Origin of the sequence: Desulfosporosinus sp. SYSU MS00001 (genome assembly GCF_049943955.1) — a bacterium.
Taxonomy (GTDB): domain Bacteria; phylum Bacillota; class Desulfitobacteriia; order Desulfitobacteriales; family Desulfitobacteriaceae; genus Desulfosporosinus.
On sequence record NZ_JBNFTW010000006.1, the window covers coordinates 230,687 to 288,357 of the forward strand.

55 protein-coding genes and 1 pseudogene (2 of these 56 running past the window's edge) are annotated in these 57,671 nt (G+C 40.6%); 14 read left to right on the forward strand and 42 right to left on the reverse strand.

What is annotated here, in order from left to right; translation table 11 throughout:
• The 4 genes in view from ACPUYX_RS13045 to ACPUYX_RS13060 are tightly spaced (at most 4 nt apart) and all read left to right on the forward strand, a layout consistent with a single transcriptional unit that may run on beyond the window.
• Positions 1–1,003: the 3' portion of a hypothetical protein gene (locus tag ACPUYX_RS13045; protein WP_426380078.1), read on the forward strand. The gene continues 248 nt to the left of window position 1, outside the view; 1,003 of the gene's 1,251 nt are visible here — the last part of the coding sequence; its start codon lies off the left edge, out of view; the stop codon is at positions 1,001–1,003.
• Between the two features lie 4 nt (positions 1,004–1,007).
• The gene (locus ACPUYX_RS13050; RefSeq protein ID WP_426380079.1) at positions 1,008–3,812 is read left to right on the forward strand and encodes a helix-turn-helix domain-containing protein; all 2,805 of its coding nucleotides are present in this window, start codon (positions 1,008–1,010) and stop codon (positions 3,810–3,812) included.
• Between the two features lies 1 nt (position 3,813).
• The gene (locus tag ACPUYX_RS13055) at positions 3,814–5,439 is read left to right on the forward strand and encodes a hypothetical protein (protein ID WP_426380129.1); all 1,626 of its coding nucleotides are present in this window, start codon (positions 3,814–3,816) and stop codon (positions 5,437–5,439) included.
• A complete protein-coding gene (locus ACPUYX_RS13060) occupies positions 5,432–6,115 on the forward strand; it encodes a hypothetical protein (protein ID WP_007787647.1) in 684 nt (227 codons plus the stop codon). Before ACPUYX_RS13055 ends, ACPUYX_RS13060 begins: the two co-directional genes overlap by 8 nt.
• Before the next feature lie 240 nt (positions 6,116–6,355).
• Here the strand turns inward: ACPUYX_RS13060 and ACPUYX_RS13065 are convergent, their stop codons facing one another.
• The 5 genes from ACPUYX_RS13065 to ACPUYX_RS13085 form a co-directional block, all read right to left on the reverse strand.
• Positions 6,356–6,610 (reverse strand): hypothetical protein, encoded by a 255-nt coding sequence (locus ACPUYX_RS13065; RefSeq protein WP_042339194.1) that lies wholly within the window; start codon positions 6,608–6,610, stop codon positions 6,356–6,358.
• A gap of 162 nt (positions 6,611–6,772) precedes the next feature.
• The gene (locus tag ACPUYX_RS13070) at positions 6,773–7,861 is read right to left on the reverse strand and encodes a Ger(x)C family spore germination protein (RefSeq protein ID WP_007787646.1); all 1,089 of its coding nucleotides are present in this window, start codon (positions 7,859–7,861) and stop codon (positions 6,773–6,775) included.
• The gene (locus tag ACPUYX_RS13075) at positions 7,858–8,979 is read right to left on the reverse strand and encodes a GerAB/ArcD/ProY family transporter (RefSeq protein WP_007787645.1); all 1,122 of its coding nucleotides are present in this window, start codon (positions 8,977–8,979) and stop codon (positions 7,858–7,860) included. Before ACPUYX_RS13075 ends, ACPUYX_RS13070 begins: the two co-directional genes overlap by 4 nt.
• A 4-nt stretch (positions 8,980–8,983) precedes the next feature.
• On the reverse strand, positions 8,984–10,471 hold the full coding sequence (locus ACPUYX_RS13080; RefSeq protein ID WP_007787644.1) for a spore germination protein: 1,488 nt from the start codon (positions 10,469–10,471) through the stop codon (positions 8,984–8,986).
• A 419-nt stretch (positions 10,472–10,890) separates the two neighbouring features.
• Positions 10,891–11,778, reverse strand: a complete 888-nt coding sequence (locus ACPUYX_RS13085) for a conserved phage C-terminal domain-containing protein (protein ID WP_242833726.1) — start codon at positions 11,776–11,778, stop codon at positions 10,891–10,893.
• A 750-nt stretch (positions 11,779–12,528) separates the two neighbouring features.
• Between ACPUYX_RS13085 and ACPUYX_RS13090 the strand changes: the two are divergent.
• Positions 12,529–12,936: pseudogene (locus ACPUYX_RS13090) on the forward strand (DNA polymerase Y family protein); the annotation flags it as partial.
• Between the two features lie 82 nt (positions 12,937–13,018).
• Here ACPUYX_RS13090 and ACPUYX_RS13095 read toward each other — a convergent pair.
• Positions 13,019–13,585: a hypothetical protein gene (locus ACPUYX_RS13095; protein ID WP_426380080.1), complete on the reverse strand. Its 567-nt coding sequence runs from the start codon at positions 13,583–13,585 to the stop codon at positions 13,019–13,021.
• 72 nt (positions 13,586–13,657) lie between these two features.
• The gene (locus ACPUYX_RS13100) at positions 13,658–13,801 is read right to left on the reverse strand and encodes a hypothetical protein (RefSeq protein ID WP_426380081.1); all 144 of its coding nucleotides are present in this window, start codon (positions 13,799–13,801) and stop codon (positions 13,658–13,660) included.
• Positions 13,802–14,028: 227 nt separating this feature from the next.
• Between ACPUYX_RS13100 and spo0A the strand changes: the two genes are divergently transcribed.
• From spo0A to ACPUYX_RS13120, 4 genes are all read left to right on the forward strand, one after another.
• Positions 14,029–14,820 (forward strand): sporulation transcription factor Spo0A, encoded by a 792-nt coding sequence (spo0A, locus tag ACPUYX_RS13105; RefSeq protein WP_426380082.1) that lies wholly within the window; start codon positions 14,029–14,031, stop codon positions 14,818–14,820.
• A gap of 958 nt (positions 14,821–15,778) precedes the next feature.
• A complete protein-coding gene (locus ACPUYX_RS13110; protein ID WP_426380083.1) occupies positions 15,779–15,967 on the forward strand; it encodes a hypothetical protein in 189 nt (62 codons plus the stop codon).
• Positions 15,968–16,703: 736 nt separating this feature from the next.
• The gene (locus ACPUYX_RS13115) at positions 16,704–17,483 is read left to right on the forward strand and encodes a tetratricopeptide repeat protein (RefSeq protein WP_426380084.1); all 780 of its coding nucleotides are present in this window, start codon (positions 16,704–16,706) and stop codon (positions 17,481–17,483) included.
• Positions 17,484–17,628: 145 nt separating this feature from the next.
• Positions 17,629–17,811, forward strand: a complete 183-nt coding sequence (locus ACPUYX_RS13120) for a hypothetical protein (RefSeq protein WP_088225341.1) — start codon at positions 17,629–17,631, stop codon at positions 17,809–17,811.
• Between the two features lie 129 nt (positions 17,812–17,940).
• Here ACPUYX_RS13120 and ACPUYX_RS13125 read toward each other — a convergent pair whose 3' ends face one another.
• Positions 17,941–18,393, reverse strand: coding sequence for an N-acetyltransferase (locus tag ACPUYX_RS13125; protein ID WP_426380085.1), 453 nt, complete (start codon positions 18,391–18,393; stop codon positions 17,941–17,943).
• A gap of 155 nt (positions 18,394–18,548) precedes the next feature.
• On the opposite strand from ACPUYX_RS13125, the gene ACPUYX_RS13130 reads away from it, so the two are divergent.
• Positions 18,549–19,976 (forward strand): two-component system sensor histidine kinase NtrB, encoded by a 1,428-nt coding sequence (locus ACPUYX_RS13130; RefSeq protein WP_426380086.1) that lies wholly within the window; start codon positions 18,549–18,551, stop codon positions 19,974–19,976.
• Between the two features lies 1 nt (position 19,977).
• Here ACPUYX_RS13130 and ACPUYX_RS13135 read toward each other — a convergent pair whose 3' ends face one another.
• The 6 genes from ACPUYX_RS13135 to guaB form a co-directional block, all read right to left on the reverse strand.
• The gene (locus tag ACPUYX_RS13135; RefSeq protein WP_426380087.1) at positions 19,978–21,201 is read right to left on the reverse strand and encodes a hypothetical protein; all 1,224 of its coding nucleotides are present in this window, start codon (positions 21,199–21,201) and stop codon (positions 19,978–19,980) included.
• Positions 21,202–21,279: 78 nt separating this feature from the next.
• Positions 21,280–22,377, reverse strand: a complete 1,098-nt coding sequence (locus tag ACPUYX_RS13140; protein WP_426380088.1) for a P1 family peptidase — start codon at positions 22,375–22,377, stop codon at positions 21,280–21,282.
• A 53-nt stretch (positions 22,378–22,430) separates the two neighbouring features.
• A complete protein-coding gene (locus tag ACPUYX_RS13145; protein WP_426380089.1) occupies positions 22,431–23,015 on the reverse strand; it encodes a TetR/AcrR family transcriptional regulator in 585 nt (194 codons plus the stop codon).
• Between the two features lie 110 nt (positions 23,016–23,125).
• Positions 23,126–24,286 (reverse strand): glycerate kinase, encoded by a 1,161-nt coding sequence (locus ACPUYX_RS13150; protein WP_426380090.1) that lies wholly within the window; start codon positions 24,284–24,286, stop codon positions 23,126–23,128.
• Between the two features lie 5 nt (positions 24,287–24,291).
• Complete coding sequence (locus ACPUYX_RS13155; RefSeq protein ID WP_426380091.1) at positions 24,292–24,624, reverse strand: hypothetical protein; 333 nt, start codon at positions 24,622–24,624, stop codon at positions 24,292–24,294.
• Positions 24,625–24,672: 48 nt separating this feature from the next.
• A complete protein-coding gene (gene guaB / locus ACPUYX_RS13160) occupies positions 24,673–26,124 on the reverse strand; it encodes an IMP dehydrogenase (protein ID WP_426380092.1) in 1,452 nt (483 codons plus the stop codon).
• 254 nt (positions 26,125–26,378) lie between these two features.
• Here guaB and ACPUYX_RS13165 point away from each other — a divergent pair, with 254 nt between their 5' ends.
• Positions 26,379–26,879 carry a phosphohydrolase gene (locus ACPUYX_RS13165; protein WP_426380093.1) on the forward strand — a complete coding sequence of 167 codons (501 nt, stop codon included), beginning with the start codon at positions 26,379–26,381 and terminating at the stop codon, positions 26,877–26,879.
• Positions 26,880–26,904: 25 nt separating this feature from the next.
• Here ACPUYX_RS13165 and ACPUYX_RS13170 read toward each other — a convergent pair whose 3' ends face one another.
• The 20 genes from ACPUYX_RS13170 to pstS form a co-directional block, all read right to left on the reverse strand.
• Positions 26,905–27,171, reverse strand: coding sequence for a translation initiation factor 2 (locus ACPUYX_RS13170; protein ID WP_088225349.1), 267 nt, complete (start codon positions 27,169–27,171; stop codon positions 26,905–26,907).
• A 77-nt stretch (positions 27,172–27,248) separates the two neighbouring features.
• Positions 27,249–28,079, reverse strand: coding sequence for a PHP domain-containing protein (locus ACPUYX_RS13175; protein ID WP_426380130.1), 831 nt, complete (start codon positions 28,077–28,079; stop codon positions 27,249–27,251).
• Positions 28,080–28,125: 46 nt separating this feature from the next.
• Positions 28,126–29,079, reverse strand: a complete 954-nt coding sequence (locus ACPUYX_RS13180) for a dipeptidase (protein WP_426380094.1) — start codon at positions 29,077–29,079, stop codon at positions 28,126–28,128.
• Between the two features lie 83 nt (positions 29,080–29,162).
• Entirely contained in the window at positions 29,163–29,423 is a 261-nt protein-coding gene (locus ACPUYX_RS13185; RefSeq protein WP_047808313.1) for a stage V sporulation protein S, read from the reverse strand.
• A 121-nt stretch (positions 29,424–29,544) separates the two neighbouring features.
• A complete protein-coding gene (locus tag ACPUYX_RS13190) occupies positions 29,545–30,327 on the reverse strand; it encodes a TIGR00282 family metallophosphoesterase (RefSeq protein ID WP_426380131.1) in 783 nt (260 codons plus the stop codon).
• 116 nt (positions 30,328–30,443) lie between these two features.
• Positions 30,444–30,950, reverse strand: a complete 507-nt coding sequence (locus ACPUYX_RS13195) for a hypothetical protein (RefSeq protein ID WP_426380095.1) — start codon at positions 30,948–30,950, stop codon at positions 30,444–30,446.
• A 204-nt stretch (positions 30,951–31,154) separates the two neighbouring features.
• Positions 31,155–32,693 carry a ribonuclease Y gene (rny, locus tag ACPUYX_RS13200; RefSeq protein WP_426380132.1) on the reverse strand — a complete coding sequence of 513 codons (1,539 nt, stop codon included), beginning with the start codon at positions 32,691–32,693 and terminating at the stop codon, positions 31,155–31,157.
• A 274-nt stretch (positions 32,694–32,967) separates the two neighbouring features.
• Complete coding sequence (locus tag ACPUYX_RS13205; protein ID WP_426380096.1) at positions 32,968–33,489, reverse strand: regulatory protein RecX; 522 nt, start codon at positions 33,487–33,489, stop codon at positions 32,968–32,970.
• Entirely contained in the window at positions 33,467–34,498 is a 1,032-nt protein-coding gene (recA, locus tag ACPUYX_RS13210; RefSeq protein ID WP_426380097.1) for a recombinase RecA, read from the reverse strand. Before recA ends, ACPUYX_RS13205 begins: the two co-directional genes overlap by 23 nt.
• Before the next feature lie 324 nt (positions 34,499–34,822).
• Positions 34,823–36,436, reverse strand: a complete 1,614-nt coding sequence (locus ACPUYX_RS13215) for a DEAD/DEAH box helicase (protein ID WP_426380098.1) — start codon at positions 36,434–36,436, stop codon at positions 34,823–34,825.
• A complete protein-coding gene (locus ACPUYX_RS13220; RefSeq protein ID WP_426380099.1) occupies positions 36,426–37,700 on the reverse strand; it encodes a competence/damage-inducible protein A in 1,275 nt (424 codons plus the stop codon). The genes ACPUYX_RS13215 and ACPUYX_RS13220 overlap by 11 nt, the downstream gene beginning before the upstream one ends.
• A 130-nt stretch (positions 37,701–37,830) precedes the next feature.
• Positions 37,831–39,300, reverse strand: a complete 1,470-nt coding sequence (locus tag ACPUYX_RS13225) for an AAA family ATPase (protein ID WP_426380100.1) — start codon at positions 39,298–39,300, stop codon at positions 37,831–37,833.
• Between the two features lie 72 nt (positions 39,301–39,372).
• Positions 39,373–39,894: a hypothetical protein gene (locus ACPUYX_RS13230; protein ID WP_426380101.1), complete on the reverse strand. Its 522-nt coding sequence runs from the start codon at positions 39,892–39,894 to the stop codon at positions 39,373–39,375.
• A gap of 192 nt (positions 39,895–40,086) precedes the next feature.
• Positions 40,087–40,644, reverse strand: coding sequence for a CDP-diacylglycerol--glycerol-3-phosphate 3-phosphatidyltransferase (pgsA, locus tag ACPUYX_RS13235; protein ID WP_088225358.1), 558 nt, complete (start codon positions 40,642–40,644; stop codon positions 40,087–40,089).
• Positions 40,641–41,978 (reverse strand): 30S ribosomal protein S12 methylthiotransferase RimO, encoded by a 1,338-nt coding sequence (gene rimO / locus ACPUYX_RS13240; protein ID WP_426380102.1) that lies wholly within the window; start codon positions 41,976–41,978, stop codon positions 40,641–40,643. The genes pgsA and rimO overlap by 4 nt, the downstream gene beginning before the upstream one ends.
• A 170-nt stretch (positions 41,979–42,148) precedes the next feature.
• Positions 42,149–42,799, reverse strand: coding sequence for a phosphate signaling complex protein PhoU (phoU, locus tag ACPUYX_RS13245; RefSeq protein ID WP_426380103.1), 651 nt, complete (start codon positions 42,797–42,799; stop codon positions 42,149–42,151).
• Between the two features lie 16 nt (positions 42,800–42,815).
• Positions 42,816–43,568: a phosphate ABC transporter ATP-binding protein PstB gene (gene pstB / locus ACPUYX_RS13250; RefSeq protein ID WP_426380104.1), complete on the reverse strand. Its 753-nt coding sequence runs from the start codon at positions 43,566–43,568 to the stop codon at positions 42,816–42,818.
• 12 nt (positions 43,569–43,580) lie between these two features.
• Positions 43,581–44,420, reverse strand: coding sequence for a phosphate ABC transporter permease PstA (gene pstA / locus ACPUYX_RS13255; protein WP_426380105.1), 840 nt, complete (start codon positions 44,418–44,420; stop codon positions 43,581–43,583).
• On the reverse strand, positions 44,417–45,364 hold the full coding sequence (pstC, locus tag ACPUYX_RS13260; protein ID WP_426380106.1) for a phosphate ABC transporter permease subunit PstC: 948 nt from the start codon (positions 45,362–45,364) through the stop codon (positions 44,417–44,419). The genes pstA and pstC overlap by 4 nt, the downstream gene beginning before the upstream one ends.
• 142 nt (positions 45,365–45,506) lie before the next feature.
• Complete coding sequence (pstS, locus tag ACPUYX_RS13265) at positions 45,507–46,616, reverse strand: phosphate ABC transporter substrate-binding protein PstS (RefSeq protein WP_426380107.1); 1,110 nt, start codon at positions 46,614–46,616, stop codon at positions 45,507–45,509.
• A 390-nt stretch (positions 46,617–47,006) separates the two neighbouring features.
• On the opposite strand from pstS, the gene ACPUYX_RS13270 reads away from it, so the two are divergent.
• Positions 47,007–47,621 carry a hypothetical protein gene (locus tag ACPUYX_RS13270; RefSeq protein ID WP_426380108.1) on the forward strand — a complete coding sequence of 205 codons (615 nt, stop codon included), beginning with the start codon at positions 47,007–47,009 and terminating at the stop codon, positions 47,619–47,621.
• 66 nt (positions 47,622–47,687) lie between these two features.
• Here ACPUYX_RS13270 and ACPUYX_RS13275 read toward each other — a convergent pair whose 3' ends face one another.
• The 8 genes from ACPUYX_RS13275 to ACPUYX_RS13310 all read right to left on the reverse strand — a co-directional run bounded on the left by ACPUYX_RS13275 (position 47,688) and on the right by ACPUYX_RS13310 (position 56,342).
• On the reverse strand, positions 47,688–49,652 hold the full coding sequence (locus tag ACPUYX_RS13275; RefSeq protein WP_426380109.1) for a YgiQ family radical SAM protein: 1,965 nt from the start codon (positions 49,650–49,652) through the stop codon (positions 47,688–47,690).
• Between the two features lie 76 nt (positions 49,653–49,728).
• Positions 49,729–50,220: a YajQ family cyclic di-GMP-binding protein gene (locus tag ACPUYX_RS13280; protein ID WP_426380110.1), complete on the reverse strand. Its 492-nt coding sequence runs from the start codon at positions 50,218–50,220 to the stop codon at positions 49,729–49,731.
• A 21-nt stretch (positions 50,221–50,241) separates the two neighbouring features.
• Entirely contained in the window at positions 50,242–51,072 is an 831-nt protein-coding gene (locus ACPUYX_RS13285; RefSeq protein WP_426380111.1) for a helix-turn-helix domain-containing protein, read from the reverse strand.
• Between the two features lie 20 nt (positions 51,073–51,092).
• Positions 51,093–51,878, reverse strand: a complete 786-nt coding sequence (locus ACPUYX_RS13290) for a DUF3388 domain-containing protein (protein ID WP_426380133.1) — start codon at positions 51,876–51,878, stop codon at positions 51,093–51,095.
• Positions 51,814–52,896, reverse strand: coding sequence for a tRNA 2-selenouridine(34) synthase MnmH (gene mnmH, locus ACPUYX_RS13295; protein WP_426380112.1), 1,083 nt, complete (start codon positions 52,894–52,896; stop codon positions 51,814–51,816). Before mnmH ends, ACPUYX_RS13290 begins: the two co-directional genes overlap by 65 nt.
• A gap of 91 nt (positions 52,897–52,987) precedes the next feature.
• On the reverse strand, positions 52,988–55,369 hold the full coding sequence (locus ACPUYX_RS13300; protein WP_426380113.1) for a DNA translocase FtsK 4TM domain-containing protein: 2,382 nt from the start codon (positions 55,367–55,369) through the stop codon (positions 52,988–52,990).
• Positions 55,339–55,461, reverse strand: a complete 123-nt coding sequence (locus tag ACPUYX_RS13305) for a hypothetical protein (RefSeq protein ID WP_426380114.1) — start codon at positions 55,459–55,461, stop codon at positions 55,339–55,341. Before ACPUYX_RS13305 ends, ACPUYX_RS13300 begins: the two co-directional genes overlap by 31 nt.
• Positions 55,462–55,628: 167 nt before the next feature.
• Positions 55,629–56,342 (reverse strand): ClpP family protease, encoded by a 714-nt coding sequence (locus ACPUYX_RS13310; RefSeq protein WP_426380115.1) that lies wholly within the window; start codon positions 56,340–56,342, stop codon positions 55,629–55,631.
• A gap of 332 nt (positions 56,343–56,674) precedes the next feature.
• Between ACPUYX_RS13310 and ACPUYX_RS13315 the strand changes: the two genes are divergently transcribed.
• Together ACPUYX_RS13315 and ACPUYX_RS13320 are read left to right on the forward strand one after the other, a co-directional pair.
• Positions 56,675–57,040, forward strand: a complete 366-nt coding sequence (locus tag ACPUYX_RS13315; RefSeq protein WP_426380116.1) for a PadR family transcriptional regulator — start codon at positions 56,675–56,677, stop codon at positions 57,038–57,040.
• 18 nt (positions 57,041–57,058) lie between these two features.
• Positions 57,059–57,671 carry the 5' portion of an extracellular solute-binding protein gene (locus ACPUYX_RS13320; protein ID WP_426380117.1) on the forward strand. 206 nt of this gene lie beyond the right edge of the window, so only the first 613 of its 819 coding nucleotides appear in the window; the start codon lies at positions 57,059–57,061; its stop codon lies off the right edge, out of view.

The following is a 57,671-nucleotide window of genomic DNA, read 5'->3' on the forward strand; positions in this document are numbered from 1 at the left end:
CCTTAATTTCTTAATGGTTAACAAGCATAGTATGAGGATACATTCAATGTCTGATTTGAAATTGGCAGACGGGAATAAATACCTTAATACACTTACTTCTGCGGGACATTCCATAGGAACCGTAAAAGACAGCGAAAGGACACTCACTTATTTCTACCTTTGGTTAGTCGATAAAGGTGTTATTGCCAGCATTGATAAGAGTAGCTTTGTCAAAAAGGAATCAACACATGGCTCAATCTACTACGAGTCTCCTTTCCAGGTGATATACCCAGAAAGGAGACCACCAAATGTAGAGCATGCATTCCCAGTTAAATACATCCCTCTCCTATTAGAAATTGCGATTCTGGAAGCAATGCCTATTGCACTAGGGGTTTATATGCAATTATTCGGCGGACTTCGAGTGGGAGAAGTGGTTAATTTAAAACGGACTCAAGTGAAAAAACGAGTAGCCAACGGGGATTTTCTCTTTGAAATTAAGGACCAAAACTTCCGTTCTGATCTTAAGGATAGTGCAGGCAGCAGTTATGTTAAACGGCCCAGAAATCAAAGAATTTTTCAGATCAAGGACTGGGGCGAATCTTTATTCCATGATCATGTTGAATTATTTAAAGCAACGGATAATACCAATGCCCTTTTTGTAAATAGGGATGGGAAAGCAATGTCTGGACGGAGTTACCGTCAATACTTCGATAAGTTAAAAAAATGTTATATTGAATTCTTGAAGACATACGGCGACAGCGAGGATAAGATACTTGCACACCATTTGAGCATGATGAGTTGGTCCACCCATATTGGTAGAGGAACTTTTACAAATATGTTAGCAGAGGTAGCAGAAAATCCATACGATATTGCTTTTCCACGTGGAGATAAAAGCCTCGTCTCTTCCCTTTCCTATATGGCAAGGACTGAACGTTTGCGAAAAAAACTTGAACAGAAATTCAACAATATGCATGAAGTATATATTCCAAAGCTAATTGAAAAACGCCAACAAAAGGAGCAATGAAACATTGCAATCTAAACCGAAATTTCTGACAAAAGCTGAACTCGCAAGAGTTTTGAATGTCACCTATGGCACTATCATCAGATGGATAGCAGAAGGAAAAGTTCCTTTGATTAAAATCGGTAATAAAGTCCTAATCTCACAGGAATCTATTCCATTGATAAAGAGGAATATCGGACATATAAATACTGACGAGTACATGGGGCTAACTGAATTTCTTGGTTTATTTAAAATTAGCCACGAAACTTATTTGAATTGGATTAAAAGGGGATGGGTTAAAACCAGTGTACAATTCGGCAAAAAGGTTTACATCCCACTTAGTTCGATTAATGAGATAAAGAAGTTAAGTGGCTACGTTAATGAGGAGGATTATATTAGCGTTAAGCAATTAAGCAGCATGCTAAATTTGAGTCCAGAAAAAATTTTAAGATTAATTAAAAGCGGATTACTTGTAAGTTACCATCTGTACAAGGACAAATATCTATTTAAATCCGACTCAATTGAGGATATTAAACAAAGCATCGGTTATATCGATGATTATAATCCAAATGAATACTTAAGGATAAACCAGGTTAAGGAAAAATTGAATCTCGACTTCAATTTTCAATATTGGAAAACGAAAATACCGTACATCTTACATATGGGAACCCCTTATATAAATATTAAGGATTTACCCCTAATTTATGACGTTATAAAACATGATAAAGGCAAACCGGCCTTTACCGAATATCTAGGGCTTGAAAACTATGTAGATACCAGCAAGGCTGCAGAATTATTAAAAATCAGTAAAGGCACGTTATCCCAAAAAATAAACTCTGGAATAATCAAGGGTGCTATTAAAGTTCCGTTTAATACAAAGCAAACCAAATGGATGATTCCGATGGAATCAATCGTGGATTATAAACCCCAAAGCCGAATTTCTTTGATAAAACACAAAAAAGCAATTCTCATGCCTTCCAATACAATAAATCTTAAGACTATAGCCGATAAGACCGGATTGTCATTGCAAACGCTAAGGATAAAAGTTAAAAATAAACAGTTGTTTACAAATGCCCAAAAGGTTAAAGGGTTGTATTGTATACCGATTGAAGAAGCAGATGAATTTATCGCTTCGAGGCCTAAACAACAGTATCATAAAAAGGGCATAATTTATACGAACAAAGATGCGTTGGAAGAACTTTTACGCTTTATATCGGCTTTCCCTTTGCCCTTTAATTTGAGAAAAACGCAGGATTTATTTGTAGAGTTCTGTAAAATTAAATTAGGCAAATTAAGAGGCAATCCGAGTCATGTCCAAAGCTTTTTTGGTTATTACCAGTCTGTATTCGAGATATTAGGGACTTTTAGTAAAAATCTGTACGAGTTAGATGTCAGTTTTATTGATTCTATTATATACAATAAAATGACAAGCGATCATAAAAGGCGTATCTTTATTCATTTCCATGAATATTGCTACACAGTCCAAGGTCTGTCGATTCCGAAAAAATATGTTGTTTTTAAATCAAAAAAAACTAAAAGGGAAAAGGAAATTTACTCTCCTGAAGCTTTTTATTCATTTTACAGGTACGTTAAAGATCTAATGTTACATTTGCCTAATGCGATTAACAATCAATATTACGCAAATATGTGGGCATATACAATAATGCACCTTACGGACGCATGGAGAGCTACCGACATTGTTTTTAATATGCCGAAAATCGATATCTCCTCTATTCAGGTTGATTCTTTTGACTGGTTTAAAGCCAATGTCTTATCAATTACGCAATGCCAAAAGGTTATTAATCAATTGTATCTGCATTTTCGTTCAATCAGAACAAGTAAAACGACCACGTTTGTTACATTTTTAGTTGAGCCGGAACTGGTTGAGCCATTGTCTACAGCATTGATCATTTCAGAATTACATAGGCAAAAGGAGGCTCAATCGTTTCTCCTTGAATCATTTATTTATGGAGAAAGAAAAACTGTGGCTACCTCGGGGAAAAATCGTCACCAAGAATTTTTTAAATTCAATTCATCCCTTGAGCCCTTTAAAAGTCTGAAGTTTAACAACAGCACGTTAACTTACTTTTTTTATAGCATAGGTGATGAGGACGGCAATGATTCTGATGTGGCTCTGGAACTTACTCAAAGGATAAGGTCCCACAATAGGGCGGAAACTACAGCCATTTATGTTCAAGCAACAAATAGGGATGGGAGCTTAAATCAAGTTTCCTCAAACCTATTCCGGCGAGGGCATTTCGGATGGCTCTACAATTATTTAATTTTATTGGCAAGCGAAAAAGTTGATGTTACCCGAACAATGGAGGAAAAAACCGAAGCGATTGTTACCCTTCGGAATCAATTAGGCAGCCCTAACCAGGCTGAAAAGTGGGCGCAATTTCTTTTAAAAATTAAGCAAAAGCGAAATTCTGTTATGACAAGATTGGCAAAATTGAGCAAGGAATCTCTAATAGAAATTATAATAAAAATTTTTAAGGGCGAAATGCCTTCAAAAACCGAAAACGCCCAGTGCATAACGCACCCTATTTGTGAATACCCGCGATTAAACTCGTGTTATTCATGCCCCAACATTATTCCGAAAAATTACTTATTTATTGAACTTAGTGGAGAATTTGATCGTTTAATTAATTCAATTGAAACTACTCAATATAGTACCATTCGAAAAAAAGATTCATATTTTCTTTTGAATTTATTACTCCTGCTTGACGAGGGAATCAAATTTTTTGGAGGGGAGTATATTGAAGCATTTATAGAAATGCAAAATGTACGAAATAAGCTTAGCGAACTGGCTGACAAAATTTATATTGAATAAGGTGAACAGCTTGGAACTAAAAATTTCTCAAGATTTATTCAGCCACGCTAATGTAAGCGTAGTCGAACAAATTTATTACGACGAATCAGAAACAGAACGTTATCTGAGCACTTTTTTGGCTTTAAAAGAAAATGGGTATATTATTGCAGAGTCTTTTAATGATCGCACCTGGATTATGCCATGCCCAATAAAGGCAAACGATTTTCGACTGGCATTTGATATAGAACTTTTCGAGGAATTAAACCAAGCCATTAAGGCCTTTATCACGTTCCGTAGATCAACAGGAGTTAGCCCTCATAAGTGTTACGATGAACTCCAACTCCTCAAAAAGACGATTAGGGTATCGAACGGCTTTAAAAAAACCGACAGGCTGAAACAGACGATGTTATCAATGTCGGAGCCGCGTTCTTATAACCTTTCAAACGTGTTAAAGAACTTTATCAGTTTTTTCCCTTGCGATCAGGAAAATCAGATATTAAGTATTTGCAACACCGTACCCTTTTCAAAATCAAGCAGCCGGGATTTGCCGCATTTTAACGACGTACTGGCATTCAACGATATCTTAAACGACTTTTTTCAGACCAAGCCAATTGAACAGACCCTAAAATTCGTGCCAATTATGATCTGGTGGCTTGTTTCGAATATTATACCTATGCGACCAACAGAGTTCCTTTTAATGAAGATGAATTGCTTGGAACCAAGACCAGACGGAACTATTTGGCTTAAAGTACCAAGGATCAAGGATCATAATGATACACCCAAAAAAGAAATTCATTATGATTTAATCCAAATTGATCGTCAAACGTACCAGATTATCTCTTCCTATAAATTTAAGTTAGAGGAATTGGGAATTGAAGATGAATACCTTTTTCCACGGGATTTTTATCAAATGTTCCGAAAAAGACCCAAAAGTCAAGCGTTTAATAGGATGACTCTCTACAATTTTGATTTTTTACTGCTAGAGTTTTATACCGAGGTAATTGAAGGCATATATTCGGAAAACAACCTTGAGAGAATTAAGCCAGGTGATACCAGGCACTTCGCAATTATCAATATGTTTTTACAGGGCTTTAACATGCTTTCCATTGCAAGAATGGCAGGACATGATGTAATAGCCACACAGGAAAATTACTACTCTCATGCGGAACATTTTTCCCAATCATATGTCTATATCCTGGCTCAGCACATTCTGGAAGAAAAAATTTCTAATGAAATTCCCGAGGGGTTTATCGGATGGAGAAGGGATGTTTACAATAGAGGAAAAATTTACAATGATAAGGATGCCTCTAAAATGTTAAAAGTGGATTACGGTTTTTGCAAGGAGAAAATTGAAATCTTCCCTAACTCATGCGTCGAGGATTGCAGGATGTGCAACAACTATATCTTTAAGCCGGATATCGATAAATACGAACAAGGAATACAATGGTTACAAGACTTCTCCACCTTCCTAAATCAACGCATGAATGAAATCCTTCTAATTATGAGGGAACAATGCAGTTCATCACTCCTATCTAAACACCCTGGTTCAGAGGAATTATTAAAAACAAATTCAAAGAATCTGGTCAAATACATGAATCAAAAAGCAATGGTTGATTCAAGACTGATGGAGGAGGACAGGTATGACTAAAGAAAGGGTTGGACAGGCTGGCAAAGGTAGACCTTCCAACTATAGTGATGAGCAACTTAAAGAAATGGCGTTACAGATTAAAAATAAAATCAAGGGGCAAAAACTAACATATCTTTTCTTAGAAAAGGAAACCGGAATTGGCAGAAATACGTGGAGTAGGCGTATACCCGAAACAATCGATGAATTAAATAAACCAATCTCAAGGTCTATTGGATTTACAGATAATGATGATGTATATTTCCCAAATATTGAACAAATATTTGAAGTGTACAAAAATGACAAGAACAAAATAATTCACGAGCTGCATTTTATCGAGACGACCTTCATTGAACTTTATAATGAGGCAAAGAATTTGAAAGAGGAGCTCAATCGAAGAAAAGGTGAAAATGAGGAGTTAAGGCTTAGAAACGACGAGATACGGCTTTTACGGGAGCAGGTAAAACATTATGAACAATTGTACAATGAACAAATGGTTTCAAGCGCATTCCCTCACCTACACTCTCAAAGCCAGCTTAAAGATAATTTAATTATATTTGACAGTAATAACAGGAAACATACGACTCTTGAAAATATGGAATCTTTATTCGAAACCAAAGGCTCTAATCCTGCGGAGAAAAATTCTAACCTTTCAAATATAGAAAACAGGTTTGGTAACATTTTCAAGAAGGACCTTTAGGTCCTTAATTCTTGTTAGGCGAAGCAACCAAAACTCAGAAAAAGGTACCTAGGTACTAATAACGGGTTCCATTCTTAGGTTCAAAAGTCAAAATCGCATTGAATTTCTCAAAGGTTTTCGCTCAGATAATTAAGGCTAAAAGAGCTAAAAACACCTTGTTCAGCTAAGAGCAAAAAACATGAAAAGAGGGCGGTGACTATGAAGTCATCGCCTTCTTTCACTGGAGCGTAGGCCCAATCCTTACATCGAGTTATAAGAATAACTGGAAGTCAAAGTTTTAAAGATACGTTCAGAATTTGGGTCTTTAGCGAATGTAATTCTGCAAGTAATTCCTATCGCGCTAAGTAATTTAAAAATCGCCTGAGGTCCTCTTGTGTTGCGTTTTCCATCTTTTTTTGCGGTTACATAAAGTCCGAAATTTGTTGTTAAAAAATCAATACTAGATCCCTTAACCCATACACCATCTTCTTTTAAAAATCCATCTATATCTAACACTATATGAACAACGCTATACGTGCGAGTTGCATCCTGTGCAAAAAACCACAGATTAACTGTGAGATGCTAATAGCAATGTTTAGATTAGTCGAGTAACTTTATTTGATGTATTTGAGATGTGATTGTCCACTAATCAACGACCAATCTTAATTCATCCATCACTTATTTGTTCACATTCGTCATTGTTTGGAGATCAAGCTGATAATTGATCTGTAATTCCATATTCCCCCATTTCCTTAACCACTCTTCGTCCTTGATTGGTTGCGAGAAGGGGGTAAGCGAGTGTGTCCCCACTTGTAAAGGATCAACTTTCCACTGTTGCATTTTCTGTAGTAACGCAGTTGTTTGTTTTTCCAAATAGGATTTGATCTCTTGATTAAGGTCCTCTAATTCGTCACTATCGACTATATTTTTATCCCCCCGGTACTCCTCGATTCTGCCAACCAAATTCACCTTAATTGAAATTGACGAGTAGTCTGGAGCTAATTTTATAATAACCTTTGAACGAATCTGACCTAAAGAGACGGCTAAGGACGGAATCGGTAAGAGTTTGAGGTAATAATCGTTATTAAGGAGTTGGAGAATTTGATCATTCATGTCGCTGATGGTTGCAACTAATTTGTCATCCTTGAAAAAGGCAGTTCCATTGTAGATGAAATTTTCTTTGTTAACTTTAAAAACAGGCAGTATGGGATCTGAAAATGGAGAGTACAACCGTTTCAAGAATTGATGCAAATTAATTACAGTGATATCCCCTTGATTTTTTGTTTCATAATGTTTAAGCATGCGATAAAGAAAATAATCTAGGTTTTCTTGTTTATCTACTTGATTTCTGATGTAATCATCAAAATTTCCTTTGATGACCACGAGATAGAGCCGTTGGGAGATATCGGGATCTGTGAGAAGGGTGTCGATAAGGGGAAGAATCCCTTTTTTGGCAAGCTCTTCGCTGATAAACAACATTCTGAGTTGTCCTGATTTCAATTCGCGATAATAAACTAAATTAAAGTCCTTTCTTCCCTGTTTTAATAGATTAACTTGAAGGGTGAGCATACTTTTCTTCTCATTGATCAATGGCGGCACCAATGTGCTTATTTTCAATTTACCTGACTCACCTTCTTGGATAGACCAGAAAATAACAGGAGCGATTTCTTCGACCGTATTGTTCTCCACAAAAAAAGAAGAACATCCGCTCAAAAAGACGATATTTATTATTATCATCAATAAAACTACTCGTTTTATATGCGTCATACTTTGAAACGCCCCTTCAGTTTAGTGGCTACCAGAAGGAAGGCCGGAACTAAAAGGTAGGTGAATGCTCCTACTCCAATCTGAAGGTTCAGCCAAATGTTCTGTTCTTCGCCGGATTTCCAGAACCACTCATTGATTACGAGGATACTTACAAGAATTATTATAAAACTTGCCGCAAAACCCATTCGTGTGGTCTGTCGCACCCCTTTTCCCAAGAGGATTCGGATAGCCCCATAAAACAATAAAATGAAAATTGAGTTAACAAATACAAGGACAAACAGATGGACCGAGATCAAAACTATATCAATTCGTTCATAGGCAGGAAATTGCAGGTACCGAACCATATCAAGTACAGGATACTTCGTTTTGTCTAAGTAATTGGAACCAAAAAATAATAGCGATGATATAAATAAGACTAGATATTCTAAGACTGAGATCGTATTGCCGATCGTCAAGTATTTTAGCATCTTTTGCTTTGGCCTTAGCCAAGGAGTCAAACATACCAAAAATTCAACTCCTGACAGTGAGGACCAAACCAATAACAACCCTTTCCAAGAAATTGCCGACCATTCCGGCGGCATCAAAGGATATAAATCATGCATAGAAGCAATCGGCGGAAAGAAAAATGAATAATATATGATCACCATCCAAATTGTACTTAGAAATGCGATCACAACAAAACGTATGGTATTCTCCATCCCTTGAGAGGCTAGGTAAAAGCAGACTATAAAGATGGAAAGAATTAACCAATTGGAAGTCATCGAGGGAAATATATATTGGTGCGCGATTTCCACAAATCCCAGTGTCATTACAGTTATTCTGAGCAAGATTAGAAACAAACCAAGAAAAGCAAATACTCTAACCGTCCTTTCACCTAATAGCTGCACGAATCCTTGATAACCCTGCACTGAAAAATCAGATGAAAACCACTTGGATAACAGCATCAAATTAACTTGCGACAAGATTCCTACGGCCATAATCCCCATAATCATATAAGGATGAACTAAATGCCTCGGCATGATTATAAAATAGTAAAGCATTTGCATTCGATTGACCATCAACATGAAATAAACGCCGCTAAAGGGAGACGATTTTTCAAATAACGAAGGTGAGGGCAAGTGATCATCTCCTTCGGCTGGATCGCCATTTCTGCAGGGGATATAAAGAAACAGGACGCGTCTTGATCCACTGCAAGGGTGCGCGAATAAAAAGATCCTTCCAATCGCTCATATGTAAAGGAGCAATTGGGGCAAAGTAAGGCTGTTTCAGTGATGTAAGCCCATTCAAATGAACGAGAACTATAATGAACCCAAGTGCCATACCAAATATTCCAAGAATTGACGAAAGTAGCATAAAAGCAAATAAAAGTAGCCTGTTAGCTTTGACCATCAGATAATTGGGAACTAAAAACGAAGCAATTGTGGAAATACCTACTGTGACAATTAACACTTTACTTGCAAATCCGGCTTCAACAGAAGCCTGCCCAATGACAATCCCGCCAATTACTCCTAAAGTTTGTCCAGTCTTCGTAGGCATTCGAAGACTGGCTTCAATTATGATTTCGATTATGATTAACATTAGAAATGCTTCCCAAAATGGGGTAAAAGGCAATTTGCTTCTGGATTCTAATAAAACGAATAGCACTTGAAGGGGAAACATCTGATAATGATGTGTGTTTATAGCGACATAGAGAGGGATCATGGTCAGCGAAAGAAAAAAGCTTACAAAGCGAACGCCACGCAAAAAACTTCCAATCAGCCATCGATGGATATAATCGTCGGGAGAGATAAAGAGATCAAAAAATGTGATAGGGGCAATTAATGCAAATGGAGTATTGCCAACCAAAATCGTGAGTTTTCCGGCGCCCAAAGCATAAACACATGAGTCCGGACGGTCTGTCTGTTGGAATTGGGGGAAGATACTATGAACGTGATCCTCCATAAACGCGGCAACTTGAGATGAATCTAAAAACAAATCATAATCAATAGTAAGAATTTTACTTTTCGCAATGGTAATTAATTCAGGATTAGTCAATCCCTCAATGTACATAAGTACAATCGGTGTTCTAGTTAGAGAACCGACTGTGAACTTTTCCGTTTTGAGTTTCGTCAGTGGTAGCCGCCTTCGAATCAGTGTAACATTTTGTTCTATTTGTTCACTAAAGCTATCTTTTGGACCGAATAAAATGGTTTCCGTTTCAGAGGATTCAATGGAACGGCTTAATGGATTTTCTAGTTTAATGGCCAACCATTGGTCCTCACTACGATCACGAAGAAGTATCGCCCCCTCCATCAGTTGCCTCTGAGCCTCATCTAAGTCATTGACTTTCGATGCTTTACAAACGTTTATACATTCGTGAATAGGGGCTGGAGAATGATGGATCAACGGTTCAATAATTTCATCATTCAAACGTTCTTGATTAATCAACGTTCTTATATACAGAAGTGTAACCTTATGGTCTGGATTAATTTGACGTTCAATGATTTCTGCATCATCCATGTTCACCACAATGTTTTTCAGAGTATCTAGTGTTAAAGTTGTATTTTCAACTTCCTTGTTAGGGTCATTTTGTTTCCGGTCGCTTCCACTTTTCCTCTTTTTCCAAAACATAAGCGGTCAACACCTTAGATTAATAATTTAGCGATAAAGGTAAAATATAGAATTTTATTATTCGCATTTATTATGATTAGTTCCGCTTCATTTTATACTGGACAAGAAATTCAAAAAAGGCCCTGAAAGATACAATAGCCTAATTAAATGATACCTGCATAAATTTATTTGGAGGAGATCGCTGAGGAATTGAAAAGAATTTCGGTGATTGCGTCTTTACCCCGACAGGGATGTTCGCTAAACTCCCATTTAGTGAACTTCCAGTTATCCTACTAATGCGAAAACTAGTTTCCACAATTAAATCTGGCAACGATTATCTAATTATACAAAACGATAAAGTCTTCTGATTATCTCATTAATAGATTAGGAGATTTACGCCTCTGTAGTATCAGTTTGCCGATTCAAGCATGGTTTAGAGATTATAGATAGAAATTTTCGTACTTGTCGTTTTTCTTTTTTAATCCTGTCTGTTTTATATCGCCATTCGAGGATGAATTAGCATTCAGATATTTTTCCCAATGTCTAGGACGAAATAGTGTCTCAGGGCAAAGTCGAACGTTCATCTTGGGATCATCTAGCCACACAGAAACCATATTGTCAATAATCCGAATGAACTCGTCTAGCTTTTTACCTTCCTCAAGCATTTTGTCTATTGCAGTTAATGACTCTTTAGTATCTAGCCCGAAATTCTTACCTGTCATTTTGTTTAGATGGGCTATAATTAGTCGTCTCTCTTCCGAGTGGTCAATATCCGAAAGAATTTTCTTCTTTCTGCCTCGTCTTAAAGGGCTTTGAGTATGTTCGTTCTCACCATAAAACTTTGAGAAAAGGTTAATTCCATCTTGATGCTTCTGATGCTCTTGAGAGGTGCTAAAAGACTCTACAGCAATATTATTTACAGGTTGTTGACATGAGGGATTCTGTTCATTTTTCACAGCATCAAGAGACCGTACTTTAATAGTCTTAGCTTTCTTACAAACGCCAGAAACCAAAATCTCGTCCCCACTTAGCAGATTACGTAAGACCTGAACTCTGTTAATACCTAAGCCAGCGGCCAAATCGTTAAAACGCTCTTCAAAAACCTTGTTCAACCTGATAGTGATTATGGAAGGTGTCCCTTCTTTGGCTCCAAATACATCTTCTATAGTTATTTGTTGTAAGGTTTTGGCCTTTTCTTCTATCATGTCAATAAGAATAGTATCGTTAGATAATAAATTCCGAATCACCTGGGTTCTATTGAGTCCAAGACGTGCTGCCAATGAATCAAAACGTTGTACGTAGTCAGCATTAAATCTAAATTGAATCATTCCTGCCAAAACAAGCACTCCCTTCGCACTACACAAAAAATACCCTGTACATACAGGGTACATATATAAACACTAATTGGCAATATCAAAATCAGCGCGAAGCCTATTATTATTTTATGAATTTGCACAAAAATACCTTTCCTAATCCATCATTTATGTACAAGAAAGCAATTATGTACACTCGGTAAACATCACATCAACGCATATAAAATGGCAATAGGGATTGAATTATAATTATTGTACACCTTTTTTTATGGAGATACCTTTAACTCGCTAAGCCACTCGTCTCTATCAAAAGGTTCTTCTGTTTTTTGTAGCAGCATCGGACTAACATACATAAACCCCACCTCTTCTAAAGTCTAAAATGGAAAATTTCCACAGTTAGGCGAGAAGTTATAGGATAATATAATGTTCCGGTGTATCAAAATGTTTTAAGTAAATAATAATCGTAAAATTAGTTAATGAACTTCTTGAAGAAATAACGCCATCTCTTACAGGGAGTCATCTACATTTGCGCATTGTAAAAGGAGAGCTCCTGCTCTCCTTTTACCTTCCTCCAAAACTTAGCTGTCAAAGGAGGTCCTTCAACTAAAACAAAGGACATTTTTATGTGAATTGCATGAAAAGATTTAAAATAGCTTTTGACTTATTATACTATTTTGTGACAAAAAGTACATTGGTAAATACTTGAATCCACTTGAATACAAAAAATCCCCGTCGCCGCGGATGAGGAGTTATGTGGGGATATAACATACTGCTTTGGCCAAATGTCCGGAGTTGGTGATCATTCCACCAAATTATGGATTATGTATGCAGTGTAGTAAAGTTTCTGGCAATATCCTCCGTGAGTATTCTCCCCTAGTTGAACAATATAGCATTGATGAGTATTTCATGGATTTTTCAAATATGGAACGTCTTTTTAAAGATCCAGTTGAGGTCGCCCATATGCTAAAGGACCGAATTAAAAACGAGTTAGGGTTCACGGTTAATATTGGAGTTTCTACGAATAGAATTCTTGCTAAGATGGCTTCTGAACTTCAAAAACCCGACAAGGTTCATACAATTTTTTCGGAAGAAATCGCAAAGAAAATGTGGGTTCTACCTATTGAAGAATTGTCTATGGTTGGTCGTACAACGTCAAAGAAGTTAAGAAGCAGAGCTATGGAAAGGAAATAATATCCCTCCCCCGCACTAAGCGAGAGAGGGATTCATTATCTAAGTTCCAATCGACCACAGATAGCTATTGTATAATTGGATGAACATCCCTATTTGAGCTACCATCAATATAATGAGGACTTTCTACCATTATGGCATTCATATTATTGGCCATAGCACGTTTTTCGTTAAAGATGGATTTATCCCCAACATTAACAATAACCGAAGCAGAGACTAAACCTGTAAGTATATTGGTCAAGGCATATGATAGGTTGCTGGTTCCATCTTTGGGAGCAACTTTATTATTTTCAAAACCACTTAACAATGCATTTACGGTAGCCCCAAAGGCTGACCCTAAAACGGCGCCTTTCAAAGGCCACTTATTTAAACTAACTTTAGTAAAAGCCCATACCATGAATATCCCGTTCATAACGTTTAAGCCAAACGTCATCCACGCCCCAAGTAATTGCCCATCCCACTTTTTAGCCTGTCTGCGACTATTAACCCAAACCCCGGCAGCTGTAGTCCAGTATGATCGTTTAGAAAATCCCTTTTTGGTAGACGTATAATCGAAAACAGATTGGATAATAAAGGATATACTACCAGCTAGAATGCCTAATAGCATACGGTCTTTAGTTCTAGGAATTTTCATGATTTATAATTCTCCTTTTACAGATTTCTAAAATTAGTCTTCCTTAAAATTCTTTATTATTACCATGTAAAATCATCCATTATGTTTATGATTTATTTTCAATTTGTGTTTTGGAAAATCCATTACCTGGCCAGAGTTGCCAAAAAGCTTATCTAGAAGAGCGGCTAAGGTGACAATAGAAAGAATAACAATCTTTCTAATGCCGCCCCAAAACATAACTTCGGAATTTCAGAATCTAGGGCATAATAAAAACGCCCTTATTCAGGGCGTTGGTTGCGCATAATTGGTCTTTAGCGAAGAATGGTCCAGTTAAAGTCCGATAAAAAGGATTACATTAAATCGGTTTTTTCGGTTTACGCAGTTTTTTGTAAATTTCGACAGACCATCTAACGTATAATAAGCTCATCATCATCATTGAATTTATCACAAAGGAGAATGAAAAAATGGCTCGAGTAAAGATTTTAATCGCAGATGATAATCACAGTATTTGCAAAATGCTCCAAATCCATATTTCAAGCCAAGCTGACCTAAGTGTCGTAGGGGTAGCTCATAATGGTTTGGAAGCATGGGAACTAATTCAAACACAAGAACCCGATATAGTAATTTTGGATTTAGTAATGCCTAATTTAGACGGATTAGGCGTTTTAGAGAAGCTTAATGCCCAAATGTCAATGAAACAGCCAAAGGTTATTATTCTTACAGCGTTTGGACAGGAGTCTCTAACACACCAAGCAATGGCTTTAGGAGTGGACTATTTTATTTTAAAACCCTTTGACCTTGAATTGCTTTCCAGGCGAATTCGCTCCTTAGCAGAAGATACAACTTCCTTTAAATCCTCATCTAAAAGCCCAAGATCTTTATGTGATGAAGCAAAAATCCCTAAGCGGATCGACGTTGAAATAACAAATATCATGCACAAAATAGGGGTACCTGCACATGTTAAAGGCTATCAGTACATACGAGATGCGATTTCAATGGTCGTAGAAGATATGTCTTTATTAGGGGCTGTTACCAAAGAGTTGTATCCTAACATTGCTAAGATTCATAATACTGCAGCTTCCCGAGTAGAACGCGGAATTAGACATGCCATTGAACTCGCTTGGAATCGTGGACAAAAAGATTCTTTAAAGAAATTTTTTGGTTATACAATGAATATAGGGCGTCAAAAACCAACCAATTCAGAATTTATAGCTGTTTTAGCAGACCGGTTAAGAATAATGAACTCGGCAAGTTAAGCCTAATTAAGCGCAATATCTAAAATGATAATGATAGTAAAAAAGTAGGAGGCCTTTTTGAATAAAATCCAACTTTTTGCTTTTCTTTATGACAATTAATTATATCGACTTAAAGCTTCTTGCACAAAGTTATCTTTATTAACCCTGTATGAACTTGTTCTTGTTGGGTTGATACCTGATTAAATTCTTGTACGTTTATTGTTTTCTTACCTCCCGTTGAATTTGGCAGGCACTTTTATTAGCTTATCCTTCAGGAGGTTATTTTATTGGCTTTCTTTAATTTTCCAATAACTTGTTAAAAATCAGACGTGCATAACAAAGAACGCCCTTCGGTTAAGGCGTTCATTGCACATAATTCTTCAACTACGCAGTTAGAACTCACAGCATTAAGATAATTCGCATTTCGCGGATACAGATTCCGCTGTTTCGGATCCAGTTCCCCTATTTTCGGAAACGCTTTGTTCGATTTCTTGGCACGCGTTGTTGTTGTTATCTATAGAAGGTGAAGGTATGCATGCGAGAAACCTCGCGCACTTGCGCGCACATGCGAGAAAATATCAACAGGCGGAGCAGGGAAACGCGAATCGTCTTTTATTCTTTTCTCACGTCGTCTATGAGTTTGGTACTTGAACCATTTATCTGGATTTATTGCCATGTACATTTTGCCATCAAAGCTATAAAGAGCTATCAAATGGTCTGATCTTGATTGAACAGTCTTAAAGCGGTCAATATCCATGGCCAAAGAAGCGCTGCCGTTGGATCAATCTCAGCAACTTCATAAAGATCTTCATCTATGTGATATCGCTTGTGATATAAACCTTCCTGCCCACTTACTCACCCTCTCAATTAAAACAATGACATACGCATCTCTATCAATCAGTTTCAAGAATCACCTTGGAATTTTTGGGGAAAGATTAACTCATCTTTATTTGCTCATCATCACAAAGGGGTTGTAAATATGTCCGGTAAACTCAAGATTGAAATTATCGATGATAAGAATGTGCTCGAAATCTTTGAATCTGAACCCGGTAAACTAACTTTTGTGATGTATCCCGATGATCCTAAGGATGACAATATTCTTGAAGTTACTACCGAGACTTCTGATTTTTCGTCGCTGCTTAAACGACTTTTAGACATTACGGACTAAAACAATGTTGCCCGTATTGCAGGTCTTCGAGCAGGCTTTTCCTCGGCGTCAGCCTAGCGAATGCGCAGGGTCGCATATCAAGCAACCAGTCATGCTCTAGGGCGTTCAACTTTATGTCATCACTGATAACACCGGCGAACGTTTTCATTTCCCTAGCCATTCAGAATTTCATCAAGCCCGCCCATTTTTGTGGGTAGTGCTTCCGCAGAATTTCTATGTTGTTCCCCTCATATGCCAGCCCCGTCTCGCAGACATAACAGCCGTTGCGCTCAAAGAGTTTATTGCCATCTAAATATTACACATCAGAGCAGGCCCACGCCGTTATCAACAATATAAGACTACGGCTGATATTTATGATCATGTAACTAAAAAGTAATCGAGAACTTGCTAATAAATTTGATAGCTACAAACCGAAATCAGTTAAAAGCATCAATATATTTGGGGACATTTTGGGGACGTTATATTTATTTCACGGCATTTTCATTAATTTTGCATATAACAACCTGAGTGCCGATGTAGCGTGAATAGGCACAAATGGTTGTTATATATCTAAAATTCGTCATTATTTTAGATTCGCATTTTAGAGGCCAGCGGTTCGATCCCGCTTACCTCCACCATATAATTATGCAAAAAAAAGATTCCGAGGTTATGTCCTCGGAATCTTTTTTTTGCATAATTTTTAAAGCCGGGGGTCTATTTGTCCACAATCCATCGTAGTATGTTATGGGGGGATGGAATGCAGGGAGTTCAAATTGATAAAGAAATACTATATGTACAAAAGATCTATTTCTTTATGTTTCTTGCAACGTTAACCTTATTTGTTTTTACTGCTGCGATAGGGATTTTCGGAGTTAACATTGGTCTAATAGTGCTGTCAAGCGGTCTGATTATATCCTACATTGCAATGGTTAAAAAAAGATACTTTTCTCCCCCTGAGAGAAAAGTCACAGCTCAACGTATGGCACATTCCATTGCCCAAGATACAAGTCCACTGTCCTTATCTCGTTTTGCCAGTCAGCTTTATTACTATTTTCATGAGCCAACTCAGGCAATCTCACTTTTAGAAAAATTTCTTAGTTCTCAGGACCCTCTATTATGTACTACTTTGTGCGATATTCTTCTTAAAGAAGGAAGACCTATTCCCGTCCTCTATATAATTCGAGATAACCCTAATGCGCTTTTCGACCCACTGTTGTTAGCTACTCAAGGCGTTGCCCTTCTCAAAATTGGCAAGATTCCCGAAGCGATTAAACTCTTTGAACGCAGTTTACACGCTGTCAGGACAAAAGGATTTCCCAATAACGGATCCCCTTGGCTGACCCGAAAACTCCTATCCATTAGCTATATCGCCGGTGTTCATCATAATTTGGGGGATTGCTATTTTATGCTAAAAAATCTTAAAAAGGCAAAATATCATTATAAAGCAGGGAATCTTTTATTATTTGATATTTCACTTTGGCGTTATTACCCGTCACAATCTGTTTATTCTACGCAAAACTGCAATATTTCTTGTTAGTTCTTCATTCTTTCTATTTTAATTCATTTACCCAACTCCCAATTACAACAGAATTTTTAATGATATTTGTTTATAATAAAATTTGTATAAAAGGATTATGCAAATTGAGACAATACTACACTGTTTTCGAAATGGAGGGTGAAAAATGCTGTCAACTCACAGGGATGAGATTCTAGGATTTATACGAGAATTTGAATTATCTTCGCGCGAATATCTTCAAGCCAAAGGCTTAAGTGAATATGAAATGACTAATGCTTACCTAGATCTTCAGTGGGATTTTCTTCATACCATTCTCCAACAACGATCACGAGGTTGGTTCCAATCGTAATAATTTATGTTCTGCTATCAAGGAATAATGAGTTTACAAAAATCCATCGTTCAGTTGATACTGATGCGATGGATTTTTTACGTAATATGGTAATTATAGCGATTTAATTTAATTCATAATTCGTTGCAACTAAATTATTCGACTTACAGCTATTTCATCACAGTTTGGGAATTTTATACAATTTATGCATTCTCTCCAAACTTTTTGCGGCATCTGATCTTTACTTACCTCTTCATAACCACAATATTTGAAGAATTCGGGTTGATATGTGAGAGCAAATAGCCTGGAACATCCCAGGTCGCGGGCTTCCTCCTCGACTGCCTTAACAATTTTTGTGCCTATTCCCTGTCTTCTGTGATTATCGTCAACTGCCAGGGCACGTATTTCGGCTAAATCACTCCATAAAATATGAAGTGAGGCAACTCCTACTAATTGCCCATTTTCTTCAGCCAACATAAATTCTCGAATATTCTCATAGAGCATATTCCTCGATCGTGGAAGCATTAGTCCCTGCTCAGCATTATTATTAATTAACGACATCATCTCTTCCACATCGGCTATTTTCGCCTTGCGCAATTTCATGGTCCTATCTCCTTTCCTATTGCATAATTATACAACATAGGTTATATATTTTCACCTAAAAATTCTTTATCTCAAGCTCTCCTTTTTTTTACAATTTTCTACCTGAGCTTTATGATACACTATTTCAGGGTTTATTGTTAATTCCGGAAGGAGTAATGTCTGTGTTTTCCCGTAAGTACCGTACACTCCATCGCCATGGTACCTTATTAATATTGTCCCTTTTTCTGATCGTTAACGTTTTAGTTATTTCTTTTACTCACCTCAACATTATCTTTGAACTAATACTTGTTCTTCTTCCCTACATAGTTATCATAATTTGGTTTGATCTTTTATCCAGTTCTTGGGGCAAAACCTGGATCATAACCACAACTTTGCTTTTAGTTTTCTCATTAGGCTATAACAAATTTCCGTCAATTAGACTATATATTATTCATGTACTGTTTCTAATCTTATTACTGGTAACCCTGTTTTTCTTTGACCGAAGTCAGATCCGTCTCAAAACTCTCCACCAACGGCATATTAAAGCAATTCGTGTTTTACTTCATCAAAAAACCTCCATCATCCCGACCATTGACTATACGCGAGAAGCAATCATGATTCTTGATAGTTCAGGAACAATTCTCGAATCGAATGACCTTTCCTGCCATCTTTTAATGTTACCTGAATCATCACTAATTGGCCGCAGAGTTGCCGAAATATTGGGAATTTCATCAAATATTAAGTCAATGAATTCTTCCGACTACGGTGAATTCACCTGGAAGGCCTCACAAGAAGGTATAAAATATTTGCGCTATCAAACACAACCACTTCTTGATAATCATAATAAGCCCTACGGAGTACTTCTAACACTTTATGACATCAGCGAAGAAAAGAAACGCTCGGAAGCATATGTTCAATTTGCCAAGCTCTCTGTAATCAATCAGGTATCCGCTGGATTAGCTCACGAAATCCGCAATCCATTGACAACAGTCAAAGGATTTATGCAATTAATTAAACCCGAAGAATGGCCTGAATCCTTCCGCCCTTATCGAGAGCTATTCCTTGAAGAAATCCAGTCCATTGATCGGATTCTAAATAAATTTATTCTGGTTACAAACCCATCGGCTCCACATATGAGACAAATTAATCTTACCGAAACACTCAGGGCTATATTAATATTCATTGAACCTCGCAGCAAAAATAGAGGAATTTCAATTGTTTTTGATTTCAATGCAGATCCTGTCTATGTGTTGGGAGACCAAGAACAGCTCTCAGAAGCCTTCCTCTCGTTGTTAAACAATGCCATTGAAGCATCGCCTCAAGATGGAAGGGTGATCATTCGTCTAACTATTACCGACCAATACGTTCGAATCAGCTTTATCGATTATGGTCATGGTATTCCAGAAAATCTCCGTCAGCGCGTACTTGACCCCTTTTTCACAACTCAAATAGGCGGAACAGGCCTTGGACTGACAATTGCTCAGAGAATAGTCCTTGCCCATCACGGTAAGCTGCACTTTAAGGATTCCTATCAACAGGCCGGAACAGAAGTGATGATTGATTTGCCTCGCTTGGAAAATTGTACGAATTCCTTAACAGCTTGACTCATTCATTAAAAAGAGGCGCACGGTTATTTAGCTCATAAATCCCCTTTTCTTTCCAATTGTCCGGCAGCGTCCAGATGGGGAAGTCATCAATATTTTTTATCCAGCAATACCAACGTCTTAGTTCATCCTCCATTCCGGGCGTTGTTAACCAATGGATACGACCATCCCATACCAACAAATTGCCCAGTTCATCCCTGGCGTTTTCGAGTAAACTGCTGCTATCAAGTACACTGGACAAAATAATACTTTTAGAGGCTTTCATAAGCGGCTTTTCAAAAATTGGACAAACAACACTAAGCTGACCATTTCCTTGGAAGAAATACCATTGCTCTAATTCCAAGACTGAATTTTCACTGCGTTCTTTTGGCAGCCAGGGCCAGGGCCAAGGGCTTCCCCAGAGGGATTTCAAAACGCCGTCACCTTGGTGAAGCCAGAGTGAAAGCAGATCCTGTGATCGTAGTTTTCTCTCAGACTCGAGATTTTCCAAGTAATCAAGGATACTATAAATCGAGCCGCTGAATTCGCTGTTAAGAGAACCGGAGACGTCCACCCATCCTTGTTTTTGCCATTTTAAGGATAGATCTTGATCTTTAAGCCATTTAACCCTACTGCTTAATTCGAATTTTTTACCGGTTCTTCGAACTTCAGCTATTTCATAATTCCCCCAGAGAAAAGCAATATGTTGCTGCTTAAATTCCGTACGGATTCTTCGACTGCTCAACTCTGTAAAAAACTTATTGACAATCATTAATTGTTGTCGAGCTACAGGATTTAATCCCTGTCCCCATCGTTTCCAGTCTGGACGTTCTTCTCCAATTGTACACCGCAACCGGATACTCTGCCGTTCTTCCGGAATCAAGTACAAACTCGGAGTGAGTTTTTCACGCCAATAAACGGCCCGGGCGGAAATACTCCCTCCGATTTTAGTAATACTCTTCAAAAAGGCCATAGAAAAATCAGGAGCAACAAAATATATAATTGTCTTCGCCCCATTACTCAATCTATTACCCCATAACACACCTGCAAGCAGAAACTCTTCTTCGCGTGAAATTGAAGAACAGGCAACAATTCCAACTCTAAGCGTCGTCTCCCCGCCCATAAAATAGGAATATTGGGCAGGAAGACGATTTGCCTTTTTTTTGTCTTCTGTACATTCCACCCAATTTTGTGCGATAAATACTTCTGGATGAGCTTCCCAAATCATATCCCAGGTGATTTTCACAATGAACCTCCCTTAGCTTTTCTCCTTTAGCATGTTTACGCACAAAAATTGAAATTCATGACAAATTTAATGCAATACTTAACTCTTGGGGAAAGGATTCCAGTTATGGTAACCACCTTTCCAAGCCTTGATAAGTTGAATCGTTTCCTCGATCGGAAGGGCTTGGCGCACATGTCCATCTCTACCTTCCATAGTTTCCGCCAGGAATAAAGCATTCCAAATACTTTCTGCCGTTGCTTCAACAACTGCCCGGAAAAATTCATCGAGATCCCAATCCGATATAAAATTACGGTCTTCAAAGGGAGCGGTGGAAACCATTAGGCAAAAATCTCCGCTTCCAGTCATAGAAATGGACCCTGTCCGGGCCATACCCAAACTTGCTCTACATGCAAGCTGCCTCAATTGCCATCTTGTTAATGGGGCATTAGTTAAACCTATAAGAATTAAAGATCCGGGTATATATCCCTTGGCCTGAATCGTCAACAGCTCTCCTATTGGTACACCCGAAATAATCAAATCTTTTAATTGCCCAAAATTCGCCAAAGCCAATATTCCAAGGGTATAAATTCTGCCTTTGCTATTAATTATACGGGAAGAACTCCCTATTCCTCCCTTGAGTTGAAAGCAAGACATCCCTACGCCGGCTCCAATATTTCCCTGACCTATCGGCCCTCCTCCCGCACGCTGAAGCGCCAAAAGCCCGTCCCAGGGTCTAACATGTCGCCCGCGTATGTCATTCAAAAACGAATCGTCACATTCCATAACAACCACATTTGGAGTCCTGGCATCGTTTCCGATCTCTGGGTTTTGCTGCAACATATATGTAATTACCCCATGAGCAACATCACTAACACTCAAGGTATTTGTCAGCATAATAGGACAATTTAGATAGCCCATCTCTTGAATGAAGGGAACTCCCATTGATTTTCCATACCCATTGATAACTTCAATTCCAGCCCAACAGGGATGAAGATATAGATTATCCGAACGTGGAATAATTGCTGTAACACCGGTCCTTACCGGACCCTTGCCGGATGGAAGCAGCGGGCCTTCTCCTTTGACAAGGGAAACGTTACCCACTTTTACTCCCGGAACGTCGGTAATATCATTAAACGACCCTGCTGGCATCTGCCCGAGCCAGAGGCCAAGACTTCTGGGACTAAATCGTTTGCACATAAAAATCCCTCCGCTGTTACACTATGTGAAACAACGGAGGGATATGAAGAACCTCAAGCTTCTTTTTGCTCTTTTTCTAAGAGTCCATCTAAAAAAACGCTTAGGGCAGCATTGACTTCAACGTGTAAATTACTGGAACCTGAAACAAACCAACGCATGAAATGCTGAACTACCATTCCCTCAAGACTTTCTGCCAAGAAGGCCGGATCGAAATCGCGGTTTATCTCTCCATTCATTTGCCCCACATTGAGAATTGCCAGCAAAGCATAATGCAAGCTCATGTCATATTCTGCTCCGTCACGATTGCGGATCGTAACCCAAGCAATTTCGCGATCTCGCACCATAAAATCAGTCCAATCATGAAGAAGACGTTCTAAGCGTTGTCGTATATTCAGACCAGGATTGTAACGGCCAATATCGATCAGATTTTGGCAAGTACGCCTGGAAAATTCCAGTACAACTGCTTCTTTGGTCGGAAAATAGTTGTAGAACGTTCCTTTTCCAACATCCGCATGTTGAGTAATCTGTTCAATAGAGGTTGCTCCAAAGCCTTGTGATCGAAAAAGTTTCATGGCATTGGCGTAAATTTTTTCTCGCGTTTCCTTTTTCTTTCGTTCTCTGCGAGATAAATCAGCCACGATTATTCCCCCTTTCCTCCTTATATTCAGATGCGAACAGTACCTGTTGTTTATCTATTCGCCATATTCCAAATTTTTCCTCCTTCTGAAAGGCGGGATATCGGCTAAATTTAATAATTTCCTTTTCCGGAAGCTGATTCCGCTCCAAGCTTCCAAACTGTTAAGATTCTCCAAACTTCCCTCTCTATTTGAACTTCCCCCTTGGAAAATGCTTCTTCTAAAGTCCCAGGGCCTTCTGAGACGCTGAAGCAACAATTTACTCCATAATCCCCAAGAAGATCGGGATGACCTTCTACCGCACCTGAAACAACCAAGACAGGAACCTGATACTTAGCGGCTAAAGCTGCAACTCCTACAGGTACTTTTCCATAGGCCGTCTGGAAATCAGTCATTCCTTCACCTGTTAAAACCAGATCGGCATGTCTAATTTTTTCCTCAGCCTTCGCCACATCTAGAATCATTTGTGAACCCGGGCGTAATTTGGCGCCCAAAAAGCCAACAAGCCCAGCGCCTAATCCTCCCGCGGCTCCGCCTCCCGGCAATTCCAAAAGGTTTATACCGGAGAGTTTGCTTAACTTCTCTCCAAAATTCAACAAAGCAGCATCCAAAATCCTAATGTCTTCAGGTTTTGCCCCTTTTTGAGGTCCATAAACCGCGCTTGCTCCTTCAGGCCCGCAAAGGGGATTTTGCACATCACAGGCAACCTCACATTGAACCTCAGCCAGACGCGAATCAAGTTCCGAGAGATCTATGTCCTGAAGGTTTGCCAAAGCAGCCCCTCCCGGGGGCAGCTCTTCACCTTGACCGTTCAACAACTTAACCCCCAAAGCAGCAGCTAGCCCTGCCCCGCCGTCATTTGTAGCACTGCCGCCAATCCCCAGCAATATTTTTTTAACACCACGATCCAAAGCGTCCCTAATTAATTGTCCTGTTCCTTGGGTTGAGGTAATACGGGGATTTCTTTCTTCTGTGCGCAAGAGCGGCAATCCCGAAGCCGCGGCCATTTCGATAATCGCTGTCTTATCATTTTCGATAAGACCATAAGATGCTGATATTCGACGTCCAATGGGGTCTTTAACACTAACCTCCACTTTTCTGCCTTTAACGGCACTTAAAACCGCTTCAACTGTTCCTTCTCCCCCATCCGCCATGGGAATCAGATCTATTTCTGCTTCCGGAAAAACCCTTCGGGCTCCTTTCTGCATTGCAAGGGCTACCCTTATAGCATTCAAACATCCTTTAAATGAATCGGGGGCAATAACAATTCTCATTATTCTCACTCCTCATGTGCACGTTTTCCAATAATCGCTCCAACTTTAACAACCATGATAAAACTGGCAAAATCCAGAATAACCATAGGCCAATTTCCCAAAGGAATTCCATAACTATAGGCAACAACATATGATAAGGAATTAAAAATAAAGCCAGTAATATATGCGGCAGCAAGACTTTCTTGCTGCGGACGATATCCTACTAAAAAGCCAAGGGGATAAAAGATGGCGAAATTTAGAGCTAATTGAGTCAGGATACCTCCTGAAACAAAAAACTCGCTCCAAAAAAGGTAGAGCAAGCCTAATAGGAGCATGTATCTCCAGAAAGCATTATTCATATAAACCTCCGCTGCAACAGGAAAGGACTTTCCCCCTCCCCCCCATTCTTAACTGTAATTTGGTGCTTCTTTTGTAATCGTTACATCGTGGGGATGACTTTCCCGTAATCCTGCGGCGGTTATTCGTACAAATTGAGTTTGGGTCCTAAGAGCCTCAATTGTCGCAGTTCCACAATACCCCATCCCTGCACGCAAACCACCGATCATTTGGTAAATTGTTTCTGAAACAGGGCCTTTATAAGGAACTCGACCTTCAATCCCTTCCGGAACCAGTTTCTGATCTTTTTCTTGGAAATACCGATCGCGGCTTCCCTCTTTCATGGCTCCAATAGAGCCCATCCCTCGATATACTTTAAAGCTCCTGCCTTGATAGATTTCCATGTCTCCCGGGCTTTCTTCGGTCCCGGCGAAAAGACTTCCAATCATCACAATTCGAGCCCCGGCTGCTATGGCTTTAACGATATCGCCTGAGAACTTGATTCCGCCATCGGCGATTATTGGAATTCCATACTTGTCCGCTTCTTCTGCACAATTCATAACTGCCGTAATCTGGGGAACACCAATACCTGCCACCACACGAGTTGTACAAATTGATCCTGGTCCGATTCCAACTTTAACCGCATCGGCACCAGCCTTAATCAGTTCTCTGGTAGCCTCCGCTGTAGCAACGTTTCCGGCGATCAACTGGATTTCCGGAAAATGATCTTTCAAACGTTGTACTGTTTCAATAACCCCTTTGGAGTGTCCGTGAGCCGTATCGAGTACAAGAACATCGACTCCTGCCTTAACTAAAGCATCAGCTCGTTCTATAGTATCTGCAGTAACTCCTATCGCAGCTCCGACGCGCAAACGACCCCTTTCATCTTTTGTTGAGTTTGGATACTGTCTCGCCTTTTCAATATCTTTAATGGTTATTAGTCCTTTTAGAGTTCCTTCCGCGTCCACAAGGGGCAGTTTTTCTATCTTATGCTGAGCTAAAATTTCTTTCGCATGCTCCAGAGTTGTACCGACTGGTGCCGTCACCAAATTCGTCTTTGTCATAACGTCACCTATAAGGCGATCATAATTTTTCTCAAAACGCAGGTCCCGATTCGTCAATATCCCAACTAATCTCCCATCAACGGTAACCGGAACACCTGAGATCCGATAGCGTTCCATAAGTTTTAGAGCTTCCGTTATTTTATCATTTGGTTTTAAATAGATAGGATCTGTAATAACTCCATGCTCCGAACGTTTAACTTTATCAACTTCCAAGGCCTGTTGTTCGATGCTCATGTTTTTATGAATAATCCCGATACCGCCTTCTCGAGCTATAGAAATCGCCATCCGCGAATCGGTCACCGTATCCATTCCTGCACTCATTAAGGGAATATTGAGTTTGATCTTTTTTGTAAGATAAGTACTGACCTCAACGTCACGCGGAAGGACATCAGATTTTGCAGGAACAACTAGGACATCGTCAAAAGTTAGGGCTTCTTGAATAATACGATTGGACTGCATACTTAGTTTAGCTTCCTTTCTCCAACAGTTTCTAACTAGTATATCAGATATTCCGGGGATAACATAGTGTAACAATTATTTGAAGTCATTTGTCAATGGCATAGATTCATGCGACCCTTTTCATTCATCAAGGTTACCTCACAACGGTATGAATGTCTAATTACTTCATAGGTTTCCCTAATTACTAAAAATTACTCTTGAATACTTGTCAGACCGGCTCTTGATCCTTATTATGAAGAAAGGAGGAAACAGGTATGTTTTATCGTATTCGTCAATTTGTTCAAGCATTTTTCCCTCTGATACATCCTGATGAGCTGCTTTGGGCGAGACAAATATTACCCCCCCAGGCAAACTCACTTTTTCTTCAGCAATCAAAGGCCGAACAACGTCACGCCCTGACGGTAGCCCGAAGTCTTTTGCCTTATCAAACTGCCCTTTCTTCTTCCGAGTATCAGGATTTAATGACGGCAGCGCTTCTCCATGATTGTGGTAAATCTCTCGTCAAGCTCCGCTTATGGCAGCGTGTCTTCATTGTTTTAATGCAGCAAATGCCCGGATCTATCTGGAAATTTCTGAAGAAAGGGCCTTCTTTATTGGCTGCCCCTTTAAATATTGCTGACCATCACCCTCGCTGGGGAAGCAGCTTGGGTCAAACCATTGGCTTAAATTCCCGAATATGTGAGCTGATCCATGAACACCATACCCCAACTACTAAACTTGGGCGATTATTATATACTGCTGACAATGAACACTAAAAAGCACGAGTAGTTATTATTTTACTCATGCTTTTTGCACCGAGGTTTCAACTTTTTCCTTAAGTTCAACAATCTCTTTGTTTTTGGAAAATATCCATTTGGCAAATCGTTTATTGTCCCTTTGCAAACGAACATTCTCCTTCTCGAGATTATGTACGAGTGCAACCTTTTCTCGCTCGACCTTTTCTAATAAGTTCATAAGAACACGCCGGCTAACTCTTAAATGTTCAACCCGCTGTTCCAACTCTCCCACGCGAGCCCGCAATAATTGTATTTCGTCCGCAGAATCCACTGGCACCCCCCCCGACTTGTTCTCTAACTATTCTATGCCGGAGAGTAGAATTTTAACCCTGATATTTACATGAGACACTAATTACCTTTCGCTAAGACCAATATTTGTTGAATTACCTCCTCTGGCGCTCCCCAATGCCCGAGCTTTACTCCAGGCTTCCGCTCCTCACCATGGAAATCTGATCCGCCCGTCATGACTAAGTTATATTTTTCGGCTAGCGAACGATATCGAAGTTCGTCTTCTTGATTATGTTCTGAATGAGATACTTCAATTCCTTGAAGGCCAGCCTCGATCCAAGGTTTGATTCCTTCTTCAAGACGATAGATCCCTGGATGAGCAAGAACGGCAACTCCATGAGACTCTCTGATTAGTTTAATCCCCTCCTCAGGGGTTAACTTATGAAGCGGGACATAAGCCGGACCACCTTTTCCGATGTAATCGTCAAATGCTTCTTTAATACTATTGACATAACCTTGTTCTATAAGTGCCTGGGCAATATGAGGGCGACCAATTGATTCACCTTTAGCAAACTTTTGAATTTCTTTAACTTCGATCGTAATCCCTAGATGTTGAAATCGATCCAGAATTTCAAGCATTCTTTTTTTCCGGGCATCTCTCAAGCTTTTTAGCGTTTGATTCAAATCATTCGATGAGTCATCAAGTTCATATCCTAAAATATGAACTTCTTTCCCGTTCCAATCGGTATTTAATTCAATTCCTTTTAAAAGCTGAATTTGGCAGACGTTTGCTGCTTCTTCCGCCTCTCTCCAGCCCTGAATAGTATCATGGTCCGTAATGCCAATCCCTTTTAACCCTAATACTGCTGCAGTACGAACAAGTTCATTAGGTGTTAACAGTCCATCCGACGCCGTTGTATGGCAGTGTAAATCAACTTCGCAGAGTCCCATTGCTTGGTCCAATACTTCTACTACCCCTTTTCTTAATAGTCTATAATTATTTTAGCACGTCTGATAATACTCGCATAAAGTTCCGACCTGCGATCTGTTCGATTTCTTTTGCTGAGAAACCAGCTTTTGTTAGATCATCCAGGAGGTAAGAGAAGTCGCTTACGTTTTCCAGGCCATCTGGAGTTTCATCAATGCCATCGAAATCTGATCCAAACCCAACCGTTTCAACTCCGGCTACTTCGGCGATATAGGATATATGCCGAACAACATCTTTGCGAGTGACAGGACCGCTCTCTTTTAAAAATCCAGGATAAAAATTCACTCCCACAATGCCTTTATTCTTTGCCAAAGCTCGTAATTGATCGTCAGTTAAATTTCGAGGATTAGGGCAAAGGGAATAGGCACAAGAGTGGGTTGCAGCTATAGGGTATGTTGTTCGCTCTAAAACATGCCAAAACCCGTTTTCATTCAAATGAGAAACATCAATCAGCATTCCTAATTGATTCATTCGCTTAACAGCTTCCTGCCCCAGCTTCGTCAGCCTGCTTTTAGTCTCATGTTCCCAGACACCGTCCCCAAGAGCGTTTCGATGGTTCCAGGTTAGGCCAAGTGATCTGACCCCAAGCCGATAAATTATATCTAGCATAAATAAATTTTCACCGATTATTTCCCCGCCTTCAACACTTAACAAAACTCCTATCTTCGTCGGATCTGGAATTCGGCTCAAGTCCGATTTTGTTTCAAGCAAAAACAGCTGATCGGAATTTTCTTCTACAAAATCGTGAATGGTTTCTATGAGTTCTAGTCCACGTATCGTTGCCATAAACGGTTTAAACTTAGTTTCAATAAAGGCTGCCATGAACTGAAGAGAGATATCAGAGCTTTTTGCTCTTGGAATATCCCATTGTCCCCCCTCATTAGGTATAGACAACGTCCTCCCTTGGTTACTCAAGTAACCAATACTGTCGCAATGTCCGTCAACAATAAAACACTTATTCAATCTCAACACACCCCTTCAGATTAAAAATTTACATAAATAAACACCTGTTTGCTTGTACTCACAAACAGGTGCTTGTAATTAACCTAGCGCGGCTGAACAATCAACTTAATGGCTGTTCTTTCTTCCCCATCGATAACAACATCTGTAAAAGCCGGAATACAAACAAGATCGACTCCACCGGGTGCTACAAAACCACGTGCAATGGCCACAGCCTTTACCGCTTGGTTCAAAGCCCCTGCCCCAATGGCTTGCAGCTCAGCTCCGCCACTTTCGCGCAAAACCCCAGCAAGTGCTCCAGCTACGGCATTGGGACTTGATTTTGCTGAAACTTTTAATACATCCATAATTCATCCTCCTGCTCGAATTCTTTTTACAGGTATTACCACTACTTGAATATCTATTCGAGAAGGATCTGAGGAAATCCTCTTTTTTTAACTAAGTTTTCAGATTTTTATATTAAATTCCTTAATGCTCATAGTATCGTTGAACAGCTTCGATTTTTAGAGCCTTTCCAGACTTTTCATCGATATCAATTACCACCGCATTAATTTGGATAGGACCTGTTGCTAATTCAAACTTGGCTGGAAGTTGAGTTAAAAATCGATTAATAATAATCTCCTTTTTAATGCCTAGTACCGAATCTCTCGGCCCCGTCATTCCAACATCCGTAATATAAGCAGTGCCTTGAGGAAGAACTCTGAAATCCGAGGTTTGAATATGAGTGTGAGTTCCAACAACCGCACTGACTTTTCCATCGAGAAACCATCCTAAGGCAACCTTTTCCGAGGTTGCCTCGGCATGAAAATCAACGAAAACAATAGGAGTCTCCTGCTTAAGCTGGTTAATCCAACGAATGGCTGCACTAAAGGGATCGTCTAAAGGTGTCATATACACCCGCCCCGACAAGTTTAAAACTCCAATTTTACAGCCATTAATTCGTATAAGGCCCGATCCCTGGCCAGGTGCACCAACAGGATAATTGGCAGGTCGGATCATCCTGGTCTCTTGATCTATAAAATTCATAATATCTCGATTATCCCATACATGATTCCCCATTGTAAAAAATTGTATCCCATAATCAAAAAGTTCTTCGGCAATCTCTTTCGTTAATCCTTTTCCTGCTGCAGCATTCTCTGCATTTGCTATCGTGACATCAATAGTATATTCCTGCTGAAGCGGTTTTAAAAATCTCTTAATTGCTTCCCGCCCCGGCTTACCGACAATATCTCCGACAAAAAGTATACGCAACATTACACCTCCTGCTTCAATCCATGGAACTTTTCATCATATTCTTACCCTTTTTTCTTCACAATAAAACTAATGCGGAAATTATTCTGTGTGAGTCATTTACCAAACTATAGCATCTAGTTAAAAACTAAAACACGTCCCTCATCTCTCAAAGCTATAACATTTTTAGAAATATCCATATGTTTTATGGAAGAAAGCATCTGATTAATGACTTCTTCATGAATTTCCAGCTCTTCTTCAGGCAGGCTTGTCTCATCATAGACCAGCTGTTTGGCAAACGCGCCCTTCAATAATTCAACTAACAACCCTACTTCCCCTTGACTGATGCTTTCTAAATCTCGGACTACTTTTAAGACGGAAACGTCTTCCTCACTGTGACAACTTATTTGAAAAATACGTATCGTTTGACGTTCAAGATGATGATACAGCTCCAAAGCAGGCCGAAGCACTACCTGTACTGTTTCAAGCTCTAACGGTTGCTTAAGCATAAATGTGAACTTAAGGGCATGTTCCTCACACCAATAATGAACTGCTCCTAATTCCGGATATCTTGTTAAAATTGAAGTTAGTAGATCTGCTCCCTCTGAAACCTGCTTTGAATCCTTGTGAATTTTACGTAACACCCTTGTCAATCCTCTCTATTGCACTGATCTATCATGGAAATTATTCGTCATAAGAATCTAATCTCCTGCATTGTTCTTAATTTGCCTTGCAGATAAGAAACCTAGCTGCACTTAGCTGAAGGAAAGGATTTAACGGAAGGTTATTATCTATCTTAGAAATAAAAAATCAGACGACTCAAGTCGCCTGATCATAAAAAACCTTGTTTATTTAGCAAAGTCAACTGCTCTCGTCTCACGGATAACAACAACTTTGATCTGCCCAGGATATTCAAGTTCTTCTTCAATACGCTTACTAATCTCACGCGCCACTCGTGGTGCGAGTACATCATCAATCTTGTCCGGCTTAACAATAATGCGTACTTCCCGACCCGCTTGAATTGCAAAGCATTTTTCGACTCCATCAAAGCTCTCAGCGATTTCCTCAAGTTTTTGCAGCCGCTTAATATAAGTTTCCAAAGTCTCACGTCGTGCACCCGGGCGAGCTGCCGAAACCGCGTCAGCTGCCGCTACTAGTACTGCGACAAGGCTTTTGGGTTCTACATCGTTGTGGTGAGCTTCAATAGCATGTATTACATCAACGGACTCTTTGTATTTTCTAGCCAGATCTACCCCTATTTGAACATGAGTTCCTTCTAGATCATGATCCACTGCTTTTCCAATATCATGCAAAAGTCCGGCTCGTTTTGCTAGTTGAACATCCACTCCTAATTCGGCGGCCATTAATCCCGCAAGGTGAGAAACCTCTGTGGAATGTTTTAACACATTTTGACCATAACTGGTGCGGAATTTTAATCGGCCAAGCAGCCGAACCAATTCCGGATGTAATCCATGAACTCCAGTCTCGAAAGTAGCTTGCTCTCCCTCTTCGCGAATCTTTTGATCCACTTCTTTTTGAGCTTTTTCAACCATCTCTTCAATGCGAGCAGGATGAATACGGCCATCAGCGATCAGTTTCTCTAAAGCAATGCGCGCTACCTCTCGGCGTATGGGGTCAAAACCAGATAAAATTACTGCTTCAGGTGTATCATCAATAATAAGATCGATTCCAGTTAATGTTTCCAATGTTCGAATATTGCGTCCCTCGCGGCCTATGATTCGTCCTTTCATTTCATCACTCGGCAGTGCTACAACGGATACTGTTGTCTCAGCCACATGATCCGCAGCACAGCGTTGAATAGCTAGTGAAATAACGTTTTTCGCCCGCTTTTCGGCTTCTTCTTTGGCGCGAGTCTCAATTTCTTTAATCATTATCGCTGACTCATAGCGAACTTCTTCTTCAACTCTTTTCAGAAGGAGCTGTTTTGCTTCTTCCGAGGTCATACCGGATAAACGTTCTAATTCGGCTTGTTCTTTGTCCACAAGCTGATTCAATTCTTCTTTAAGGGAATCTACTTCGCCTTCCTTACGATGTAAATTTTCCTCTTTCCGTTCAATTGACTCAATTTTACGGTCTAAACTCTCTTCCTTTTGTAACAATCTCCGTTCTAAGCGTTGGAGTTCATTTCGACGTTCGCGAGTTTCTTTTTCAACCTCATTGTGAATATGCATGGCTTCTTCTTTTGCAGCAACAATTGCTTCACGTTTTTTGCTTTCTGCAGCAGAAAGTGCATTTTCAACAATCCGTTTTGCCTCTTCTTCAGCAGTACCTATAACTTTTTCGGCAGTATTTCTACGAATATGCCAGCCTACCAAGGCTCCTAGACCTAATCCAACTAAGATGGCAATTAAACCGGTCAAAAATATTCCAATCACATTTACACCTCCTTGTTTGTAAAAATTCAAAATTTAACAAATAAATAAAAAAACTGGTTCAAAACCAGTCTCTTAAGCAACCTTTAATACGGGAGTTCTCCAAGCCTTCTCCCCTTCCTACAACTCTCGTTAGTCAAAAACAATATTAAAAATGACTACCTCGAAATCTATAAGAAAACCATAAAGGTTAGATCTTAACAGAGACAGGTCTCTGTTAAGATTCTAATATCATTTGTAATTATTGTCAAGCTTGTCCTAAATGAGGCTATTCTATTCGCATTTTTGCCAGAACATTTTGTACTATATCTGAAGGATATCCTCGTTGAATAAGTTTGCGGACAACCCTTTGCTGTACCCATAATTCAAGCGGCACCGACTTTTTATCTGAACCCTTTAGAGCCTTCTCTTCCCAGCGTTGTTCTTCTTGAACCCGCCACTTTTGTGCCAAAGCTAAGCAGAGATTTGCTTCTTCATCCCAAGAATATACTTCCTCCAAGACCTGCTCAATTAAATCAGCATCAATTCCGCGATTTCGCATATCCACGGTGACTCTTCGGCGTGAATATCGGTGGAGGCGACTCTTTGCATAGGTTAAAGCGAGTTCATGATCATTAAGATAGCCATAACCCAGCAATTTGTCGACAGCACTCTGAATTTCACCGCTCTCATACCCTTTATTGTTAAGACGAGTTTCCAGTTCAAGCTTTGTCAGGGCTCTTCTGGATAAGCAGTCTAAAGCAGCTTCCCATGCACTTTTAGAAGATTTATTCTTCTTCAAAGGAATCATCGTCCATTGTCGTAGAAGGCGCTGAGCTCATATTTGAACGGATCAGCTGTTCAAGTTTCTGGGCCATGTCCGGGTGCTGTTTCAAGTATTCCTTGACATTCTCTCGTCCTTGTCCCAATCGTTCTCCATTGTAAGAGTACCAGGCACCTGACTTTGATATTATTTCCATCTCCGTTCCTATATCGACAATACTTCCTTCTTTAGAAATCCCTTCTCCGTACATAATATCAAAATCAGCAGATTTAAAAGGAGGAGCCACTTTATTCTTAACGACTTTCACGCGGGTTTTGTTGCCAATAATCTCTTGGCCTTGTTTAAGAGCTTCCTGGCGGCGAATATCGATGCGGATGGTAGCATAAAATTTCAAAGCCCGCCCACCTGTTGTCGTTTCCGGGCTGCCAAACATAACACCAATTTTTTCACGAATCTGATTGATAAAAACAACACATGTGTTGCTTTTACTGATCGATCCCGTTAATTTACGCAGGGCTTGAGACATTAAGCGGGCATGCAGCCCGACATGATTGTCACCCATTTCTCCCTCAATCTCTGCTCGAGGTACCAAAGCAGCCACTGAATCAAGCACAATAACATCAACTGCAGCACTGCGCACTAAGGCTTCACATATTTCTAAACCTTGTTCTCCCGTATCTGGCTGAGAAACCAGCAAATCTTCAAGATTAACACCTAAAGCTTTGGCATATACCGGATCTAAGGCATGCTCAGCATCAATAAATGCCGCCACTCCTCCGAGTTTTTGCGCCTCGGCTATGATATGCAGGGCCACAGTAGTTTTGCCGGAAGACTCAGGCCCATATATTTCAATGATCCGCCCACGCGGTACTCCACCAACACCCAGAGCCAAATCTAAGGCCAATGAACCTGTAGGGATAACATCAACCGACATCGTCGCAGATTCTCCCAGCTTCATAATGGAACCCTTGCCAAACTGCTTTTCAATCTGCGCTAAGGCCACATCCAGAGCCTTTAGCTTATTTGTTTCGGCCATCTTCCATCCTCCTCAACTCGGTTAAAAACGCATTTTCGTTATTTATAAAACATTTGTTCGTTTATCATTATAGGGGCGGACATCGTAACTGTCAATTCGTTTATGCTTCACTGCATCAGGACAACTATCGACACCATTATATAACAAAAACGATGATAATAATATAAAAAAGCTAGGCCTCTAAAGACTAGCTTTTTTATATTATTAGAAAGTATAACCTTCAGCTAAATACTTTCTTCCAGCATAAGTGCAACCTACGGCTTCCCTTTTGCTAAGACTCGGCGGAGCCGGGTTTTCTTTATAGTATTAATGCTCAACTGAAAATCAGGTGTTTTCACGTGCTTTTGCCGGTTCAACACTAACTCTTCGTCCTTTAATCATAGCCTGATGCATGCAGCTTAAAACCCTTGAAGCATATTCTTCAGGAACTTCAACAAAGGTAAATTTGTCGTAAATATTAATCATTCCAATAATATTTCCCGGGATTCCGCTTTCTTCAGCAATCCAGCGTATGATGTCCTGAGGACGAATTTGCTGGACTCTGCCTATATTCATAAAGAATCTCACCATACCCGACGCTGCTCCGGTGTTTCCAAAGTGATTAACGTCCGGATCATTATCGTCTATGCGGTCTTCAGAATTAGCTCCCTCAACGGCAAACTTTAACGCCGCTGCCGCAACATCCGTTGAATCGTATTCTTCAAGCAGATCTCCGACAATGGCTCGATAATTTCCTAAGCGATCGCTTTGAATCAATTTAACCAATTGATTCTTCAGATTTTCCGCTTGTCGTTCGCTAATATCGGCTAAGGAAGGGAGTTCCCGGCGGCGTATTCTGGTTTTAATCAAATTTTCAATAAGACGAAGCTGACGATATTCCTTGGGAGAGATCAAGGTTATAGCCTGCCCGCGTCGGCCGACTCGTCCTGTACGTCCAATTCTGTGCACATAGGACACAGGATCTTGGGGAATGTCGAAGTTAATAACATGGGTCAAATTGCTAATGTCAATGCCTCTGGCTGCAACATCAGTAGCAACTAACATTTCCGTTTTGCCGTCACGAAAACGCTTCATGACCCGATCCCGCTGCTGCTGGCTTAAATCACCATGGAGAGCATCCGCAAAATATCCCCGTGCTTCAAGCGCTACGACGAGTTCATCAACTCCTCGTTTTGTTCGACAAAAGGTAATTCCTTGTCCTATATCCTCCATATCGATAATCCGACACAAAGCATCAACTTTTTTACTTTCTCTCGTTTCATAAAAAACCTGTTCAATGAGGGGAACTGTTAATTCATCTCTGCTAACCGTCACGGATCGAGGATTCTTCATATAAGTCTGTGCTAACTTGCGAATCGCCTGTGGCATCGTTGCTGAAAAAAGCATAACCTGGCGGCCTTCTTCGGGCACTGCTTTTAAAAGTCCTTCGATATCCTCCACGAACCCCATATCGAGCATTTCATCCGCTTCATCTAAAACGACCATCTTAACATGCTGTAACCGCAGAGTACCTCGATTCAGATGGTCCAACAACCTTCCAGGGGTTCCAACAACAACTTGGTATCCCATACGCAAAGCGCGAATTTGACGATCAATGGGCTGACCGCCATAAATTGGCAAAGGCTTAACATGTTTGTATTTGCCAATTTTTGCCATCTCCTGAGCCACCTGAATAGCGAGTTCACGAGTCGGAGTCACTATAAGAGCCTGTACGGCTTGAAATTTTGCATTGATTTTTTCGGTAATCGGAATCCCAAAGGCAGCGGTTTTCCCTGTTCCGGTCTGAGCCTGCCCAATAATATCGGCATCTTCCAAAGCCACTGGAATTGCCTGTTGTTGAATTGGCGAAGGCTCTTCAAACCCCATTTCAGACAAACCTTGTAGTATTTGCTTGCTTAACTGAATATCACCAAACGATTGTAAACGTTCAACCATCACCTATGTGTAATCCCCTTTCCTTGTTCAACATCTGTTGCCTTATCTCATTGAGGGCTGCCTGGACAGTCAATTGGCGCACAGATTCCCGTTCTCCATAAAACTGAAACTTTTTAGCATAAACTTTCTCCGCTGAAGCAAATCCAATATAAACCAACCCCACGGGTTTCAGGTCACTGCCTCCATCCGGGCCAGCAATACCGGTGGCTGAGATGGCAAGATCCGATCCCGATTTTCGCCGAATTCCTTCGGCCATTTCTCTGGCAGCTTCTTCGCTTACTGCCCCGAATTCCTGAAGAGTCTTTTCATTGACTCCCAATAGTTGTTGCTTTAAGGAATTCGAATAGCTTACAACCCCTCCCAGGTAGAACTCAGAACTGCCTGGTTCTTGAGTTAAGGCCGCACCAAGTAAGCCCCCAGTGCAAGACTCGGCAGTAGAAATGGTCAAATGATTCTTTTTTAAAGTTTGCCCTACAATCCCTATCATGGTTTCCTGATCGCGGCCAAATATCTTGTCACCGAGACGCTTTCGAATTTCATCCTCGGTTTGATTTAAAGAGTCCAGCGCCTCCTGTGATGTTGCTTCCGTACCTCTGGTGACTAAACGGATATGCATCTCCGCCCGCTTAGCTAGTAAAGCCATCGACAGCTTAGGAAGATGCATGAGATCATTCAGCACTTCCTCTATGGCAGATTCACCGATACCAAAAACTTTTAAAACACGTTCATTCATCCGTTCAGAATCTGGCCCGATAATTCGCTGTAATTCAGGTAAAGCATAATGTTCAAACATTGGCTGCATTTCAAAAGGAGGTCCAGGTAATATAATAACCGTCTTTCCGTCTTTTTCAATGATTGCTCCGGGTGCTGTTCCGATAGGATTGGGCAATATCTTTGAGCCTTTGGGGAAATAGGCTTGTTTCTCATTACTAGAAGGCATTGGAGCTTTTCGTCGGCCAAAGAACTCCTTGATGTTGTTTAAACTACTTTGGTCGAACTCCATTTCTAAATTCAAGACCTTAGCAACAAGCTCCTTCGTCAAATCATCCGCTGTGGGTCCCAGACCGCCGGTGGTAACAAGAAGGTCTGAACGGTCAATTGCCTGACGTAAAACTTGCTCTAATCGCTCTGAATTATCTCCAACCGTCGTATGATAGTCTACCTCGATGCCTAATGAGGAAAGTTTTCCTGTTAAGTAGTGAGCACTTGTATTTAGAGTCTCTCCAAGTAACAACTCCGTCCCAGTAGCTACAATTTCAGCTTTCATACTATTCTATCACTCTCCTATTATCAACGCAAATATACGCACTATCTCATGCTTGCTTAGTTATTTCTCACCTTGCATTTGCTTATCCTTCCTAAGCAAAAAAAAAGAACCTCAAGTGAGGTTCAATTAACTAGGCGACGTTTTGCAAATACGTTCTCAACGTATCCCCGCTTAGACTTTCTTCTTCCTGCAAAATATCAGAAAGCTGCAGCAAAATGTCCTTTTTTTGGAGAATAATCTGTTTTGTACGATTTTCGAGTTCGGCAAGAATATCTTTGGTAACGGGTTGTCGTTGTTCGGCACTCAATAAAGAAACGTCCGTCACTCCCAAAGTAGACATACCGGCTTGGAGCATTTTTTCCACGAGATTCAAGGCTTGTTCGTAATCCCCGGCAGCCCCTGTACTCCGATTCCCCAGGCATTCCTCTTCAGCCAAAGCGCCGGCCAAAGCGACCATAATCTGTTCTTCCAGCATAGCCTGTGTATAGAGATAGAGATCATCCTTGGGATAATGACGAACATACCCCAAAGCGTTTCCTCTTGAACGTATTGATACCTGAGAAACTGAGTTTGGCCGAACAGATTCAGCCAGCATAGCATGTCCGCTTTCATGAATTGCGATGCGGCGCAGTTCTTCAGCCGTTGGTTTCCGGTCAAGCTTCTCACCGAGCATAACCTTTTCAACAGCCTCATGAAAATGTCGGGCTGTAATTTCCTTTGCCTGATCCCGCAGAGCAAAAATAGCAGCTTCATTGGTGACACTTTCCAAATGTGCCCCCGAAAAGCCAAAGGTTTCATGGGCAATCGCTTCCAAATCGACATCAGGAGACAGAGGTTTGTTCTTGGTGTGAATTTCCAGAATCGCCACTCTTCCTTCTTTATCAGGAAGATCGACTTTTACTTGACGGTCAAAACGTCCTGGTCGAAGTATTGCCGGATCTAATGCTTCCGGTCGATTCGTTGCAGCCATCACCAAAATATTTGGTCCCTGCTCAGTCTTTAAACCATCCATTTCAATAAGCAACTGGTTTAACGTTTGATCATATTCATGATGAGAAACATTACTTCCTCGCTTGGCACCTAAAATATCCATTTCGTCAATGAAAATAATAGCGCTGGACTTTTTCTCACGTTTTACCATTTCTCTGGCCCGCCGAAATAGACTTCTAACCCTTTCCGCACCGACACCTGCGTACATTTCCACAAACTCGCTGCCAGAAACCGATAGAAATGAAGAATCTGTGTATTTAGCTGCGGCTTTCGCTAATAAGGTTTTTCCTGTCCCCGTTGGCCCTGATAATAAGATTCCTTTCAAAGGACGAATTCCTAAAGCTTTCATTCGGTCGGAGTAACGAAGAAAATCCAAAGCCTCCTGGAGTTCCTTTTTAGCAATTGCTTGTCCGCCAATATCTTCAAAGTTAACCGTAGTGGAAGTAATAGTCTCACCATTACCGGTTTTCAGAACTTGACGCGAAATCACAAAGGTCCATAAAAAATAAGCCGCCAAACATAACATGGCAATGGGCAAGACGTTATAGCCCATAACCAGTAAAAAGGCAAAAACACCCAATCCCAAACCAATAAGGATATCTCGTTTCACACAGTCCCCTCCTCATGAAGATAATGCTTGCTTTAATAATTCACAAATTCACATCTAAGGCCATAAATGGCGTTAACTTAACTCCTTGCTTGTCAGAAACTGCCCTTGACCATTTCGTTCAATCACTTCAATCAGTTGAGCATTTTCTTGATCTAACACAATATAAATAGCATCACTGTCCATTTGCAATTTGACTTGAACACCCGCTTTTTGAGCCAATGTTTGAATTCTTTGTTCCATCTCGGTAAAATTCCCACGGGTAATTCCTTCTTGAATTGCAAATTGCATTTGCTCAAATAACGTTGTCAAGGAAGCATTTCTATGATCAATAAAGCGAATAGGTTCTTTACCTACAATATTTTCTATGGCCAAGCTTACTTGACGCAAATCTGATATATGGTTAGTCTCAACATCTAACTCTGCTTGACCATTGACCTGGACAGTTTTAACTGACGTTATTCCGGATATTTTTTGACTTTGAGCTGAGACTGATGAATCTACCCACTTCTTTTGGTAAAGAACTTTTCCACCTAGAAGCAAGCCGAATATTATAACTCCAACAAGGCTTATCACTAATACTCGCTGTTTTGTCATACACGCATCGTCCTCCATATGCAATACTATTTGCTATATCATCATTATAGCATGCAGTATATCATATAGAAATTAAAGATTTATCCTGCCAAGGTAATTTGTGTTAAAATTCCCAATTGCTAAGGGAGAGCTTTCTTGCATTGAAAGCTCTCCCTTAACAATTTTTAATTAAATCTTCAAAACAGGATATAATTATTTATGTAACAACTTACGAGATTTTAATAAATAATCGAGACCCGAAATCACTGTGAAAAACACAGCAATATAGAGCAATGGCTGACCGATGTGTAATCCTATGAGTGAAAATGGCCAATCATGGAGCAACATAGCGGAAATAGCAACAACTTGAGTGATCGTTTTAATTTTACCAAGTTTACTGGCACTTATTACAACTCTATCCACTGCGGCGATAGCACGGAGACCTGTAACAGCAAACTCCCTGGCTAAAACAATCCATGCCACCCAAGCATTAACCTGACCAAGTTCAACCAAAGAAACCAAGGCAGCAGATACGAGTAGTTTATCCGCCAACGGGTCCATAAATTTCCCCAGATTCGTAACCTGGTGACGTTTACGTGCAATATGCCCATCTAAACCGTCCGTGGCAGAAGCTAAAATAAAAATAATTGCCGCCACCACTTCTTGATGAGGAAAAAGAGTCTGACCTTTAGGCACTTGGAGAAGCAGAAAGGCCATGAACACCGGTATTAAAATAATGCGCGCTAATGTTAATCGATTGGGTAAATTCATGAAGCAACCTCTCCTATTAAATCATAACTATCTGCCTCAAGAATGCGAACTTTAATCATGTCCCCTACCTGAAGTGACGTTTCCTTAGTCGTTCTGTTAATATATACCTGACCGTCAATTTCCGGAGCATCACCTTCCGTTCTGGCCAGCCAACGTCCGTCAGCAAGTTTCTGCTCCAACAATACAGTCACAATCTTGTTAACCCATCGCTGTTGTCTCTGCCAGGATATCTTTTGTTGGATCTGCATCAGTTGATCACGGCGTTGCTCGCGGACTTCGGTCGGAATTTGATCCTCTCTCTGTCCGGCAGGCGTATTCTCTTCCTGAGAATAAGCAAATACACCTAATCGATCGAACTGTACTCGTTGAATAAATTCGGCCAATGCTGCAAATTCTTCTTCAGTTTCTCCTGGAAACCCGGTAATCATCGTTGTCCGAAGCGTAAGATCCGGTATAGCCGACCGTAGTTTCCTAATTAAGGCTTCGGCCTGTTCAATGGTTCCTTGTCGATTCATTTCTTTGAGGATTTTATTATTGGCATGCTGCAAGGGCAAATCGATGTATTTACATAGTTTCGCCTCCTGACTCATGGTTTCAATGAGTTCGTCGGTGAATCGTTCGGGGTAACAATACATTAGCCGAATCCATTCTATGCCTTCAATTTGAGCGAGTTGGCGAAGCAGTCGCGGTAGGATTAATTTCCCCTCTAAGTCTTGTCCATAACGTGTTGTGTCCTGGGCCATGACCATTATTTCTTTAACTCCCTGAGCAGCCATCCCTTGAACTTCACGAATTATTGATTCTTCTGATCGGCTGCGAAAGCGGCCGCGTACATGGGGAATAACACAATACGTACAGTAATTATCACAGCCTTCAGCAATTTTAACATAGGCTAAATAATCAGGAGTGGAACGTTTTCTTGGCATTAAGTCATTGTAGAGGAAGTCAGGAGTTTCTTTTTTTACGAGATTGATTCGTTTTTCTTCAGCCGCCTGAACAAGCGCTGTGATTTCATCAACATTTCCAGTTCCTAATACTCCATCAAGTTCTGGAATTTCCTGCATTAATTCGGAACCGTATCGTTGAGCCAAGCAACCGGCAGCTATTAAGGTATGACATTGAGCCGAATTCTTATAATTTGCCATTTCAAATATTGTTTCAATCGATTCTTCCTTAGCCGATTCAATAAATGTACATGTATTAACGACTATGATATCTGCCGTTTGGGGATCATCTGTCAGTGTATAATTTTGGGCTAAAAAGCCTGTCATGATTTCACTGTCAACTTGATTTTTTGGGCAGCCCAAAGTAACAACTGCAACTTTCTTTGTCAAGGTTACACCTCATATCACTGTTTTACCTTTCTTAGTATAAACCAACACTTCGACAAGGTCAAAAATTATTATCCATAATAACTTCTCTTGAATTCCAATAAAAAAAGGGGCCTTAGCCAATTCTTAACTAAAGCTCCTTTAGTATATTTAATTATTTAATATGGGATTATTTAGAAATTCAAATCTTTGCGCTCGGCAGTCGCTATATAAATAACATTTTCTCCAATGTTTGTAGCATGATCGGCAATTCTCTCTAAATATCTAGCGACGAACGTTAAGTGCATCCCCTGATCCAGGTTATTGGGTTCCTGGGTCATGATAACCAATAAGTCCCGAACAACTTGGTTATAGAGATGATCGACTCCATCATCAAGTTCAGCAAGTTTTTGAGCTAGTACCATATCTTCACGACTATAAGCTTCCAAACCTTGACGCATCATTTTCAGTGCTTCTTCAGCCATACGGGGTATGTCAATAAGGGGTTTACATAAAGGTCCTTCGATTCTGCGCACGATTTTAGCGATATCAATAGCTAAATCTGCCATTCGTTCAAGATCCGTCGATATTTTCATTGCTGAAATGATTTTCCGTAAATCCTTGGCCACAGGTTGCTGTGTTGCAATCAAGAGTACGCACTCATCATCCACCTGACGCTCATAGTCATTGACTTTCTGGTCCTCTGAGATCCAATATTCCGCTTGTGTTCGATCAAGAGAATATAGGGCCTTCATACTCCCTTGCAATATTCTAGTGACTTCCTTACCCATTTCTTTAAGTAAGGTGGTCAGAACCTGCTGACCTTCATTAAGTGTCTGACGCATTAATTTTCCTCCCTCATCATCCGAAACGCCCAGTAATATAATCTTCAGTCCGTTTGTCGCGCGGATTGGTGAATATTTCTGAAGTTGGTCCGTGCTCTACAAGTTCTCCGTTAAGAAAGAAGGCAGTTGTATCGGCGATCCGTGCGGCCTGTTGCATATTATGCGTTACTATGACAATGGTATACTCGGATTTGAGCTGACCAACTAATTCTTCGATCCGCATGGTGGCAATAGGATCAAGGGCAGAAGCGGGTTCGTCCATAAGCAATACTGATGGTTCAACAGCTAGAGCCCTGGCGATACAAAGGCGCTGTTGTTGTCCGCCCGACAAACTCATGCCTGAATAATTAAGACGATCTTTCACTTCATCCCATAAGGCAGCCATACGCAGGCTTTTTTCGGCAATAGCTTGCAAATTCTGTTTGTTTCTCATTCCATTGAGTTTTACGCCTGCTACAACATTTTCAAAGATGGTCATAGATGGAAACGGATTAGGCTTTTGAAAAACCATCCCAACCGTTTTTCGTAAAGAAACCGGATCTTGACCATAGATACTCTCTCCGTTGAGAATAATTTCCCCTTTAACCTTTGAACCTGGCAATGTCTCATGCATGCGGTTGATACATCGAACGAACGTTGATTTGCCGCATCCGGATGGTCCGATAATCGCAGTAACCTGATTGGCTGCGATTTCCATGTTAATTCCCTTAAGGGTTTGATTTGTCCCATACCAAGCTTCAAGCTGACGAATACTTAAATTCTGACCCATTTCTAACCCCTCCTAGTTACTCCTCGATCGAAAGGCAAAGCGTGCAATCAAATTCAGACAAAGTATAATGGCAATTAAGACAAGAGACCCCGCCCAAGCTTGTCTATGCCACTCATCATAGGGTGATGTGGCATAGGTATAAATTTGAACCGGTAATGAAGCAATAGGATCCTTAAAGAGAGAATGAGTCCAATATTGATTGCCTAAAGCCGTAAAAAGCAGCGGCGCAGTCTCTCCGGAAACACGAGCAACTGCCAGCATTGCACCAGTTATAATACCTTTAGCCGCTGTCGGTAACACAATATTCAGGATGATCCGCCGTTGAGAAATACCCAAGGCATAACCGGCTTCACGTATAGCATGCGGCACCAATTTTAGCATTTCTTCCGTTGAGCGGATGACCAAGGGAATCATAATAACTGCTAAGGCAACTCCCCCGGCAAAGGCCGAGAAATGCTTTGTTTTAGAAACTATTGCCATACTGACAACAATCCCAATAATAATTGAAGGTATCCCAGTTAAGACATCAGTGGTAAAACGCACTGTCGTGCTCAACCAACTATAGCGATCGTATTCGGTCAAATAAATGGCAACCAAAATTCCTATCGGAATGCCGATAATACTCGCTATGGCAATTAAAATCAATGTTCCTTCAATGGCATTGGCCATTCCTCCGCCCGTCATTCCCATAACTGCGGGCAGTTTAATGAAGAAATCAAGATTTAAGGAGGTAATTCCATTTTTGATGACGTACCCCAGCAAAGCAAATAAGGGGACGAGTGCCAGAAAAGTTGCTGCCGCAAAGATCCCTAACATCAATTTATTGACAAAATTCCGTCGGGCATTAATCATACTAAATGTCCTCCCTTCGGTCCACGGGCAACTGACCATACTAAGAGACGAGCCAAAATATTAAGGAGCAGTGTTATGCCGAAGAGAATAAGTCCAATCTCGATGCAAGAGCTTAGATATAAGCTATAAGTTGCTTCCGTAAATTCATTGGCAATTACGGCAGCCATGGAGTAGGCCGATGAGAACAAGGACGACGATATTTTAGGCATATTTCCAATAACCATAGTCACAGCCATAGTCTCTCCAAGGGCACGGCCCAAGCCCAACATAATGCTTCCCAGAATCCCTGACTTAGAATAGGAAAGCACCGATATGCGAATCATCTCCCATTTCGTTGCGCCTAAGGCCAAGGCGGCTTCTCTATGGGCGATAGGCACCGCCGCCATAACTTCTCGAGAAATGGAAGTAATTGTTGGCAAAATCATGATTGCTAGAATTATTCCTCCGCCGAACATATCAAACCCTACCGGAGCACCTTTAAACCACGGTATAAAGCCAAACCATTTCGTCAACCAGGGTTCTACCGATTGTCTCAGCACCGGCGCAAGAACAAAAATGCCCCATAACCCATAGACAACGCTTGGAATTGCTGCCAAAAGTTCAACTAAAAAAGCAACGACTTTGCGAATAGTTGAAGGAGCCATTTCATTTAAGAAAATTGCCACGCTGATACCAATAGGAGCAGCGATAATTAGAGCAACAACCGAAGTCACTATAGTTCCATAAATAAAAGGCAAAGCACCAAAAACGTGATGAACCGGGTCCCACACTCTGCTTGTAATAAAGGCCCAACCGAAATGCTGAATGCTCTCTTGTGACGAGGAAAACATTTGCCATCCTATCCAAACCATCAAAATCACGACCAGGATAGCCATCAGCAAGGTGACATAACGTAGGGTTTTGTCTCCCATCGATTCATATAAGCGATTATTATCTGTACTCACTGCCCGCATCCTTCCATCATTTTATCTAACAGAGGAAATAGCCCAGCGTCATGCTGAGCTTTTCCTCTTAATATCTAGTAGTTTGGCATTCTATTTCTAATGATTTCTTTAAAGTTTTCATCATCTTCATCATTACTTGAAATTATTTCAAGAGAGGTTGCCCGCCAGAAGTAACCGTTTTCAGCATTGCAGTTTCACGTGCAGTCAAGTTGTCTGGCAGTGGTACATAAGAGAGGCTGGGAGCAAGTTTTTGCCCATCGTGTAAAGCCCAGTTAAGGAAATTAACCATGGCAGTTCCTTTAGCTTTATCTGTTTGATTTTGGTAGATAAGGGCCCAGGAGAATCCGGAGATTGGGTAAGCTTCAGCGCCAGGACCATTGACAATATTCACGCGCATATCATCCGGGACTTGGAAAGAAGCAGCATCTGCAGAGGCACCTTCTAAAGAAGGCAATACCCATTTGCCGTCTTTGTTAAGCATATAAGCGTAGGGGATTTTGTTTTGCAGTGCATAGGCTAATTCAATGTATCCAATGGCACCCGAAGTGCTTTTTACCGCTCCAGCAACACCAGGATTTCCTTTAGCTCCGAGAGCTTTTCCTGTTGGATTCGGCCAATTGACGGATGTTCCGCTGCCAACTTGACTATTCCAATCCGGGCTGATAGCACTTAAATAATGTGTGAAAATTGAAGTTGTTCCACTGCCTTCAGAACGGTGAATTGGTATGATGGCTAGGTCTGGGAATTTCACATCCGGGTTGTCCTTAGCAAGAGCAGGATCATTCCAGTTTTTAATTTTACCAAAATAGATATTGGCTAAATTTTCGGGACTAATTTTAATATGTTCAGGGATCCCCGGAACATTATAAGAAAGTGTTACAGCGCCTAAAGCAACTGGTAACTGAAGAACTTTACCACCTTGAGCTTTACTCAGTTGATCGTCTGTCATAAAGGCATCCGTTGCTCCAAAGTCAATTGTTTGGTCTGACAGATGTTGGATTCCAAAGCCGCTTCCACCACCTTGATAGTTGATAGTCACGTTTGAGTGGCTTTTTTGATATTCGGCAACTTGTTGCAGCAAAAGAGGCTGTACGAAAGTACTTCCGGCGCCTGTTAGTGTAACTGCTGCGTCAGATGTTTGTTGGGCTCCTGATGAGGATTGTGTTTGATTTTGGCTGCCGCACCCCACTAAAGAAATTGCCAGAACTCCTGTCAAAACTGCCGTTAGAATTCTACCTGTCTTACGAATCACTAACTTTTCCTCCTTTTTATTATTTGAATATATCTTAATATATCCAAAAACTTGATTATCCCTCCGAACTGGTTTGATTATAGCAAACGATTGTAATGTTAAAACGAATAGAACGTTAAGTTAATGTTAACTTTTAACGGAATGTCACTCGCGTAAGATCTTAGCAATGTTAATTCCCCAACCCGCCTGCGAAATTACTCTTTGTTTCGACTTTAGTTTGCCCTACAGCTTAACTAATATAAGACAAAATTGGATTAACACGATGGCTTAGGTGTTCTTGTTAAGGTTCTTGTTAACCTTTTATAAATAGTATGGTAATATATGATAATAATTAACATTGTTAATTATCGTCTGGTTAAAGTCCATACAATTCAAGAAGAGGTGTACAGCGTGTTTAATCAAACCCTTAATCCAATAGACACCTGTGGCTGTGGGGATACGGGATATTTAACAACCCGAAAAATTCCAATTGACTTAGCCCATGGTGTTGGTTACATAGAAAATGTTCCTGTCTATCATTGTCGTTCCAACTCTTGTTCTGAGTTTGCACTGCCCTCCGAAGTTTCCAGACGTCTCGAAGATATTGCCGAACAAATGGAAGCAGACCATTCTACACAAGTGGTATATACTTGGAGACCCAATCAGGAAGAAAACGATCCCCCCATTCAAGAAGCCTATCAGCAACTGGAAGTGGAGTCATTTACCCTTCAATTTATAGGACGAGAGTATTCAGACGCTCGGGTTGCCTTTGTCGTACCTGGCCAGGCCATCTTTTTTCAAAGCACGCTCGAAGACACTGAATATTTTCTTTTACGCTACGATGCCAAACCGTCTTCCGAAGGCATATGGTTTGACTTTTTGAAATTTTATTATGATGAACAACCGAACCTCACGTATGAAGCATTTTTAACCTGGTCTGAAGAGGGATACTTAAAAGAACTGGGCAGTATCACTCTTGTGGAAGTGGAGGATATTCTTCAGGATGAATTTGGAGAATTAACCTAAAAAGCGGTGTGAGCAACTTGCTCACACCGCTTTTGTCTGGGCACCCTAAAATTTTCTCGTTCTCAATTAATGCTTATCGTTCTTTGACCTTTCTCCTTTGGCGGAACTCTTACCTGCTTTTGACTTCGTCAGACTTTTATGACTAAGCTCTTTGCTTTGTTTGGGTTTCATACCGGACCGCCTCGTAGGTTTCCTACCAGGTCTTTCAGATTTTCCCAAACCTGTATGTGATTCCTTATGGGGTTTAATAAGACATTGCGGACCGTATCCAATGAGATCTTCACGATGTGCTTGCCGAAGGGCTTCTTCTACTAAGTCATAATTTTTCGGATTCCTATACTGAATTAAAGCCCTTTGCATCGCTTTCTCATGCATGCTGCGAGGCACATACACCTTTTCCATCGTACGGGGATCTATTCCCGTATAATACATACACGTTGAAAGTGTTCCAGGCGTCGGAATAAAGTCCTGAACTTGTTCAGGATTGACACCCATATCCCTTACATATTCCGCTAATTCTACAGCCTCTTTCAAAGTACTGCCTGGATGAGAAGACATTAAGTAAGGAACTAGGTATTGCTTTTTTCCTAAGAGTTTGTTTTCTTCTTTAAATCGCTGAACGAATTTCTCAAAAACCTTTTTACCCGGTTTTCCCATATAACGCAGAACTTCGTCACTAACATGCTCAGGAGCAACCTTCAATTGACCGGAAACATGATGTTCACAAAGCTCGCGTATAAATTCGGTATTTTTATCCGCTAAGACCGCATCATAGCGAATACCTGATCGAACAAACACTTTCTTAACTCTGGGGAGATTTCGCAAACGCCGCAGTAGACTTAAATATTCCGCATGATCAATTTCGAGATTCTTACAAGGTGAAGGAAATAGACATTGTTTATGAGAACAAGTACCCTTAGTCAGTTGCTTTTGGCAAGATGGACGCCGAAAATTAGCCGTTGGCCCGCCTACATCATGAATATATCCTTTAAAGCGGCTGCTCCAAGTCATCTGCTCAGCCTCCCGCAGAATAGATTCAGGACTTCTGCTTTGAATGATTCGTCCTTGATGGAAGGTCAAAGCGCAAAAGGAGCAAGCCCCGTAACAACCACGTACACTGGTCAGGCTAAATTCTACTTCTTCAATGGCCGGAACTCCGCCTTTTTCTTCATAAGAGGGATGAAAGGTTCCCATAAAAGGCAGAGCATAAACAGCATCCATTTCAGCCTGGCTTAAAGGCAGTGAGGGCTGATTTTGCAGAACAGCTTTACGATTATGAACTTGCAGCATCGGTTTGCCTCGAAAAGGATCATGTTGATTATACTGAACCCAAAATGCTTCTGCATATTTTTTCTTATCAGCAAGTACCTCTTCATAGCTTGGTAGTACCAAAACATCTTTGCCGGTATTTTCAAGACTGTAAGGCACCATGGTGCCCCTGACATCCGTGATTTGTGTGATTAGCTCTCCGCCCTTGAGTCGTTCAGCAACCTCAACAATCGGTTTTTCACCCATACCGAAGACCAATAGATCAGCTTGACTATCAATAAGGATTGAACGGCGAACTTCATTGCTCCAATAATCGTAATGAGCAAAACGCCTCAGTGAAGCTTCGATTCCCCCGATGATCACCGGGACACCCGGAAGCGCTTCCCGCACTCTATTTGAATATACAATCGTGGCGTGATCCGGCCGCAGCCCCTCCTCCCCCCCAGGAGAATAGACATCCCTATGCCGTTTCTTCTTAGCGGCTGTATAGTGGTTAACCATAGAATCAAGGTTTCCCCCTGTAACCAGACAAGCTAAACGGGGTTTTCCCATAACCCGAAAAGCTTGAAGATCTTTCCAATCGGGTTGGGCCAAGATCCCTATACGGAAACCTTGATTTTCCAAAACACGAGCAATAACGGCAATTCCAAAACTAGGATGATCCACATAGGCATCTCCGGTAATAAATAAGAAATCAAGTTCAGTCCAACCACGAGCTTCCATGTCTGCTCGATTTACGGGCAAAAAATTTCTCAAGCGCATATTCTCACCTTTCTTAAAAAAAGAAAAGAGGGGCCTTCGGGCCACCCCCTCTATCTATCTATCTATCTATCTTAATCTATCTGTAATTAACAAATTGCAGCTCGATTCCAAAGTCCTCCTTTTTAAGCAGAGCAATGGCTGCTTGAAGGTCGTCTTTGTTTTTCCCCGATACTCTGATTTCATCACCTTGAATAGAACTTACCACCTTTATCTTACTATCTTTAAGAACTTTATTGATCTCCCTAGCCTTATCCTGCGCAATTCCCTGTACCATCTTAACTTCTTGCCGAAGGGTATTTCCTGAAGCTGGTTGGGGTTTTCCGTAGTCTAAAGCTTTTAATGATATCCCCCGTTTAACAAGCTTACTTTCCAGAATGTCCACTACATTTTTTAATTTAAAATCATCATCAGACACTAGAGTGATTTTTTCTTCTTCCAAGGTAATAGATGATTTACTGTTCTTAAAGTCAAACCTTTGGGAAAGTTCCCTCTGAGCCTGCTGAACAGCATTGGACACTTCGGGTAAATTCACCTTTGAAACAATATCGAATGACGAATCTTTAGCCAACCTGACGTCTCCTCTCAATCCTTAAAGTGTTTTCAAAGTTTCTGGAGTAAAGATCACATTACGAAGAACTTGACCGGAACTTCCTAAACTTGGCAACGCTTTTCCATTTAAGGTTACATTTAATCCCCCGGCATTTCCGACTGTAACAAGTTCGATTTTATTACTTCCTTTGACAACCTTCGTAGTCCCTGCAGCAAAAGTTCCCTGAAACACAGGTTGCCCATCAGCTTGCACAACAACCCAACAAGACTGTTTAAACTCCAATTGGGCGGTTAAGCCATCTTGGGCTGCCGCTAAAACGGAAGGGGGAGTACTTGACGCCTGAGAATTATTCTGGTCATTTTTAATATTATTTTGGGTATTATTTTTACTATTACTTTGAGCGTTATTCTGCTTAGACGCTGCTGCCTCAGCTTGGGAAGGTGCGCTGGGAAGCGCCGACGGGGAATAAGCAGAATTGGAAGGCTTTTCAGGAGTATTATGACTCCATTCAGCAACCCCAACTACAATGCCGATAGCTAGAATAGCCATAATCCCCGCTGCTAAAGGTCTTACCCAGTTAGGGCTTTTCTTTAGAGGTATATCATCGGGAGTTTCAAGTATCTTTACCGTTTCTTTTACCTCTGGGCTATTATTGTAGAGTTGTATAATCTCATCCGGGTTTAAACCTAAGTGCTTTGCATAGGTACGTAAATATCCTTTAACATAAGTCGTCCCTGGAAGTATCCCATAATTTTCTTCTTCAAGCGCCTGGATATAACGGACTCGAATTTTAGTGGTGTCTTCGGTAAATCTTAGACTCCATTGTTTCTCCTCACGTGCGGCTCGGAGCATTTGTCCTTCTCCTGCCATTGAGACCCCCCCTTATTATGTTAGCTTAAATCGAAGGCAGAAAAGCTCATTGCTATATCCTCGCATCGAATGTCGTCATCTTCATGATGACGTATTTCAATGATAAAATCAAAGTCAATCTTCAAACGGCCATCTCTCAGCAGAACATCCGGGTGTTCGATAATTTTCACTGTCGGCATTTCCAAAACATTTTTAAGTAAGGACCAATGAGCATCGTTTCCTCGCGTGGTGCTCGTAATCCCATCGATGAGAAATATGCTATTTGTTGACTCGCCAAGTAATAACTCTGTGCGTATGGTTTGCCGAATGATTGTTGAGGATAATAATATCCATCGCTTGTTGGCATAAACACAGGCAGCTATGGCTGCTTCAGTTTTTCCTACCCTCGGCATTCCCCGAATTCCAATGATTCGATTTCCGCCCTCAAGTAAAGTATCTCCTAAAAAGTCAACCAGCACTCCTAATTCTTCACGAACAAACCGATATGTCGGCGGATTAAGTTCAGCCATGTCTAATCTTTTGCCATGGCGTAAAGCTATCCGATCCAATAAGGTTGGTCTTCGGAATGCTGTCACTTTGATAGCCGCAACTTGCAACAAGGCTTCTTGCAAGGTCCTTGTTTTAGTATCCGAATGAGCTTCCAAAAGAAGTCCTCGTCGGGTTTGTCCAATACTTGTGACCGCCAGAATATTAAGATCCAGCATACCAATCAAGGTGGTCACAGCTCCTAATAATCCCGGCTTATTTTGCTGAATGTCGTATTCCAGATATAGTAGACTCTCGATCCGTGTCGGCCACCTTTTCATCAAGATAGCGTTCCAACTCCCTTAACGCTTTAGTAGACTCACTATAATCGATAAAATAATTATACTCTGCGTTTGGTTGATTGGGATACGCATAAAGTTTGTCATAATATTCAACTAAAAGACGTTCAGTGAAAATTTCCAAATGATTTGCTTCTAAAAGGGAACGCAATTCCCGCACTTTAACATGACCAAGCGTTTTTACCAATCTCTCTAAAGCGGCACCAATCTCTTCAAGGGCATTCGGCACTGATGTATACTCCCGTATTAATCGTTGAACACGATTTGGCAAACTGTCATACTGTAATAATTGAGTCCCCTGCTGCATTGCCGAGAAAAACGTGGTTGGTATAGTTACTCTCCCAATACGTTTACTTTCACATTCTACAATGACATAAGGGAAACTCCTCAATAAATTTAGTTCTTCATAAAGCAGCCCTTCAAATCTTTTCTGGGAGGGTGAATTTCCTAAACCCAAGGCACCAAAAACAGAACCTCGGTTATTCGCTAATTTCTCGAGGTCAATCGCTGGATATCCTTCTGAACGCAACTTTCCCAGAAGCTCTGTTTTACCGACGCCCGTATTGCCACGGAGCACGACAACCTTAACAGGAAGTGGATTATTAAAGTATTCAACCACTAGATTACGGTAAGCTTTAAAACCCCCTTGCAATCGGTAAATCGGAATACCCATTAATTCAGAGACGGCAGCAACCGCCTTACTTCGCATGCCTCCACGCCAGCAAAAAAGCACCACGGGACCTGACTTAGACAGTTCCTCAACTTTTTTGACAAGTTCAGGCAATTTTGGACTAGCAATATTTAAGCCAAGCTCTCGAGCTATAGCTGGTGATGACTGAGTATAAATTGTCCCAATTTCAGCACGTTCCTGATTGTTAAAAAGCGGAAGATTTACTGAACCTGGGATCGTTGCTTCTTCAAATTCTCCCTCCGAGCGTACATCAATCAAAACAGGATGATCTAAAGATTTTATTTCACTAACATGTATCTCTTTTAGCATAAGTATTCCTTTACTATCTTATCAAATATCATTTTACCTCTTATCATAAGGCTTAACAAAATTTTATGCAACTAATATACAATTTCGTTTTCTAAACAATTTCATTATTCAAGGAACCATACTTTAACTCAAATTGTCCTCTGGTCATCAATACTTCGCGAGGTTTAGAACCTTCATAACCTCCAACGACCCCTTTTCCTTCCAATAAATCCATAAGGCGTGCTGCACGAGTATAGCCAATTCGTAAGCGTCGCTGCAATAGAGAAACTGAAGCAGTTCCGCTTTCGATAAAGAGTTGAGCTGCCTGATAAAAGAGTTCATCTTCCATGTCATCCTTTGTTGTACTCCCAATATCCACATTAGGGATATCCTGATATTCAGGTTTGGCTTGATTTTGCAGGAACTCCACAACATTTTCCACTTCTTTGTCACCTAGATAACAGCCCTGAACACGTATGGGTTTACTCGCACCCATGGGATAGTATAACATATCACCGCGCCCCATAAGTTTCTCCGCTCCATTCAAATCCAAGATTGTTCTCGAATCTGTTTGAGAAGAAACCGAAAAGGCAATTCGCGAAGGGATATTTGCTTTAATAAGTCCCGTAATAACATCTACGGAAGGTCTTTGGGTTGCCACAATCAAATGAATTCCGGCCGCACGAGCCATTTGAGCCAGACGGCAAATGGCGTCCTCAACATCTCCCGGTGCAACCATCATCAAATCTGCCAGTTCGTCAATAATGACGACAACATAAGGTAAAGGCGGATGCTCATTATTCTTTTCCTGTGCGCGTAAAAAATTATACCGAACAATGTCTCTCACACCCGAGGCAGCAAACAACTCATAGCGAGTTTCCATTTCGGTCACAATCCATTTCAATGCTCCTGCAGCTTTACGAGAATCCGTGACAACTGGGGCAATCAAATGAGGAATGCCGTTATAGTTAGCCAGTTCGACCATTTTCGGATCAACAAGTAAAAACTTCACTTCATCCGGACGAGCTTTAAAAAGAATACTGTGAATCAAAGTATTAATACACACAGACTTACCTGAGCCTGTTGCTCCGGCAATTAAGAGGTGCGGCATCTTAGTTAAATCTGCTATTACCGGTGCTCCAGTTATATCTTTACCCAAACATAAGATCAACTTATTGCTTGACCCCTGAAATTCGGGAGTTTCTAAGACTTCACGAAAATGTACCATGGCAATTTCTTTATTGGGTACTTCTATCCCTACCACTGATTTCCCGGGGATAGGAGCCTCAATACGAACGTCAGCCGAAGCCAAACTTAATGCGATATCATCTGCTAAGTTGGTTATTTTGCTGACTTTCACTCCTGGAGCAGGCTGAGCTTCATAACGCGTAATAGCAGGACCTTGAGTCACTTGGGTCACTTTGACCTTTACCCCAAAATTAGCAAGGGTTTCCTCAAGTATCCGGACATTATCCGTTAAATCTTTATTTAACCTAGGGTTTTTAACTTTTAAGGATTTATGCAGCAAGGAAACTTGCGGAAGTTGAAAATTTCCGTCTTCACGAGTCTGCCGTGAGATGGGCGTGCTGGTCACTTTGCCCGGTGCTGGCGGTTCGGAAGTTACTCCGCCTAGTGTTTTCTCAAAACCTAATTGTCCTTTGGGAAGAGACTCAGAAGGACTCTCAGTTATCCCTTCACGGAGATTTTGGCTGGTATTTTCATTAGGATCATCAAGAGTTTTGATAACTAATGGCCGTTCAACAATGTCCGGATCCAAGACAGGCGGGCGTGAAGATGGCGATTTCTTGAGGATTTTAGATGCTTTATGACCATCAGAATCCCTTTCTTCACTTGTTTCAGCCTCTTTGTCAACGTCAGGATTTTTCAATACTTCCTTAAAATCCTCCACGTGTTGTTTCATCCATACTCCGGATTCTTTCCCCATCTGACCAATTTCCTGTACTCCTTTTATGAGCGAGCGATTTGTGATTAGCAACGCTCCAATAATTGCAAACATAATTAAAACAACGTAACTTCCGGGAATTCCGACTGTCTCCTTCAATAAAAAGGCTATTACCGCACCAATAAGGCCCCCGCCATGTCCAAGCTGGCCCTCATGAAAAATATCAGATCGGGAAAAAGCTTCAATTCCCGGCAGCTGAAGGTGAAGAATACCGATAAATACAAGCCAAAGGAGAATCATTCCTTCCATTTTAGGTCCAAGACGCAGAGTTTGTTTGTTCATGAAAGAAATACCCCAAATTCCTAACATGACTGGGATACCTATTCGTCCTCCTCCAGCTAACATGGTCAAAAAATAACTAATTTCTCCGCCAACAACACCGCTTCTCTTCGAATAGAGAGCTACAAGCCCTAAACAAGCCATGCCAACCACGATAACTCCAATAACTTCTCTGCGAATCGTCTCTGCTATCGTGACAGCCCTCATATCGACCTTTTTATTTAATTTGCGGCGTCCTCTTTTTTTCGCCACACACCAATCCCCCAAACTTTTAAAATAATTTTTATAACCCACATTAAATTCCACATACTTAAGGCGTTTTCCTTTTTTGAATCAATTGACATTTATCTACCCCCACCAAAGAAGGGTATGCGAACCGCTCCCACTTGTAGAAGTGGGGGTCTTGCGATTGGCTTAAAAAGCCAGTAACTTTCTCACCATTACGTTAATTCGATGAGTATTACTGGCCCAGCCTGAATCTAACGATCTAAAGTTTAAGGCATCTTTAATACTATAGCGGCTTCTCTGAAGAACTTATCAAATCATTCAGTTCTTTGAAAGCCTCCCGAACCCCACCAACCGCTTGAATCAACCCCGCTTTGACAGCTTCTTCGCCAATTAATATTGTTCCGATATCCTGAGCTAACTCTCCTGTTTGAAACATAAGCTGCTCTAATTTTTCTTTACTAATATTTGAATGCGAATATATGAACTGATCTATTCTCTCTTGCATCTTTTTCAAATAGTCAAACTGCTGGTGACCATTTATTACTAAACCCGTATAGCGAATAGGATGAACGGTCATTGTGCCTGTCGGTGCTATAAGGCTCTTGGTACAACTTACAGCGATAGGAATACCAATACTGTGACCACCACCAAGGACTAAAGAAACAGACGGCTTGCTTAAACTAGATAACATTTCGGCAATTGCTAATCCAGCCTCCACATCACCGCCGGCAGTATTGAGAATAACTAATATACCCTCAATTTTGGGGTTTTGCTCAACTGCCAGAAGCTGAGGAATAATATGTTCATATTTTGTCGTCTTAGATTGCGCAGGCAATATTTGATGACCTTCAATTTGACCAATAATGGGCAAACAAAAAATCCTTTCGGAAACTTCAGGAATTTCAACCTGTCCTAACTCTTTAATAGAGTTTGTTGATTCGTCAAGCTTAATGTCTTCTTCTTCAGATTCAGATAAAGATAGTTTATTAGAAAACACTGATTGTTTTACCCCCTTACTTTCGAAAACCTCAACTAGCTGCTGAAACATCAAGTTAATCAATCGTTGCCAAGTTCTCTTTTAGTATGGTGGATTCAAGCATAAATAATACTAATGTCGGTTATGAAAGGCTTAGATAATTAGAATGTTGATTCTGCTTAAATTCTCACGATATACGCACAGACATTCACTGTTCTTACTTTGATCAAATTTGCAGCCAAAGACGAAAAAGTTTTGAACTTCAGTATTAGCAGGAAGGGTATTTTATTTGAATGCAGAATATATTTGTATTAATACTATATGCATGATGCAAATAGTTGAGGTGAGTATATATGGATAACGAGAAGGTAAAGGAGCTTGAATTCTCACTATCTATGGAACGTTTAATTCAAGCGGAATTACTTCTTCTTTTAAAGCAAAAACCTTCTCATGGGTACGAATTAATTCAACGCCTAAATGACAGTGAATTTAAGAGTGCTGAAGTTGACGCAGCTACAATTTATAGAAATTTACGACGTATGGACAAGGAGGGAATGATTAAATCTCAATGGGAAGTTGGCGAATCTGGTCCAGGCAGGAGACTTTATAAGCTAACAGCACAGGGAGAAGAGTATTTAATTGTCTGGGCACAGTACATTGTTCTGCAAAAGATAAAGTTAGAGAATTTCTTAGCGGCTTATCTTCAATTTAATCAGTGATAGGTGGTGGCAACAAACGTGGTTCAAAAGACTCTTAAAATTATTCATGCGGGTGCTTTGCAGATCGTTATGGAAAAGTGTCAAGAACATTTCTTACCACACTACCCAGATCTCCAAATTGAGCTGACAGGAGTTGGTTCAAGAGAAGGAGCAAAACGTTTACTCACTGGAGAGAAATACGACATTATCGCCCTTGCAGATCAAGCCTTATTTGCAGAATTACTTGTACCCAACCTCGTAAATAATTACTTTATATTTGCGTCGGATCAGATTGTTATAGGCTGCCACGAAGAGTCTAAAGGAACTATAGAAATGACTCCTGAAAATTGGGCCGAAGTGTTACTGAAACCCCAAGTCAGTTTTGCTCGTTCCGACCATCGTCTTGACCCATGTGGTTATCGAACTCTTATGGTATGGCAATTAGCTGAGATATTCTATGACAGACCCGGCTTATATTCGACTTTAGAAGCTGCATGTATCCCTTATTCAATCTATCCTAAATCAATTGATCTGTCTCAGGCCTTATTAAATGGTCAAGTAGACTACGCATTTCTTTATTCCTCGGAGGTTAGACAATTGGGTCTTCCGTTTATTCCTCTAGCGCCAAAAATCAATTTATCGAATCCTGCTT

Coding starts and splice junctions, on each gene's coding strand:
- ACPUYX_RS13060 (WP_007787647.1), top strand. CDS start 5,432: ATGACTAAAGAAAGGGTTGGACAGGCTGGCAAAGGTAGACCTTCCAAC.
- pstA (WP_426380105.1), bottom strand. CDS start 44,420: ATGATTAATGCCCGACGGAATTTTGTCAATAAATTGATGTTAGGGATC.
- ACPUYX_RS13155 (WP_426380091.1), bottom strand. CDS start 24,624: ATGAATAATGCTTTCTGGAGATACATGCTCCTATTAGGCTTGCTCTAC.
- recA (WP_426380097.1), bottom strand. CDS start 34,498: ATGGCCGAAACAAATAAGCTAAAGGCTCTGGATGTGGCCTTAGCGCAG.
- ACPUYX_RS13080 (WP_007787644.1), bottom strand. CDS start 10,471: ATGTTTTGGAAAAAGAGGAAAAGTGGAAGCGACCGGAAACAAAATGAC.
- ACPUYX_RS13115 (WP_426380084.1), top strand. CDS start 16,704: ATGCAGGGAGTTCAAATTGATAAAGAAATACTATATGTACAAAAGATC.
- ACPUYX_RS13120 (WP_088225341.1), top strand. CDS start 17,629: ATGCTGTCAACTCACAGGGATGAGATTCTAGGATTTATACGAGAATTT.
- ACPUYX_RS13305 (WP_426380114.1), bottom strand. CDS start 55,461: ATGTCAATTGATTCAAAAAAGGAAAACGCCTTAAGTATGTGGAATTTA.
- ACPUYX_RS13220 (WP_426380099.1), bottom strand. CDS start 37,700: ATGAAAGCTGAAATTGTAGCTACTGGGACGGAGTTGTTACTTGGAGAG.
- ACPUYX_RS13095 (WP_426380080.1), bottom strand. CDS start 13,585: ATGAAAATTCCTAGAACTAAAGACCGTATGCTATTAGGCATTCTAGCT.
- ACPUYX_RS13165 (WP_426380093.1), top strand. CDS start 26,379: ATGTTTTATCGTATTCGTCAATTTGTTCAAGCATTTTTCCCTCTGATA.
- ACPUYX_RS13125 (WP_426380085.1), bottom strand. CDS start 18,393: ATGAAATTGCGCAAGGCGAAAATAGCCGATGTGGAAGAGATGATGTCG.
- ACPUYX_RS13205 (WP_426380096.1), bottom strand. CDS start 33,489: ATGATTCCTTTGAAGAAGAATAAATCTTCTAAAAGTGCATGGGAAGCT.
- spo0A (WP_426380082.1), top strand. CDS start 14,029: ATGGCTCGAGTAAAGATTTTAATCGCAGATGATAATCACAGTATTTGC.
- ACPUYX_RS13285 (WP_426380111.1), bottom strand. CDS start 51,072: ATGGCAGGAGAAGGACAAATGCTCCGAGCCGCACGTGAGGAGAAACAA.
- ACPUYX_RS13150 (WP_426380090.1), bottom strand. CDS start 24,286: ATGAGAATTGTTATTGCCCCCGATTCATTTAAAGGATGTTTGAATGCT.
- ACPUYX_RS13110 (WP_426380083.1), top strand. CDS start 15,779: ATGTCCGGTAAACTCAAGATTGAAATTATCGATGATAAGAATGTGCTC.
- phoU (WP_426380103.1), bottom strand. CDS start 42,799: ATGCGTCAGACACTTAATGAAGGTCAGCAGGTTCTGACCACCTTACTT.
- ACPUYX_RS13275 (WP_426380109.1), bottom strand. CDS start 49,652: ATGCGCTTGAGAAATTTTTTGCCCGTAAATCGAGCAGACATGGAAGCT.
- guaB (WP_426380092.1), bottom strand. CDS start 26,124: ATGCAGTCCAATCGTATTATTCAAGAAGCCCTAACTTTTGACGATGTC.
- pstB (WP_426380104.1), bottom strand. CDS start 43,568: ATGGGTCAGAATTTAAGTATTCGTCAGCTTGAAGCTTGGTATGGGACA.
- ACPUYX_RS13315 (WP_426380116.1), top strand. CDS start 56,675: ATGGATAACGAGAAGGTAAAGGAGCTTGAATTCTCACTATCTATGGAA.
- ACPUYX_RS13140 (WP_426380088.1), bottom strand. CDS start 22,377: ATGTGCAAACGATTTAGTCCCAGAAGTCTTGGCCTCTGGCTCGGGCAG.
- pgsA (WP_088225358.1), bottom strand. CDS start 40,644: ATGAATTTACCCAATCGATTAACATTAGCGCGCATTATTTTAATACCG.
- mnmH (WP_426380112.1), bottom strand. CDS start 52,896: ATGCTAAAAGAGATACATGTTAGTGAAATAAAATCTTTAGATCATCCT.
- ACPUYX_RS13230 (WP_426380101.1), bottom strand. CDS start 39,894: ATGACAAAACAGCGAGTATTAGTGATAAGCCTTGTTGGAGTTATAATA.
- ACPUYX_RS13290 (WP_426380133.1), bottom strand. CDS start 51,878: ATGAAAAGGTGGCCGACACGGATCGAGAGTCTACTATATCTGGAATAC.
- ACPUYX_RS13185 (WP_047808313.1), bottom strand. CDS start 29,423: ATGGATGTATTAAAAGTTTCAGCAAAATCAAGTCCCAATGCCGTAGCT.
- ACPUYX_RS13085 (WP_242833726.1), bottom strand. CDS start 11,778: ATGATTCAATTTAGATTTAATGCTGACTACGTACAACGTTTTGATTCA.
- ACPUYX_RS13100 (WP_426380081.1), bottom strand. CDS start 13,801: ATGTTTTGGGGCGGCATTAGAAAGATTGTTATTCTTTCTATTGTCACC.
- ACPUYX_RS13175 (WP_426380130.1), bottom strand. CDS start 28,079: ATGGGACTCTGCGAAGTTGATTTACACTGCCATACAACGGCGTCGGAT.
- ACPUYX_RS13070 (WP_007787646.1), bottom strand. CDS start 7,861: ATGACGCATATAAAACGAGTAGTTTTATTGATGATAATAATAAATATC.
- ACPUYX_RS13130 (WP_426380086.1), top strand. CDS start 18,549: ATGTCTGTGTTTTCCCGTAAGTACCGTACACTCCATCGCCATGGTACC.